This is a genomic window from Facivitalis istanbulensis (genome assembly GCF_040560405.1).
GTDB classification, from domain to species: Bacteria; Pseudomonadota; Alphaproteobacteria; order Sphingomonadales; family Sphingomonadaceae; genus Sphingomonas; species Sphingomonas istanbulensis.
Genome location: NZ_JAVSCQ010000004.1, coordinates 1 through 54333, shown reverse-complemented (window position 1 = coordinate 54333; position 54333 = coordinate 1). Strand labels below are relative to the sequence as shown.

59 protein-coding genes and 1 pseudogene are annotated in these 54333 nt (G+C 67.0%); 36 read left to right on the top strand and 24 right to left on the bottom strand.

Annotated elements, in window-relative coordinates:
- Positions 1-511 precede the first annotated feature (511 nt).
- On the top strand, positions 512-991 hold the full coding sequence (locus RN629_RS04110; RefSeq protein WP_407034001.1) for a pyridoxamine 5'-phosphate oxidase family protein: 480 nt from the start codon (positions 512-514) through the stop codon (positions 989-991).
- Positions 992-1067: 76 nt separating this feature from the next.
- On the opposite strand, the gene serB is transcribed toward RN629_RS04110, so the two are convergent.
- Entirely contained in the window at positions 1068-1964 is an 897-nt protein-coding gene (serB, locus tag RN629_RS04105; RefSeq protein ID WP_407034000.1) for a phosphoserine phosphatase SerB, read from the bottom strand.
- 37 nt (positions 1965-2001) lie between these two features.
- Here serB and miaA point away from each other — a divergent pair, with 37 nt between their 5' ends.
- The 7 genes from miaA (at position 2002) to RN629_RS04070 (ending at position 10296) form a co-directional block, all read left to right on the top strand.
- Positions 2002-2931, top strand: a complete 930-nt coding sequence (gene miaA, locus RN629_RS04100; protein WP_407033999.1) for a tRNA (adenosine(37)-N6)-dimethylallyltransferase MiaA — start codon at positions 2002-2004, stop codon at positions 2929-2931.
- 85 nt (positions 2932-3016) lie between these two features.
- Entirely contained in the window at positions 3017-4774 is a 1758-nt protein-coding gene (locus RN629_RS04095; protein WP_407033998.1) for an acetolactate synthase 3 large subunit, read from the top strand.
- 71 nt (positions 4775-4845) lie between these two features.
- Positions 4846-5361 (top strand): acetolactate synthase small subunit, encoded by a 516-nt coding sequence (ilvN, locus tag RN629_RS04090; RefSeq protein ID WP_407033997.1) that lies wholly within the window; start codon positions 4846-4848, stop codon positions 5359-5361.
- 64 nt (positions 5362-5425) lie between these two features.
- Entirely contained in the window at positions 5426-6445 is a 1020-nt protein-coding gene (gene ilvC / locus RN629_RS04085; protein WP_407033996.1) for a ketol-acid reductoisomerase, read from the top strand.
- A 258-nt stretch (positions 6446-6703) separates the two neighbouring features.
- The gene (locus tag RN629_RS04080; RefSeq protein WP_407033995.1) at positions 6704-7309 is read left to right on the top strand and encodes a YceI family protein; all 606 of its coding nucleotides are present in this window, start codon (positions 6704-6706) and stop codon (positions 7307-7309) included.
- Between the two features lie 454 nt (positions 7310-7763).
- Positions 7764-9422 (top strand): 2-isopropylmalate synthase, encoded by a 1659-nt coding sequence (leuA, locus tag RN629_RS04075; protein WP_407033994.1) that lies wholly within the window; start codon positions 7764-7766, stop codon positions 9420-9422.
- An 88-nt stretch (positions 9423-9510) separates the two neighbouring features.
- A complete protein-coding gene (locus tag RN629_RS04070) occupies positions 9511-10296 on the top strand; it encodes a hypothetical protein (protein WP_407033993.1) in 786 nt (261 codons plus the stop codon).
- Positions 10297-10323: 27 nt separating this feature from the next.
- Here RN629_RS04070 and RN629_RS04065 read toward each other — a convergent pair whose 3' ends face one another.
- Both RN629_RS04065 and RN629_RS04060 read right to left on the bottom strand, forming a co-directional pair.
- Positions 10324-11409, bottom strand: a complete 1086-nt coding sequence (locus RN629_RS04065) for an NAD(P)/FAD-dependent oxidoreductase (RefSeq protein WP_407033992.1) — start codon at positions 11407-11409, stop codon at positions 10324-10326.
- The gene (locus tag RN629_RS04060) at positions 11406-12341 is read right to left on the bottom strand and encodes an alpha/beta fold hydrolase (RefSeq protein WP_407033991.1); all 936 of its coding nucleotides are present in this window, start codon (positions 12339-12341) and stop codon (positions 11406-11408) included. The genes RN629_RS04065 and RN629_RS04060 overlap by 4 nt, the downstream gene beginning before the upstream one ends.
- 50 nt (positions 12342-12391) lie before the next feature.
- Here RN629_RS04060 and RN629_RS04055 point away from each other — a divergent pair, with 50 nt between their 5' ends.
- From RN629_RS04055 to RN629_RS04020, 8 genes are all read left to right on the top strand, one after another.
- Positions 12392-12877, top strand: coding sequence for an A24 family peptidase (locus RN629_RS04055; RefSeq protein WP_407033990.1), 486 nt, complete (start codon positions 12392-12394; stop codon positions 12875-12877).
- A 55-nt stretch (positions 12878-12932) separates the two neighbouring features.
- The gene (gene cpaB, locus RN629_RS04050; protein ID WP_407033989.1) at positions 12933-13940 is read left to right on the top strand and encodes a Flp pilus assembly protein CpaB; all 1008 of its coding nucleotides are present in this window, start codon (positions 12933-12935) and stop codon (positions 13938-13940) included.
- A gap of 3 nt (positions 13941-13943) precedes the next feature.
- Positions 13944-15476 carry a type II and III secretion system protein family protein gene (locus RN629_RS04045; RefSeq protein WP_407033988.1) on the top strand — a complete coding sequence of 511 codons (1533 nt, stop codon included), beginning with the start codon at positions 13944-13946 and terminating at the stop codon, positions 15474-15476.
- 26 nt (positions 15477-15502) lie between these two features.
- Positions 15503-16165 (top strand): CpaD family pilus assembly protein, encoded by a 663-nt coding sequence (locus RN629_RS04040; protein ID WP_407033987.1) that lies wholly within the window; start codon positions 15503-15505, stop codon positions 16163-16165.
- Complete coding sequence (locus RN629_RS04035; protein ID WP_407033986.1) at positions 16162-17427, top strand: AAA family ATPase; 1266 nt, start codon at positions 16162-16164, stop codon at positions 17425-17427. Before RN629_RS04040 ends, RN629_RS04035 begins: the two co-directional genes overlap by 4 nt.
- 4 nt (positions 17428-17431) lie before the next feature.
- Entirely contained in the window at positions 17432-18415 is a 984-nt protein-coding gene (locus tag RN629_RS04030; RefSeq protein ID WP_407033985.1) for a type II secretion system F family protein, read from the top strand.
- Positions 18416-19408: a type II secretion system F family protein gene (locus RN629_RS04025; RefSeq protein ID WP_407033984.1), complete on the top strand. Its 993-nt coding sequence runs from the start codon at positions 18416-18418 to the stop codon at positions 19406-19408.
- An 87-nt stretch (positions 19409-19495) separates the two neighbouring features.
- On the top strand, positions 19496-19867 hold the full coding sequence (locus RN629_RS04020; protein ID WP_407033983.1) for a hypothetical protein: 372 nt from the start codon (positions 19496-19498) through the stop codon (positions 19865-19867).
- Between the two features lie 67 nt (positions 19868-19934).
- Here the strand turns inward: RN629_RS04020 and ppdK are convergent, their stop codons facing one another.
- The 3 genes from ppdK to RN629_RS04005 all read right to left on the bottom strand — a co-directional run bounded on the left by ppdK (position 19935) and on the right by RN629_RS04005 (position 25626).
- A complete protein-coding gene (gene ppdK / locus RN629_RS04015; protein ID WP_407033982.1) occupies positions 19935-22595 on the bottom strand; it encodes a pyruvate, phosphate dikinase in 2661 nt (886 codons plus the stop codon).
- A 128-nt stretch (positions 22596-22723) separates the two neighbouring features.
- Positions 22724-24787, bottom strand: coding sequence for a glycine--tRNA ligase subunit beta (glyS, locus tag RN629_RS04010; RefSeq protein WP_407034167.1), 2064 nt, complete (start codon positions 24785-24787; stop codon positions 22724-22726).
- Positions 24787-25626, bottom strand: a complete 840-nt coding sequence (locus tag RN629_RS04005; RefSeq protein WP_407033981.1) for a glycine--tRNA ligase subunit alpha — start codon at positions 25624-25626, stop codon at positions 24787-24789. Before RN629_RS04005 ends, glyS begins: the two co-directional genes overlap by 1 nt.
- 188 nt (positions 25627-25814) lie before the next feature.
- On the opposite strand from RN629_RS04005, the gene RN629_RS04000 reads away from it, so the two are divergent.
- Together RN629_RS04000 and RN629_RS03995 are read left to right on the top strand one after the other, a co-directional pair.
- Entirely contained in the window at positions 25815-26714 is a 900-nt protein-coding gene (locus tag RN629_RS04000) for a TraB/GumN family protein (protein WP_407033980.1), read from the top strand.
- 167 nt (positions 26715-26881) lie between these two features.
- Positions 26882-27490 carry a 50S ribosomal protein L25/general stress protein Ctc gene (locus RN629_RS03995; protein ID WP_407034166.1) on the top strand — a complete coding sequence of 203 codons (609 nt, stop codon included), beginning with the start codon at positions 26882-26884 and terminating at the stop codon, positions 27488-27490.
- Positions 27491-27708: 218 nt separating this feature from the next.
- Here RN629_RS03995 and RN629_RS03990 read toward each other — a convergent pair whose 3' ends face one another.
- On the bottom strand, positions 27709-28035 hold the full coding sequence (locus RN629_RS03990) for an EF-hand domain-containing protein (protein WP_407033979.1): 327 nt from the start codon (positions 28033-28035) through the stop codon (positions 27709-27711).
- Between the two features lie 345 nt (positions 28036-28380).
- On the opposite strand from RN629_RS03990, the gene purB reads away from it, so the two are divergent.
- The gene (gene purB, locus RN629_RS03985; RefSeq protein WP_407033978.1) at positions 28381-29697 is read left to right on the top strand and encodes an adenylosuccinate lyase; all 1317 of its coding nucleotides are present in this window, start codon (positions 28381-28383) and stop codon (positions 29695-29697) included.
- 67 nt (positions 29698-29764) lie between these two features.
- On the opposite strand, the gene RN629_RS03980 is transcribed toward purB, so the two are convergent.
- A complete protein-coding gene (locus tag RN629_RS03980) occupies positions 29765-30277 on the bottom strand; it encodes a thioredoxin family protein (RefSeq protein ID WP_407033977.1) in 513 nt (170 codons plus the stop codon).
- Between the two features lie 155 nt (positions 30278-30432).
- On the opposite strand from RN629_RS03980, the gene RN629_RS03975 reads away from it, so the two are divergent.
- Entirely contained in the window at positions 30433-31008 is a 576-nt protein-coding gene (locus RN629_RS03975; protein ID WP_407033976.1) for a hypothetical protein, read from the top strand.
- Between the two features lie 237 nt (positions 31009-31245).
- Here RN629_RS03975 and dnaJ read toward each other — a convergent pair whose 3' ends face one another.
- Together dnaJ and dnaK are read right to left on the bottom strand one after the other, a co-directional pair.
- Positions 31246-32373, bottom strand: coding sequence for a molecular chaperone DnaJ (gene dnaJ, locus RN629_RS03970; protein WP_407033975.1), 1128 nt, complete (start codon positions 32371-32373; stop codon positions 31246-31248).
- Positions 32374-32548: 175 nt separating this feature from the next.
- Positions 32549-34447 (bottom strand): molecular chaperone DnaK, encoded by a 1899-nt coding sequence (gene dnaK / locus RN629_RS03965; RefSeq protein WP_407033974.1) that lies wholly within the window; start codon positions 34445-34447, stop codon positions 32549-32551.
- A gap of 180 nt (positions 34448-34627) precedes the next feature.
- Between dnaK and RN629_RS03960 the strand changes: the two genes are divergently transcribed.
- From RN629_RS03960 to RN629_RS03950, 3 genes are all read left to right on the top strand, one after another.
- Positions 34628-35065, top strand: a complete 438-nt coding sequence (locus RN629_RS03960; RefSeq protein WP_407033973.1) for a copper chaperone PCu(A)C — start codon at positions 34628-34630, stop codon at positions 35063-35065.
- Positions 35062-35559, top strand: coding sequence for a vgr related protein (locus RN629_RS03955; RefSeq protein WP_407033972.1), 498 nt, complete (start codon positions 35062-35064; stop codon positions 35557-35559). The genes RN629_RS03960 and RN629_RS03955 overlap by 4 nt, the downstream gene beginning before the upstream one ends.
- Positions 35560-35676: 117 nt before the next feature.
- Positions 35677-36798 (top strand): flagellin N-terminal helical domain-containing protein, encoded by a 1122-nt coding sequence (locus RN629_RS03950; protein WP_407033971.1) that lies wholly within the window; start codon positions 35677-35679, stop codon positions 36796-36798.
- A gap of 89 nt (positions 36799-36887) precedes the next feature.
- On the opposite strand, the gene grpE is transcribed toward RN629_RS03950, so the two are convergent.
- Both grpE and hrcA read right to left on the bottom strand, forming a co-directional pair.
- Positions 36888-37433 carry a nucleotide exchange factor GrpE gene (gene grpE / locus RN629_RS03945; RefSeq protein ID WP_407033970.1) on the bottom strand — a complete coding sequence of 182 codons (546 nt, stop codon included), beginning with the start codon at positions 37431-37433 and terminating at the stop codon, positions 36888-36890.
- 30 nt (positions 37434-37463) lie between these two features.
- On the bottom strand, positions 37464-38504 hold the full coding sequence (hrcA, locus tag RN629_RS03940) for a heat-inducible transcriptional repressor HrcA (RefSeq protein ID WP_407034165.1): 1041 nt from the start codon (positions 38502-38504) through the stop codon (positions 37464-37466).
- 140 nt (positions 38505-38644) lie between these two features.
- On the opposite strand from hrcA, the gene rph reads away from it, so the two are divergent.
- Together rph and rdgB are read left to right on the top strand one after the other, a co-directional pair.
- Positions 38645-39361 (top strand): ribonuclease PH, encoded by a 717-nt coding sequence (gene rph / locus RN629_RS03935; RefSeq protein WP_407033969.1) that lies wholly within the window; start codon positions 38645-38647, stop codon positions 39359-39361.
- Positions 39358-39984, top strand: a complete 627-nt coding sequence (rdgB, locus tag RN629_RS03930; RefSeq protein WP_407033968.1) for an RdgB/HAM1 family non-canonical purine NTP pyrophosphatase — start codon at positions 39358-39360, stop codon at positions 39982-39984. Before rph ends, rdgB begins: the two co-directional genes overlap by 4 nt.
- Before the next feature lie 96 nt (positions 39985-40080).
- Here rdgB and RN629_RS03925 read toward each other — a convergent pair whose 3' ends face one another.
- On the bottom strand, positions 40081-40470 hold the full coding sequence (locus RN629_RS03925; protein WP_407033967.1) for a hypothetical protein: 390 nt from the start codon (positions 40468-40470) through the stop codon (positions 40081-40083).
- 30 nt (positions 40471-40500) lie between these two features.
- Entirely contained in the window at positions 40501-41118 is a 618-nt protein-coding gene (locus RN629_RS03920) for a CAP domain-containing protein (protein ID WP_407033966.1), read from the bottom strand.
- 1 nt (position 41119) lies between these two features.
- Here RN629_RS03920 and hemW point away from each other — a divergent pair, with 1 nt between their 5' ends.
- The gene (gene hemW / locus RN629_RS03915) at positions 41120-42283 is read left to right on the top strand and encodes a radical SAM family heme chaperone HemW (RefSeq protein WP_407033965.1); all 1164 of its coding nucleotides are present in this window, start codon (positions 41120-41122) and stop codon (positions 42281-42283) included.
- A 3-nt stretch (positions 42284-42286) separates the two neighbouring features.
- Here the strand turns inward: hemW and cutA are convergent, their stop codons facing one another.
- Positions 42287-42616: a divalent-cation tolerance protein CutA gene (cutA, locus tag RN629_RS03910; protein ID WP_407033964.1), complete on the bottom strand. Its 330-nt coding sequence runs from the start codon at positions 42614-42616 to the stop codon at positions 42287-42289.
- A gap of 5 nt (positions 42617-42621) precedes the next feature.
- Positions 42622-43851, bottom strand: a complete 1230-nt coding sequence (locus RN629_RS03905; protein ID WP_407033963.1) for a penicillin-binding protein activator — start codon at positions 43849-43851, stop codon at positions 42622-42624.
- Between RN629_RS03905 and rsmI the strand changes: the two genes are divergently transcribed.
- The 7 genes from rsmI (at position 43850) to gmk (ending at position 47863) form a co-directional block, all read left to right on the top strand.
- Entirely contained in the window at positions 43850-44719 is an 870-nt protein-coding gene (gene rsmI, locus RN629_RS03900; protein ID WP_407033962.1) for a 16S rRNA (cytidine(1402)-2'-O)-methyltransferase, read from the top strand. The genes RN629_RS03905 and rsmI overlap by 2 nt on opposite strands.
- Positions 44720-44780: 61 nt before the next feature.
- Complete coding sequence (locus tag RN629_RS03895; RefSeq protein ID WP_407033961.1) at positions 44781-45149, top strand: STAS/SEC14 domain-containing protein; 369 nt, start codon at positions 44781-44783, stop codon at positions 45147-45149.
- 46 nt (positions 45150-45195) lie between these two features.
- On the top strand, positions 45196-45573 hold the full coding sequence (locus RN629_RS03890; RefSeq protein WP_407033960.1) for a YraN family protein: 378 nt from the start codon (positions 45196-45198) through the stop codon (positions 45571-45573).
- An 84-nt stretch (positions 45574-45657) separates the two neighbouring features.
- Entirely contained in the window at positions 45658-46620 is a 963-nt protein-coding gene (gene gshB, locus RN629_RS03885; RefSeq protein WP_407033959.1) for a glutathione synthase, read from the top strand.
- Positions 46621-46704: 84 nt separating this feature from the next.
- A complete protein-coding gene (locus RN629_RS03880) occupies positions 46705-46914 on the top strand; it encodes a hypothetical protein (protein ID WP_407033958.1) in 210 nt (69 codons plus the stop codon).
- Positions 46911-47123 (top strand): hypothetical protein, encoded by a 213-nt coding sequence (locus RN629_RS03875; protein ID WP_407033957.1) that lies wholly within the window; start codon positions 46911-46913, stop codon positions 47121-47123. The genes RN629_RS03880 and RN629_RS03875 overlap by 4 nt, the downstream gene beginning before the upstream one ends.
- Before the next feature lie 80 nt (positions 47124-47203).
- Entirely contained in the window at positions 47204-47863 is a 660-nt protein-coding gene (gene gmk, locus RN629_RS03870) for a guanylate kinase (RefSeq protein WP_407033956.1), read from the top strand.
- A gap of 127 nt (positions 47864-47990) precedes the next feature.
- Here the strand turns inward: gmk and RN629_RS03865 are convergent, their stop codons facing one another.
- Genes RN629_RS03865 through RN629_RS03855 form a run of 3 tightly spaced genes read right to left on the bottom strand, consistent with a single transcriptional unit; the run spans position 47991 to position 49554 of the window.
- A complete protein-coding gene (locus RN629_RS03865) occupies positions 47991-48677 on the bottom strand; it encodes an ATP12 family chaperone protein (RefSeq protein WP_407033955.1) in 687 nt (228 codons plus the stop codon).
- Positions 48674-48892, bottom strand: a complete 219-nt coding sequence (locus RN629_RS03860; protein ID WP_407033954.1) for a hypothetical protein — start codon at positions 48890-48892, stop codon at positions 48674-48676. The genes RN629_RS03865 and RN629_RS03860 overlap by 4 nt, the downstream gene beginning before the upstream one ends.
- Positions 48889-49554: an HAD-IA family hydrolase gene (locus tag RN629_RS03855; RefSeq protein WP_407033953.1), complete on the bottom strand. Its 666-nt coding sequence runs from the start codon at positions 49552-49554 to the stop codon at positions 48889-48891. The genes RN629_RS03860 and RN629_RS03855 overlap by 4 nt, the downstream gene beginning before the upstream one ends.
- 174 nt (positions 49555-49728) lie before the next feature.
- On the opposite strand from RN629_RS03855, the gene RN629_RS03850 reads away from it, so the two are divergent.
- Complete coding sequence (locus RN629_RS03850; RefSeq protein WP_407034164.1) at positions 49729-50118, top strand: glycine zipper 2TM domain-containing protein; 390 nt, start codon at positions 49729-49731, stop codon at positions 50116-50118.
- Positions 50119-50234: 116 nt separating this feature from the next.
- Here the strand turns inward: RN629_RS03850 and RN629_RS03845 are convergent, their stop codons facing one another.
- The 3 genes from RN629_RS03845 to RN629_RS03835 form a co-directional block, all read right to left on the bottom strand.
- Positions 50235-51326, bottom strand: coding sequence for an RluA family pseudouridine synthase (locus RN629_RS03845; protein ID WP_407033952.1), 1092 nt, complete (start codon positions 51324-51326; stop codon positions 50235-50237).
- Positions 51323-51697 carry a fluoride efflux transporter CrcB gene (crcB, locus tag RN629_RS03840; RefSeq protein WP_407033951.1) on the bottom strand — a complete coding sequence of 125 codons (375 nt, stop codon included), beginning with the start codon at positions 51695-51697 and terminating at the stop codon, positions 51323-51325. Before crcB ends, RN629_RS03845 begins: the two co-directional genes overlap by 4 nt.
- A gap of 74 nt (positions 51698-51771) precedes the next feature.
- Positions 51772-52530 carry a hypothetical protein gene (locus RN629_RS03835; protein ID WP_407033950.1) on the bottom strand — a complete coding sequence of 253 codons (759 nt, stop codon included), beginning with the start codon at positions 52528-52530 and terminating at the stop codon, positions 51772-51774.
- 105 nt (positions 52531-52635) lie between these two features.
- Between RN629_RS03835 and RN629_RS03830 the strand changes: the two genes are divergently transcribed.
- The gene (locus RN629_RS03830; RefSeq protein WP_407033949.1) at positions 52636-52857 is read left to right on the top strand and encodes a hypothetical protein; all 222 of its coding nucleotides are present in this window, start codon (positions 52636-52638) and stop codon (positions 52855-52857) included.
- A gap of 250 nt (positions 52858-53107) precedes the next feature.
- On the opposite strand, the gene RN629_RS03825 is transcribed toward RN629_RS03830, so the two are convergent.
- Positions 53108-53416, bottom strand: coding sequence for a glycine zipper 2TM domain-containing protein (locus RN629_RS03825; RefSeq protein ID WP_407033948.1), 309 nt, complete (start codon positions 53414-53416; stop codon positions 53108-53110).
- 137 nt (positions 53417-53553) lie between these two features.
- On the opposite strand from RN629_RS03825, the gene RN629_RS03820 reads away from it, so the two are divergent.
- Positions 53554-54201: a trimeric intracellular cation channel family protein gene (locus tag RN629_RS03820; protein ID WP_407033947.1), complete on the top strand. Its 648-nt coding sequence runs from the start codon at positions 53554-53556 to the stop codon at positions 54199-54201.
- Positions 54202-54214: 13 nt separating this feature from the next.
- On the opposite strand, the pseudogene RN629_RS03815 reads toward RN629_RS03820, so the two are convergent.
- A pseudogene (locus RN629_RS03815) lies at positions 54215-54333 on the bottom strand (IS5-like element IS711 family transposase); the annotation flags it as partial.

Here is a 54333-nt window from a genome sequence, read left to right as displayed (position 1 = left end):
CGCTACGGGCCGCATGGCAATGCTGAGATGGCCTCGCGTTTAGCGGGAAATCGAGCGAAAGGGTATCGTTTGATACGATGCGAAGCGTCGTTCGCCATTCCCCGTCGGAATTGAAATTTTGACCTTCCTGGCGTATAGGTATCGAAGGCGAAGGACATCCGCCTTTCTGTAGAGCCCCGGTCGTTGCAGCGACCGGAGTTAGAAAGCGCTTGGGGTTCAGGATGCGGCTCTGCCCCCGCCGGGCACCTTGCCTGTTGCGAGCCTTAACGATCTTCATGACCAAGGTCGCGAAGGCGATGATGACGCCCAGGATCAGGCACAGATCGGCCACGGACATCCGTGGTCCTTTCTGTGAGTGACGGCGAAATTGCCGTCACCCGTGATGTGGCCCATCGTGGCGATCAACGTCAGGGCGCTGTCCTGTAGAATTGCTTTCTACAGGACCACGGAGCCGCAACCATCCCCGCCCCCGCATCGTTCTCCCGTCACCCCCCAGAACAGGAGAGCCAAGATGGCCGACGCCACGCCGCAGGAAATCGCCGCCAAGTTCCTCGACAAGCTGAAGGACAGCCCGTTCGTGATGATCGGCCTGCACGACGGCGGGCATTCCGAGCCGATGACCGCGCAGATCGATGACGATCAGCCCAACACGCTCTTCTTCTTTGCAGGCAAGGACAACCGCATCGCGGGTGGTGGCGAGGCGATGGCGCAATTCATGGCCAAGGGGCACGACTTCTTCGCCTGCCTGGCGGGGCATGTGTCGCAGGACAATGATCCGCAACAGATCGACAAGCTGTGGAACAACCAGGTCGTGGCCTGGTTTCCCGGCGGCAAGAGCGACCCGAACCTGACGCTGCTGCGCTTCGACATCGGCTCGGCCGAACTGTGGGAAACCGACATCTCGCTGTCGGGCCGGGTGAAGATGCTGTTCGGTGGCGCGATCCGCCCGGACGAATCGTCCAGCCATGCGGTGGTCGGCTCGATCGCCTGATCCGCGCGCGCCGTCCCTGAAAAAGCGCCCGGCGGCACATTAGCCGTCGGGCGCTTTCGCGTGGAGCGAGAAGGCGTCAGGCCTCAACCCACTCCGCCCGGGCAATGCCCTGGGCATAGAGCAGCGCGGTCAGGTCGTTGTGATCGACCCGCGCCGCCGCCGCACCCGCGACGATCGGCTTGGCGCGATACGCAACGCCCAGTCCGGCGCGCCGGATCATCGCCAGATCGTTCGCGCCGTCCCCAACCGCCAGGCTGACCGAAGCGTTGAGCCCCAGTTCGGCCAGCGCCGCGACCAGCGTCTTTTCCTTGGTATCCGATCCCACGATAGGCTTGCGCACCGTGCCGGTCAGCTTGCCGTGCGCGATCTCCAGATGATTGGCGATGGCGCGGTCGAAGCCGATCTCGGCGGCGACCGGCTCGGCGAAGCGGGTGAAGCCGCCCGACACCAGGATCGCATGGCCGCCACGCGCCTTCATCGTGCGGACCAGCGTCCGCGCGCCCGCCATCAGCGTCACCCGCTCGGCCAGGCATTGTTCGATGACGCTTTCGTCCAGCCCCTGGAGCAGCGCGACGCGCGCATCCAGCGCGGCGGCAAAGTCCAGTTCGCCGCGCATCGCGCGCTCGGTGACATCGGCGACCTGCGCCTTGATCCCCGCATAATCGGCCAGTTCGTCGATGCACTCGACGGTGATCATCGTGGAGTCCATGTCGGCGACCAGCAGCCGCTTCTCGCGGTGGGCGGCAGGCTGCACGATGACGTCGAGCGACAGATCCTGTCCGTACCCACCCTTGGCGATCGAACGGGCAGCCTCCTTCAAACGGTCGGCCAGTTCCGCGCAGTCGCTCGCCGAAAAGCCATTGGCGGGCTCAAAGGACAGGTCGAAGGCGCGCCCTTCGTCCAGCCACTCCCCCGAAACCAGCCGTCCCGCTGTGGAGTCGCCGTCGAATTCGTAGGCAACGTCAGAAAGCATCGAGGCGTCGAAACTTTGATCCGCTATGTAGGTCGCAATGAACACAATGGCTCTCCCGAATGTCGCGCTCATCGCAGGGCCGACCGCCAGCGGCAAGTCCGCATTGGCGCTCGATCTGGCGAAGGCGACCGGCGGTACGATCATCAATGCCGACTCGGCGCAGGTGTATCGCGACCTGTCGATCCTGACCGCCCGTCCTTCCCCTGAAGAGGTTGCGCAAGCCCCACACCGGCTGTTCGGCCATGTCGACGGCGCGGATACCGGCTATTCGGCGGCGCGCTGGGCGGCGGAAGCCCGCGCGGCGATAGACGACAGCATCGCGGCGGGTTCACTCCCTATTCTGGTCGGCGGGACCGGCCTTTATACGCGCACGCTACTCGACGGGATCGCACCGGTGCCCGAGATCGATCCCGCCATCCGTGCCGAGGTTCGCGCGCTCCCCGTCGCCGATGCCCATGAGGCGCTGTCGGTCGAAGACCCCGCTTCCGCCGTACGGCTCAACCCCGCCGACACCACCCGCGTCGCGCGTGCGCTGGAGGTCGTGCGCTCCACCGGGCGACCGCTTCATGAATGGCAGGCGCACAAGCAGGGCGGCATCGCCGACCGCATCGCGCTGTCCGCCGTCATCCTGCTTCCCGACCGGGACTGGTTGAACGCCCGGATCGACACCCGCTTCGGCGAGATGCTGGACGAAGGGCTGGACGAAGCCGCGGCGCTCCTGGCTCGCCCGGACCTGCCCGCCAACGCCCCCATCCGCCGGGCAATCGGGGTGCCGGAAGCCGCGGCCCTGCTCGACGGTCGAATGACGCGCGGCGAAGCGCAGGCGGCGGGCGCGCTTGCGACAAGACGTTATGCCAAAAGACAATTTACATGGTTTCGCCATCAGCCCGGCCCCGGCTGGACAACGATTACCGACACCGCATCCGATGTGCGTCGCAGCATAATAGAAACATTATTGCGCAATTGACGGTTGACGCGCACTTTTTAAACTTGTAGCCGCGCCATTCCCGGCATGCCCCGTTAGCGGGCACGGACGCAGAAGGACGATGATGATGACCGAGAAAAGCGGAGCCGATATTCTGGTCGAGGCGCTGTGCGATCTCGGCGTGGAGGTCGTCTTCGGCTATCCGGGTGGCGCGGTGCTGCCAATCTATGACGCGCTGTTCCGCGCGAACAGGAACGGAGTGCGCATCCGCCATATCCTCGTCCGCCACGAACAGGCGGCGACCCATGCGGCGGAGGGCTATGCCCGCTCGACCGGCAAGCCGGGCGTGGTGCTCGTCACCTCCGGGCCGGGCGCGACCAACGCCGTGACGGGCATCACCGACGCGCTGCTCGATTCGATCCCGATGGTGGTCATCACCGGGCAGGTGCCGACCGCGCTGATCGGCACCGATGCGTTCCAGGAAGCCGATACAGTCGGCATCACGCGCCACTGTTCGAAGCACAACTATCTGGTCAAGGACCCCGCGCGGCTGGGCGAGGTGGTGCATGAGGCGTTCCATATCGCGACCTCGGGCCGTCCGGGTCCGGTCGTGATCGACATCCCCAAGGATGTGCAGGTCGCCACCGCCCGCTATCAGAAGCCGGGACCGATCCGGCACAAGACCTATCGCCCGCAGGTGAAGGCCGACCAGAGCCAGATCGAACAACTGGTCGACATGCTGGCCGCCGCCGAGCGTCCGATCCTGTACACCGGCGGCGGCATCATCAATTCGGGCCCGGCGGCGTCGCAACTGCTGCGCGAACTGGCCCGCATCACCGGCGCGCCCGTCACCTCGACCCTGATGGGTCTGGGCGCGTTTCCGGCCAGCGATCCGCAATGGCTGGGGATGCTGGGGATGCACGGCACCTATGAAGCCAATATGGCGATGAACCAGGCCGATCTCGTGGTCGCGCTGGGCAGCCGGTTCGACGACCGTGTGACCGGGCGGCTGGATGCGTTCAGCCCCAACAGCCGCAAGGTCCATGTCGATATCGACCGGTCGAGCGTGAACAAGAATGTCCGCGTCGACCTCGCCATCATCGCCGATGTCGGCCACGCGCTGGAGGATGCGGTGCGCATCTGGAAGGCGCGCCACCATCCCAAGCCCGACACCACCGAGTGGCAGCGCCGCATCGCCGGGTGGCGCGCGGTCGGCTGCCTCTCCTTCCCGGAGAATGGCGACGCGATCATGCCGCAACGGGCGATCCGCGCGCTGTACGACGCGACCAAAACGCGCCAGCCGATCATCACCACCGAGGTCGGCCAGCATCAGATGTGGGCCGCGCAGCATTTCGGCTTCGAAAAGCCCAACAAGTGGCTGACGTCGGGTGGGCTGGGCACCATGGGCTATGGCCTGCCTGCCGCGATCGGCGCGCAGCTCGGTAATCCGGGCGCGCTGGTGATCGATATCGCGGGTGAAGCCTCGATCCAGATGAACATCCAGGAGCTGGCGACGGCGACGCAATATCGCCTGCCGGTCAAGATCTTCATCCTGAACAACGAATATATGGGCATGGTCCGCCAGTGGCAGGAGCTGACCTATGAGAGCCGCTATGCCGAAAGCTATTCGGACTCGCTGCCCGACTTCGTGAAGCTGGGCGAGGCTTACGGGTGGAAGGGCATCCTGATCGAGCGCCGCGACCAGTTGGAGGACGGCATCGCCGCGATGCTGGACCATGACGGGCCGGTGATCGTCGACTGCCGCGTGGCCAAGCTCGCCAACTGCTTCCCGATGATCCCCAGCGGCGCGGCGCATACCGACATGATCCTGCAGGCCAATGAGGTATCGGGCACCATGGACGACGAGGCCAAGGCACTCGTCTGATCCGGCACCGGCCGACAGCCTGAACCGCATGATAGGAAGACCCCGGCTGCGGCCGGGGTGACGGGGTGGAAATGCACATCAAGACCGAACAGGTGGAACGCCACACGCTGGCGGTGATCGTCGACAACGAACCGGGCATCCTCGCCCGGATCGCGGGGCTGTTCACCGCGCGCGGCTATAATATCGAAAGCCTGACCGTGTCGGAAATCACCGCCGACAAGGCGGTCAGCCGCATCACCATCGTCACCAGCGCGTCCCCGCCGGTGATGGAACAGATCATCGCCCAGCTCGACCGGCTGGTCCCCGTCCACAAGGTCACCGACCTGACCGTGCTGGGCGACCATGTCGAGCGCGAGCTGGCGCTGGTGAAGGTGGCGGGCACCGGCGACCGCCGGATCGAGGCGCTGCGCCTCGCCGAAGTCTATCGCGCCCGCGTCGTCGACGCGACGATCTCCAGCTTCGTGTTCGAGGTGACGGGCACCATCGCCAAGATCGACAAGTTCGTCGAACTGATGGGCGAAGTCGGGCTGGTCGAGGTCGCCCGCACCGGCATCGCGGCCATTTCGCGGGGCAAGGACGCGGCCTGAGCCTCTTTACATTTCCGACTATCAGAGGCCCCAAGCGGCCCACTCATTTCGAAAGGGAAGTCCAATGCGTGTCTATTATGATCGCGACGCCGATCTGAACCTGATCACCGACAAGAACATCGCCATCCTGGGCTACGGGTCGCAAGGCCATGCCCATGCGCAGAATCTGCGCGATTCGGGCGTCAAGAATGTCGCGATCGCGCTGCGCCCCGGTTCGGCCTCGGCCGGCAAGGCGGAAGCGGCGGGCTTCAAGGTCCTGTCGAACAAGGAAGCGGCTGGCTGGGCCGACATCCTGATGATCCTGGCGCCCGACGAACATCAGGCCGCGATCTACGACGCCGACCTGAAGGGCAACATGAAGCCGGGCGCCGCGCTCGCCTTCGCGCACGGCCTGAACGTGCATTTCGGCCTGATCGAGCCGCCCGCGGACATCGACGTCATCATGATCGCGCCCAAGGGCCCCGGCCACACGGTGCGCAGCGAATATGTGCGCGGCGGCGGCGTGCCCTGCCTGATCGCGATCCATCAGGACGCCAGCGGCAACGCGCATGACGTCGCGCTGGCCTATGCGAGCGGCGTCGGCGGCGGTCGTTCGGGCATCATCGAGACCAATTTCCGCGAAGAATGCGAAACCGACCTGTTCGGCGAGCAGGCCGTGCTGTGCGGCGGCGCGACCGCGCTGGTCCAGGCGGGCTTCGAAACGCTGGTCGAGGCGGGCTATGCCCCCGAAATGGCCTATTTCGAGTGCCTCCACGAACTGAAGCTGATCGTCGACCTGATGTATGAGGGCGGCATCGCCAACATGCGCTATTCGATCTCGAACACCGCCGAATATGGCGACATCAAGACCGGCCCGCGCATCATCACCGAGGAAACGAAGAAGGAAATGAAGCGCGTCCTCGCCGACATCCAGTCGGGCCGCTTCGTGAAGGACTTCGTGCTCGACAACCGCGCCGGCCAGCCCGAGCTGAAGGCCAGCCGCATCGCCGCCAAGCGCCACCCGATCGAACAGGTCGGCAGCGAATTGCGCGCGATGATGCCGTGGATCGGGGCGAACAAGCTGGTGGACAAGGCGAAGAACTAAGCGATTTCATCGCTCTTCCTCCCTATAACGGGCAAGAGCGGCGAAACTGGTGGAGGGGTGTCCCTGCTCTCGACAGGGCGACACCCCTCCGTCAGGGCTCACGGCCTGCCACCTCCCCTCCCCTTGCAGGGGAGGAAATGATGTCGGCACAACCTCCAGATTCTCTCGCCAACCCGGAAACGCATCGTTGCGACCTTGGCCTTTGACGTGCGTTATAGGCGGCGGCCAAGAAGGCTTGGTCCAACAGGGAGTCCTTCCATGCGTTTTGCCATTCCCGCCGCTCTGGCGCTCGTTCTCGCCACCCCCGCCGCCATCGCGCAGACCCAGCCGGGTGCGCCCGTCGCCTCGCGCGTCGTCGCGGGCACCTATGCCGTCGACCCCGCCCACACCCAGGTCACCTGGTCGGTGAACCATATGGGCTTCTCGATGCTCGACGGACAGTTCGGCGCGTCGGAAGGCTCGCTGACCCTCGATCCGGCGCGTCCGCAGGCGGCCAAGGTCGACGTGACCTTCAAGATCGACGACCTCTCGGTCACCGCCGCCCCCTTCGCCCATCACCTGAAGTCGAAGGATTTCTTCGACGCCGCGATCTATCCGACCGCGCGCTTCGTTTCGACGGGCGTGAAGGTCATGGGGACCAAGGCGGTCATCACCGGCAACCTGACCATCAAGGATCAGACCAAGCCGGTGACGCTGAACGCCACCTTCTTCGGTGCGGGCACCAACCCGATGTCGAAGAAGCTGAACATCGGCTTCCGCGCGACCGCCAAGATCAAGCGTTCGGACTTCGGCGTCGGTGCCTATGCGCCGGTCGTGGGCGATGATGTCGACCTGATGATCAACGCGGCCTTCACCGCGCAGTAAGGTCATCCCCTTTCCAAGACAGGGATCGTTGCAAACCCTCCACACCATCCCGGCGAAGGCCGGGATCCAGTTGGGCAAAGGTTGTCGACTGCCCCGCCCGCGCTGGCATCTGGACCCCGGCCTTCGCCGGGGTGGTGCCTGACGGGAGGTGGAGGACCGGTTGGTGCAACGATCCAACACGGCAAGGCCGCTCCTCATCGGGGCGGCCTTGTTCGTTCGTGCCGTCGCCATCAGGCACCCGTCATCAATCTCGATATGGACAAGCCGCCGCCGACGCGGCATGAACCGGTCCATCATGATCGCCGCGCCGCTGCTCCGTTCGCTTCGACTTATCCGCCCTTAGGGGAGGATCGGCGTGGCCATGCGCGACTTCCCTAAGGGCGGAATCAACCGATAAGCCTATCCCCGCTGCGCCTTTGGCCTGACGCGGCCGAGAATGCTGGAAGACCCGATCATGTTGCGCGATCCCTCGACCAAATACCGCCCCTTCCCGACCATCGCCCTGCCCGACCGGCAATGGCCGAACCGGACGATCACCAAGGCCCCGCGCTGGCTGTCGACCGATTTGCGCGACGGCAACCAGGCGCTGATCGATCCGATGGATGCCGAGAAGAAGACCCGGATGTTCGACCTGCTGGTCAAGGTCGGCCTCAAGGAGATCGAGGTCGGCTTTCCGTCAGCGGGCGCGACCGAGTTCGACTTCATCTCCGGCCTGATCCGCGACGATCGCATCCCCGACGACGTGACGATCCAGGTGCTGACCCAGTCGCGCCGCGACCTGATCGAACGCAGCTTCCAGAGTCTGGAGGGCGCGCGGACCGCCATCGTCCATCTCTACAACGCGATCAGCCCGGCATGGCGCAAGATCGTGTTCGGCATGACCCGCGACGAGGTGAAGGCGATCGCGGTCGAGGGCGTCAAGGTGATGCGCGACGAAGCGGCGAAGCGCCCGAACACCGACTGGTTCTTCGAATATAGCCCGGAGACCTTCTCGACCGCCGAGCTGGATTTCTCGATCGAGGTCTGCGCCGCGGTCATGGACGTGCTGAAGCCCACGCCCGACCATCCGCTGATCCTGAACCTGCCCGCCACCGTCGAATGCGCGACGCCCAATGTCTATGCCGACCAGATCGAATGGTTCGGGCGTAACATTCCCAGCCGCGACTCGGTGGTCATCTCGCTCCACACGCATAACGATCGCGGCACCGGCGTCGCCGCCGCCGAACTGGGCGTGATGGCGGGCGCGGACCGGGTCGAGGGCTGCCTGCTCGGCAATGGCGAGCGGACCGGCAATTGCGACATCGTGACCGTCGCGCTGAACATGTACACGCAAGGGGTCGATCCCGGGCTGAACCTGTCGGACATCGACGAGGTGGTGAACACGGTGCAATATTGCACCAGCCTGCCCGTCCATCCGCGCACCCCCTATGCCGGGGACCTGGTCTTCACCGCCTTTTCGGGCAGCCATCAGGACGCGATCAAGAAAGGCTTTACCGCCCAATCCGCGCGCAACGACGATCTTTGGGAGGTTCCCTATCTGCCCATCGATCCCGCCGATCTGGGCCGCAGCTACGAGGCCGTCATCCGCGTCAATTCGCAGTCGGGCAAGGGCGGCGTCGCCTGGGTGATCGAGCAGGACAAGGGGCTGAAGCTGCCCAAGCGGCTCCAGGCCGATTTCAGCCGCCATGTCCAGGCAATGGCCGACGCCACCAGCCGCGAACTCAACGCCGCCGATATCTGGGGCGGGTTCGAGGCGACCTATCTGCCGCGCGAGGGCGATCGTTTCGTGCTGCGCGATTATGAGGAAAGCGGCTCGGCCGGGCAGCGGACCTTTATCGGCCGCGTGCTGGTCGATGGCGAGGAAAAGTCGATTTCGGGACGCGGCAACGGCCTGATCTCCAGCGTCATCGTCGCGCTGGCCGACACCACCGGCCCCAATCTGGAGGTGATCGACTATAACGAACATGCCATCGGCCATGGTGCCGATGCGCAGGCCGCCGCCTATGTCGAGGCGCGCACCGCCGATGGCCGGGTCGTGTTCGGCGTCGGGCTGGACACCGACATCGCCACCGCCAGCGTCCGCGCGGTGCTGTCCGCCGCCAACCGGGCCTGATCGCCTTGCGCCCCGTCCCCTTCTCCGCCGTACATGCCGATGGCGGAGCCGGGGCGGGCTGGCCGCGCGGGCGATAGGGCGAGCGGCCATGGCGGTGCTGGCGCGCCTGCCCGAACGGTATCGCGAGACGCTGCGCGAGCGCGGGGCGTCGATCACGCTGACGGTGCTGGCGCATCTGCTGCTCGCCTGGCTGTTGTTCCAGCTTGCGCCCAGGCTGATCGAGCAGAAGAAATCCTCTTCGTCCAACAGCTTCGCGCTCTCGCCTTCGACCGAGAATGCGGGCGCGCCCGTGCCCAAGACGCGGGTAGCCACGCGCAAGCCCGCGGCGGCGGGCGGGTCGAAGGCACCGACGGTCGCGAAGAAGCCGACCGAAACACATACCCCCCCGACCGAGAAATCGGCCGACACCTCCGCGCCGACCCCGTGGCTATGGGGCGACAAATCGCTGTTCGCGGCGGGTGATATCGCGTCCATGCCCAAGGGGGAAGGCAAGGGTGTGGGTGCGAGCAAGGGGGATGATCGCGGCCAGGACAGCGCTTCGGCCTATGGCCCCGGCGAGGGGCCGGGCGGCGAGCGGCTCTACAATGCCGAATGGTATCCGCGTCATCCCAGCAATGCCGAACTCAACGGCTATCTGCGCAGCGCCCCGCCGCCGGGCAGCTGGGCCATGATCGCGTGCAGGACCATCCCCGATTATCGCGTGGAGAACTGCCGCATTCTGGGCGAATCGCCGGTCGGCTCGGGTCTTGCCCGATCGATGCGCGAGGCCGCCTGGCAATTCCGCGTCCGGGCACCACGGGTCGGCGGCAAGGAAATGGTCGGTACCTGGGTCCGCATCCGGATCGACTTCACCGGGCCGGGCGGCGGAGACTGACGGACGGGGCGAGAGGACGCCGCTGGCCTATCCCGCCCGCCGGAACCGATCCACCGCATAGCGGGCGACATCCACGCCACCGGGCATCCCCCCCTCGCCCAGCAACAGCGCCGCCGCCAGCGCCGCGCCTGCGGGGGCGGTCTGGATACCGAAGCCGCCCTGCCCCGCGCACCAGAAGAAGCCGGGCCGGTCGGGATCGAAGCCATAGACCGGGGCGCGATCCGGCGCGAAGCTGCGCAACCCCGCCCAGCGCCGCTCGACCGCCGCCACGCGCCAGTCGACCACATGCTCCAGCCGATCGATCGCGACCGCGACGTCCCATTCCTCCGGCGCGATGTCGCAGGGGACGCTGGGCGTCTCGTCATGCGGTGTCAGCCACAGCCGGCCCCCCGCCTCGGGCTTGAAATAGAATTGGCCGCTTATGTCGACGACATGCGGCAGGCCCGCCGCTGCCGGCGGATCGGTGCGCAACTGCACCATCGTCCGGCGATAGGGGGTGATGCCGATCGGCGCGACGCCCGCCAAAGCCGCCACCGGATCGGCCCAGGCCCCCGCCGCGTTGACCAGCACGCCCGCGTTCACCGGACCGCTGCGCGTTGCCAGCCGCCAGCCCTCGGGATGGCGCTCGGCGGCGGTCAGCGCGGCGTGGGTCATCACCACCGCCCCCGCCGCGCGCGCCTGCGCCAGATAATCGGCGTGCAGCGCCGCGACGTCGATATAGGCGCAGCTCGGTTCCCACACGCCATGCACCCATTCGGGGCGCAGGCCGGGCACCCGCGCGGCCGGATCGACCCGCGAGAGGGCCACGCCGGTGTCCGCGAAATCGACCAGCAACCGCTCGATCTGCGCCGCGTCCTGCGCGCGACCGATATGCAACGAGCCGAGCGGCGTCAGATAGCCGCCGCGCCGCAACGCCTCGCCCGACGCGGTGGTCAGCGGCTGCACCGCCGGGCCGCCATAGGTTTCCGACCAGAAGGCCGCCGACCGACCCGTCGCGTGGCGGCCGGGCATGTCCTCCGCCTCGATCAGGATCACGCGCGCGCGGTCGCCGATCGCTGCCGCGAGGCTCGCCCCGGCCATGCCCGCACCGATGATCGCCACGTCATAGCTCATGCCGCGATCCCGCCCAGAAAGCCGTCGATCGCCGCCAGCGCACGCCGCCGCACCGCATCGGTCTCGCGCAGCAGTTCATGCGCCGCCTCCCGCCCGAACGTGACCGTGCGCGCGTGCAACCGTTCGGCCACGGCCAGCGCGGCGCGCGCATCGACCAGCCGGTCCGCCTCGGCCACCAGCATCAGCACCGGCAGAGTCAGCCCTGCCGGACGCGAATTGCGGGCCAGCCCGTCGATCGAACGCAGTGCGGCGGCGAGCCACCCCCAGCTCGGCGGCCCGAGTTCCAGTGCGGGCTGACGCTCATACCAGAAGCGTTCATCGTCATAGCGGTCGCCGTCATGGGTCAGATTGCCCTGCCGCGTATGCAGTCCCGGCCGTTCGCGCGACTGCCAGATCGGCCGCTCGCGCAATCCCGTCGCCGCCATCGTCCGCACGATCGCGCGCCCCAGCCAGGGCCCGAGCGGCAGGCGCAGCCCCAGCATCGGCGCGACCAGGATCAGCGCATCGGGATCGACCGCGCCCTCCACCACGCCGCGCAACGCCAGATGGCCACCCATCGAATGGCCGAGCAGGACGGCGGGGCCCGCCGCCGGTTCCTCGGCACGCCATGCGCGCCAAAAGGCGGCCAGATCGGCGACCAGCACGGCGAAATCGTCGGCATGGCCGATATGCGGATCGGCCAGCAACCGCCCCGATCCGCCCTGGCCCCGCCAGTCGAACGCGGTGACGCTCCATCCGCGCGCGACCAGATGGGCGAAGACTTCCAGATATTTCTCGATGACATCGGCGCGCCCGGTCTGGAACAACAGGCGTCCGACCGGCGCATCGGCGATCCAGTCGAACCGGCGATGCGCCCAGCCATCGGGCGCGATCCAGCGGGACAGGCGCGCGGCGGACGGTATGGTCCGGCGAAGGGCAAGCGGGTCGTTCATCCGGCCCCCGGTTACGGTTTGGAAAGCCCTGTCGTCTAGGTCTTTGGGCGATGGAGTGGCCGATTGTCCGTATCGCCCTGATCTGCGCGCTGGGGCTGTTGCTCCTGTCCGCCGGGATCGAGGATGCCCGCACCCGCGAAATCGCGGATCGCAAGAATATCGCGATCGCGCTGATCGCGCCGCTATGGTGGTGGTCGAGCGGCTGGGCCCTTTGGCCCGATATCGCGATCCAGATCGCGCTGGGGATCGGATTGTTCCTGCTGTTCGCGCTCGCCTTTCGCGTCGGCATGATGGGCGGCGGCGATGTGAAGATGATCGCCGCGCTGGCGCTGTGGCTGCCGCCCCAGCCCTTGATGCGCATGTTGCTGCTGATGTCGCTGGCGGGAGGCGCGGTGACGGTCGCGATGCTGATCGACCAGCGGGTCGCGCGCGCGCGCCGGTCCGGGCCGATCGAGGTTCCCTATGGCGTCGCCATCGCGATCGCCGGGCTCCTGCTGCTGCGAGAACCGATATTTAACCCCTTCCTTCCTAGATAACGCCGGGAAAGGCCGGGCGTGGGGCTCCGGCAACAGGGCCAAGAACGCACCGGATATGGACAGGCGTAAAGTCATATTGCTGATGGGGGCGCTGCTCGTCGCCGGGATCACCGCGCTGTTCGCGCGGACCGTGGTGTCGAGGGCCGCCGTGCCCCAGGCCAATGCCACCGTCATCACCGCGCCGCCGCCCGAGCCGAGCCCCGAGATCCTGGTGGCGACCCGCACCCTGACCGTCGGCACCATCATCGACCCGACCGCGCTGAAGTTCCAGCCCTGGCCGCGTGACATGGTCAACGGCGCCTATTTCGTGAAGGGCCAGACCCAGCTGGCACAGTTGCAGGGCACCGTCCTGCGCTATGCCGTCCCGGCGGGACAGCCGCTGACCCAGGCGGCGATCGTGAAGCCGGGCGATCGCGGCTTCCTGGCTGCGGCCCTGTCGCCCGGAATGCGCGCGGTGACGGTGCCCGTCTCCGCCCAGACCGCCGTGGCGGGCTTCGTCTTCCCCGGCGACCGCATCGACATGGTCCTGACCCAGGATGTGGCGGGCGGCGGCGACGGCCCACCGCTCAAGGCGTCGGAGACGATCATGCGCAACGTCCGCGTGCTGGCGACCGACCAGCGCACCGACACGCAGAGCGAGGACGGCAAGACGCCGGTCCGCACCTTCACCACCGTCACCGTCGAGGCGACGCCGAAAATGGCCGAGCAACTGGCCGTCGCGCAGACGGTCGGCACGCTGTCGCTGTCGCTGCGCGCGCTGGCCGATCACTCGGTGACCGGCGACCAGCCGCCCGAACAGACGCGGCCGATGGTCGACCATGCCTCCTACGCCACCGGCGGCGATGTCTCGCGCTATCAGCGGCGCAACGTGCCCGGCCGTCGGGCCGATGGCGGGTCCGGCAGCGGTGCGGGCATGGGCATGGGCATCCCCGCCCCGCCGGCCGCCCCGGGCATGCCCGCCGGCGTGACCGGACCCTTCGTCCGGGTGGCGCGCGGCAGCAACAGCAGCGTGGCACCGGTCGCGGGAACAAGCAGCGTGCCCCCCGTGGTGGGAAGGAACTGAGCCATGTCCTTGCACTCCTTCCTTTCCGGCTCGGCGCGCAGCCTGGGCTTCGCCATGACCCTGGCGCCGCTGCTGCTCGCCCCCGGCCCCCTCGACGTCGCCCGCGCGGCCGAACCGCATGAGACGGCGATCGGCAACACGCTGGAGATCAATACCGGCCGCGCGCGGCTCATCACCCTGGCGCGGCCGATGACCGACCTGTTCGTCGCCGATGACAGCATCGCCGACGTCCAGGTCCGCTCGCCGACCCAGCTCTACATCTTCGGCAAGAAGCCGGGCGAAACCACCGTGTCGGCCACGACGCGCAGCGGCGCGGTCGTCTATGCGACCACGGTCCGGGTGGGCAATAATTTCGACTCGATCGGCCGGATGCTGCACCTCGCCATGCCCGAGGCGCAGATCGCGGCGACGCCGATGAACGGTCTGATCCTGCTGACCGGCACCGTCGCCGCGCCCGACGACGTGGCGGAGGCCGAACGACTGGTGCAGGCCTATGTCGGCAAGGACACCAAGGTCATCAGCCGGTTGAAGACCGCGACCCCGTTGCAGGTCAATCTCCAGGTGCGCATCGCCGAGGTGAATCGCAGCTTCGTCAAGTCGATCGGCGTCAATCTGCTCAACCGCGACAGCAACAGCAGCGGCTTTGTGTTCGGCATCAGTTCGGGCCGCAACGCCGGTTCGATCAACACCATCACCGACCCCACCGGGGCGACGCGGACGCAATATCTGTTCAACCCGGGGCCGCAGCGGACCACGCTGGGCCTGGGCGGCCGGGTGCTGGGCATGGACCTGCTCAGCGCGATCGATCTCGGCGAGTCGCTCGGCCAGGTGTCGACCCTGGCCAATCCAAACCTGACCGCGCTGTCGGGGGAGACCGCGACCTTCCTGGCGGGCGGCGAGATTCCCATTCCGCTTGCCACCGGCTTCGGCGCGGTGTCGGTCGAATACAAGCAATATGGCGTCAGCCTGTCCTACACGCCGACGGTGCTGGCCGATGGCCGTATCTCGCTGCGCGTCCGGCCGGAGGTGTCGCAAATCTCCTCGGTGGGCTCGGTAACGATCAGCGGTACCTCGATCCCCGCGCTCACCACCCGCCGGGCGGAGACCACGCTGGAGCTGGGATCAGGCCAGAGCATGATGATCGGCGGCCTTTTGTCGAACAGTCATGACAACACGATCGAAAAGACGCCGTGGCTGGGCGACCTGCCGCTGATCGGCTCGCTGTTCCGCTCCAACGCGTTCAAGCGCAACGAGACCGAACTGGTCATCATCATCACCCCCTATCTGGTGAAGCCGGTATCCTCGCCCGCCGCCATCGCGCTGCCGACCGATGGCGAGCGCGCGCCCAACGACGCCGAACGCGTTCTGCTGGGCCGGATGGGCGCGGGAAGCGGCGAACCTCGCCCGGTGCCGACCATGGCCCCGGCGGTACAGGGGCGCCCGGTCACGGGGCCCGTCGCCCCCGCCGCCATCACGCCGATGACCGCGGCCCCCAAGGGTCGCAAATCCGCGCCCATGCCCGGCTTTTCCGAATGACCGCCCGACCAAGGATGTCACGCCTCATGCGCTGCTCGCTTCTCCCCCTCGCGCCGATCGGCCTGTTGCTGGCGACCGGAGGCTGTGCCGGTGCCGGGCAGACCGGCCTCGAAACGGTGCATCAGCCGGTCGTCGCGCAGACCGAATATGCGCTCGACCTCGCCGTTTCCGGCGGCCGGCTGGCGGCGGATGAGGGCCAGCGGCTCGATGGCTGGGCACGCAATCTGCGGCTGGGCTATGGCGACCGGGTGACGGTGGAGGATCCCGCCGGGGAAGCCCCCCGCGCCTGGCGTGAGGTGGCCGATGTGATGGGCCGCTATGGCCTGCTGATCGGCCAGAGCGGGTCGGTGCCGCGCAGCCCGGTGGCCCCCGCCACGGTGCGCGTCGTGGTGATGCGCGCCAAGGCCTCGGTGCCCGGCTGCCCGGACTGGCGGTCCGAGGGGCTGCCCGACTGGGACGGGCGCGGCGCGTCCAACCATGGCTGTGCCGTCAATCGCAATCTGGCGGCAATGGTCGCCAACCCGACCGATCTGGTGCGCGGCGTCGAGGGCCCCTCGGCCAGCGATCCGGCGATGGCCACCCGCGCCATCGACGCGCTCCGCCAGGCCACCCCGACGGGTAACGGCGGCACGACGCTGCGCAGCGCCAACGCCTCGGGTGGCAACGGCGGAATGGGAGGGCGGCAATGAACGCCCCCTGGAAGCCCCCTGTGCTGAACCAGCGCGACGCGTTTCAGGCCTATGTCTGCGACGACTGGACGGCCGAGGCGATCCGCCCCATCGTCATCGAACAGGGATGGGCGCCCGAAAAGGTGCTGAAGGGTGGCCTGAAGGCCGCGATCCATTCGCTGTCGGTGTCGGCCAGCCCGCAAATCCTGCTGGTCGACCTGAGCGACACCGCCGATCCCGGCAGCGAGATCAACAATCTGGCGGAGGTGTGCGAACCCGGCACGATCGTGATCGCGGTCGGGCAGGTCAACGACGTGCGCTTGTATCGCACGCTGATCGCCAGCGGCCTGCATGATTATCTGCTCAAGCCGATCCATGCCGACTATCTGCGCGACGCGATCGGACAGGCGCGTGCCATCCTCCATTCGCCGCGCGCCGCGGACATGGCACCCGAAAAGGCCCCGTGCAGCGTCGCGGTGATCGGCGTTCGCGGCGGTGTCGGCGCGTCCACCATCGCCACATCGCTCGGCTGGCTGATGGCCGAGCGGCAGCAGCGTACCACCGCCATCCTGGACCTGGACGTGCATTTCGGGACCGCCGCGCTGGCGCTGGACCTGGAACCCGGACGCGGGCTGGTCGACGCGATCGACAATCCCAGCCGCATCGACGGGCTGTTCCTGGAACGCGCGATGGTGCGCGCCTCGGAAAAGCTCGCCATCCTGTCGGCCGAAGCGCCGATCAGCGCCCCGATCCTGGCCGATGGCCTGGCCTTCGCGCAGTTGCAGGACGAGATGCGCGCGACGTTCGAGACCACGATCGTGGACCTGCCGCGCGCGCTGCTGATCCAGCAGCCGATGCTGGTGAGCGCTATGCAGACGATCGTGCTGGTCACCGAATTCACCCTGGCCGCCGCGCGCGATACGATCCGCTTCCTGTCCTGGTTCAAGGCGCATGCGCCGCAGGCGACCGTGCTGGTCGTCGCCAACCGCGTGCCGCTGCCCCATCAGATGGAGATTGCGCGCGCCGATTTCGAAGGATCGATCGAGCGCCCCGTCGACTTCCTCATCCCCTATGACCCCAAGCTGGTGGTACAGGCCGCCAAGGTCGGCAAGCCGGTCGCCGAGCTGGGCAAGGCGTCGCGCACCATCGCGCCGCTGATCGAGATCGCGCAGCGCATCTGCGCCTCGGTCGAGGGCGATGCGACGAAGCCACCGGCCAAGCCCGGTCTGCTCGACCGGTTCGACCTGAAGGCCTGGCTGCCGCAGCGGTCCCGGGCGGGCTGACCGCATGAGCCTGTTCGCGACCCTGATCCTGGCGGTCGGCGTCTTCGCGACGCTGGCGCTGCTGATCGCCGCGCTGTCGGGCGGCGGCGCGTCCCGGCTCCAGACCCGGCGACTGGCGGGGTTGCGCGATCGCATCGCGCCCGATCTGGGCATGGCGACGCCCGCCATCTTGGCGGGATCGCGCGGGATCGCGCTGGCCACCAACACCCGTATCGACGATGTGTTCGGGCGGCTGCTGCCCAACCCGGCCCAGCTCGCACGCAAGCTGGACCGGACGGGACGCGACTGGACCATGGGCCAATATGGCATGGCCAGCGCCGGGGTCGCACTGATCCTGCTGCTCATTGGCCTGTTCCTCGGACTGCCCTTCCTGCTGGCGCTGTTGCCGGCGGTGGTCGGCGCGTTGCTCCTGCCGCAATGGGTGTTGAGCATGCTGATCGCGCGGCGCATCGCCCAGTTCACGCAACGCTTTCCCGATGCCATCGAACTGCTGGTGCGCGGCCTTCGCTCGGGCTTGCCCATCGCCGAGACGATGGCGGTGGTCGCGCAGGAAGTCCGCGGCCCCGTCGGCCAGGAATTTCGCGGCGTCACCGACCGGATGCGGATCGGCCGGACGATGGATGCCGCGCTGCAGGAAACCGCCGACCGGCTGGAGATCCCCGAATTCCAGTTCTTCGTCATCGCCATCGCGATCCAGCGCGAAACGGGCGGCAACCTGGCCGAAACCCTGTCCAACCTGGCCGATATGCTGCGCAAACGCGCGCAGATGAAGTTGAAGATCAAGGCGATGTCATCCGAGTCCAAGGCCTCGGCCTATATCGTCGGCGTGCTGCCCTTCATCGTCTTCGGCATGATCTGGATGATCAACCAGCCCTATATGGCGCGATTCTTTACCGACCCCCGTCTGATGATCGTCGGCGCGGGGGGCTTCCTCTGGATGGTCCTGGGCGCATTCATCATGTCGCGCATGATCAGCTTCGAGATCTGAATGACCGGCAGCACTCCCCTGTATCTCGGCCTCGACGCCGCGTCCTTCGCCGCCCTGCTCTGGGGGCTGTGCGTCTTCGCGCTGCTCGTCGCGGGCTATACGCTGATCGGCCTGCGCGATCCGATGACGCGGCGCGTCCGCGCGCTCAACGAACGGCGCGAGCTGCTCAAGGCGGGGACCATTGCCCCGGGGCGGAAACGCACGCAGTTCATCGAACGCTATGACCTGCTCGAACGGATGCGCACGATCCTGAGCGCGCTCAAGATGTTGCAGGACGAACAGGTCAAGGCGGTGCAGCTCCGCCTGCTCCAGGCGGGCATTCGTTCGAAGGAACTGGCCTTTGCGGTGATCTTCGGGCGGCTGGCGCTGCCCATCATCCTAGGCGGCGGCATGGCGCTGTGGGTTTATGGCACCGACGGCCTCGCCGAGTGGAAGCCGTTCACCCGCTACTTGCTGGTCGCCGGCACCCTGATCCTGGCCTATAAGCTGCCCGACCTCGCGCTGAAGAACCGCGTCGACAAGCGGACCGCCGCGATCCGCAAGGGATTGCCCGACGCGCTCGACCTGATGGTCATCTGCGCCGAGGCGGGTTTGACCATCGACGCCGCCTTCGCCCGCGTCGCGCGCGAGCTGCGCCGGGCCTATCCCGAACTGGGTGACGAATTCTCCCTGACGTCGGTCGAGCTGGGCTTCCTGACCGATCGGCGGCAGGCGCTCGAAAATCTGGCGACGCGCGTCAATCTGGACGCGGTGCGCGGCGTGGTCACGACCATGATCCAGACCGAGAAATATGGCACCCCGCTGGCCAGCGCGCTGCGCGTCCTGTCCGCCGAATTCCGCAACGAACGGATGATGCGTGCCGAGGAAAAGGCCGCGCGCCTGCCCGCCATCATGACGGTGCCGCTGATCCTGTTCATCCTGCCGACGCTGTTCGTCGTGATCCTCGGACCCGCCGCGTGCTCGATCAAGGATTCGCTGATGGCGGGTCAGTAAGCCGCAACAGGCAGTCGCCGAAGCCGCCCCGCGCAACCAGCGTCGCGATCAACCGTTGACCCTGCGTAACAGACAGGGACCGATGCGATGCTGTTCACTTCGACGACGCAATTCGCGGTGCTGGGGCTGGTCCTCATCGCCGGTTGGCTTTTCGGGCTCGCCAGCCATCCGGGCGGGCGTAAATGGCGGGACCGCTATGTCACCGAGCGGGATGCCCATGCCGCGCAGGTGAAGGACACCGAAACCAAGCTGACGGCGGCGCGCGACCGCATCGCCGAGCTGGAGCGCGAGAATGAACGGCTGGCAACGGCGCAGCCGGTCGCGGCACCCGTCGAAGCGGCGCCATCGGCCCGGCGGACGCCGCCCTATCGCGCTGCCGGCACGCCCCGCGCCGCCTATCCGGCGGGCCAACAGCGGGGCTGGTTCGACTGGGACAACGGCGTCTCGACGCACGGCTAAGCCGGGCGCACCCTGCCACGGGTGTCATGCCGGAAGGGGCCGCCCCGAAGCGCGGCCCCTTCTTGTCTTACCTGGCCTTCAACGCGGCCTGTGCCGCGGCCAGGCGCGCGATCGGCACACGGTACGGGCTGGCCGAGACATAATCGAGCCCGACCTGCTCACAGAAAGCGATCGATGCCGGATCGCCACCATGTTCGCCGCAGATGCCCAGCTTGATCCCCGGTCGCGTCGCCCGGCCGCGTTCGGCGGCAAGGCTGACCAGCTCGCCCACACCGTCGACGTCCAGGCTGACGAACGGATCCTTCGCGTAGATGCCCTTTTCGACATAGGTGCTGAGGAAGCGGGCGGCATCGTCGCGGCTGACCCCCAGCGTCGTCTGGGTCAGGTCGTTGGTGCCGAAGGAGAAGAACTCACCCACCTCGGCGATCTCTCCGGCCTTGAGCGCAGCGCGCGGCAGCTCGATCATCGTGCCGACGAGATATTCGACCGTCTTGCCGCGCTCGGCAAAGACCGCCTGCGCCGCCTTGTCGACCACCGCCTTCATCAGCTCCAGCTCGCGCCGGGTGGCGACCAGCGGGATCATGACCTCGGGGATCGGGGCCTCACCCGACTTCTCCGCGACGTCGAGCGCCGCCTCGAAGATCGCGCGCGCCTGGATCTCGTAGATTTCGGGATAGGTCACGCCCAGACGGCAACCGCGATGGCCCAGCATCGGGTTGAACTCGTGCAGCTCGTTGGCGCGGCGCTTGAGCGTATCGACATCCACCCCGGCCGCGGTGGCCACCTCGGCGAACTCGGCCTCCTGCTGCGGCAGGAACTCGTGCAGCGGCGGGTCGAGCAGGCGCACCGTCACCGGCAGGCCAGCCATCACCTCGAAGATCGCGGTGAAATCGGCGCGCTGTTCGGGCAGCAGCTTGTCGAGCGCGGCGCGCCGGCCCGCTTCGTCCGCCGCCAGGATCATCTGGCGCACCGCGGTGATCCGCGCCTGGTCGAAGAACATATGCTCGGTGCGGCACAGGCCGACGCCCTCCGCGCCAAAATCGCGCGCAGTCTGGCAGTCGAGCGGAGTTTCCGCATTCGCCCGGACCTTCAGGCGGCGGACCTCGTCAGCCCAGGCCATCAGCGTGCCGAAATCGCCCGCCAATTCGGGCTGCACCGTCGCCACTTCGCCCAGCATGACTTCGCCGGTCGACCCGTCGAGCGTCAGGATATCGCCTTCGCGCACCTCGCGCCCGGCGACGCGCATCACCTTGGCCTTGTTGTCGATCGACAGGCTGCCCGCGCCCGAAACGCAGGGACGGCCCATGCCGCGCGCGACGACCGCCGCGTGGCTGGTCATGCCGCCGCGAGCGGTCAGGATACCCTTGGCCGCATGCATGCCGTGAATGTCCTCCGGCGAGGTTTCGACGCGGACGAGGATCACCGCCTCGCCCGCCGCCGCCGCGCGCTCGGCGGCGTCGGCGTCGAACACCACCTTGCCTGACGCCGCACCCGGCGAGGCGGGCAGCCCCTTGGTCAGCACGTCGCGCTTCGCATTGGGGTCGAGCGTCGGGTGGAGAAGCTGGTCGAGCGCCGCCGGATCGACGCGCGCGATCGCTTCCTCGCGAGTGATCAGGCCTTCATTGGCCATGTCGACCGCGATCTTCAGCGCGGCCTTGGCGGTGCGCTTGCCCGACCGGGTCTGGAGCATCCAGAGCTTGGCCTGTTCGACCGTGAACTCGATGTCCTGCATGTCGCGATAATGGGTTTCGAGCTGGTCGAAGACGGCGGCCAGCTCGGCATAGACCTCCGGCATCGCCTCTTCCATCGAGGCGGGCTTGGCGTTCGCTTCCTCGCGCGCGGCCTTGGTCAGATATTGCGGCGTGCGGATGCCCGCTACCACGTCCTCACCCTGCGCGTTGATCAGGAACTCGCCATAATAGGCTCGGTCGCCCTTCGACGGATCGCGGGTGAAGGCCACCCCCGTCGCCGAGGTGTCGCCCATATTGCCGAAGACCATCGCCTGCACATTGACCGCGGTGCCCCAGTCGGCGGGAATGTCGTTCAGCCGGCGATAGACCTTGGCGCGTTCCGACTGCCACGATCCGAACACCGCGCCGACCGCGCCCCAGAGCTGGTCCTGCACATCCTGCGGGAACGGCTTGCCCCATTGTTCCTCGACCAGGCCCTTATAGACCGTGACCAGCTTCTTCCAGTCTTCGGCCGTCATCTCGGTATCGAGGGTGAAGCCATTGTCTTCCTTGGCGATCTCCAGCGATTCCTCGAACGCGCCGTGATCCAGTTCCAGAACGACATCGGCATACATCTGGATGAAGCGGCGATAGCTGTCCCAGGCGAAGCGCTCATCGCCCGCCTTCTTCGCCAGCCCCTCGACCGTTTCGTCGTTGAGGCCGAGGTTCAGCACCGTGTCCATCATGCCCGGCATCGACACCCGCGCGCCCGAGCGGACCGAGACCAGCAGCGGATTCTGCGCGTCGCCGAAGCGCTTTTCGGTCACCGATTCGATATGCGCGATCCCTGCCGCGACTTCTTCGCGCAGGTCCTGCGGGAACTGTTCGCCATCCTCGTAATAACGGGTGCACATCGCCGTCGAGATGGTGAAGCCGGGGGGCACCGGCAGGCCGATCGAGGCCATTTCAGCCAGATTCGCCCCCTTGCCGCCAAGCAGGTTCTTGTCCCCCTTGCCGCCGTCCGAAACGCCGCCGCCGAAACGGTACACATAGGTCATCGGTGTGATCCTTTACTGGTCGCATCGTCCGACGCCCTGGGGACACAGGCGTCGGGTTTAATAAGGCGTTATTGGCGAAGGGGAAGAGCATGAATGTGACATTCGTGCTTCCCGATCCGCCAGCTAAATCATCCCTCGATCCGCGAGAAATCCGCCACGGTGTGGACAGCGGCCCGGACGCGGGCGAGCAGCCCCAGCCGGTGCGCCCGCCTGGCCGGATCGGCGTCGTTGACGGTCACGTCATCGAAGAACCGGTCGATCGGCGCACGGAGCGAGGCGAGCGCGGCCATCGCGGCCTCGAAATCCTCGGCCTTCACCGCGTCGGCAGCCAGCGGCTCCGCGACATCCAGTGCAGCCCGAAGCGCCGCTTCGGCAGGCTCGGCGTCATAGGACGGCAGGCCGCCGAGGGTCAGATCCAGCGGCACCTCATCCTTTTTCAGAATATTCGCGGCGCGCTTATATCCGGCAAGCAGATTGGCACCATCCTCCGTCACGACAAAGGACTGCAACGCGCGCACACGGGCGAGCAGCCGGACCATGTCGGATTCTCCGCCGAGCGCAAAAATCGCGTCGATCAGATCGTGTCGCACCCCGGCTTCGCGCTGCTGGACCTTCAGACGATCGATCAGGAACTGAATGACGTCATCGACCTGATTGGCATCGGATGTTTCGGTTCGCGCCAGCATCGCGGCGTTGACGATCGCGAACATCGGCGCGCGAAGCCCGTTGCGCCCAAACACTTCCAGAATCCCAAGTCCCGCGCGACGCAAGGCGAAGGGGTCCTTCGACCCGGTCGGCTTGAGCCCTACCGAGAAGAATTGCGCCAACGTATCCAGCTTATCCGCCAGCGCCACGGCCACCGTCACCGGCGCGGTGGGGACGTCATCGCCCTGCCCGACCGGCTTGTAGTGATCGCGGACCGCCTCGGCGACCGCAGCATCCTCACCCTGCGCAGCGGCGTAATAGCCGCCCATCAGGCCCTGCAATTCGGGGAACTCGCCGACCATGCCGGTGACGAGGTCGGTCTTGGCCAGTTCCGCCGCGCGACGCGCCAGCACCGGATCGCAGTTCGGGACGATGCCCTCGCTCGCCAGCCATTCGGCAAGCTTGGCCACCCGCGCGACCTTGTCGGCGACGGTGCCCAGCTTTTCGTGGAAGACGATCTTTTCCAGCAGGGGCCGCAGATCGTCCAGCTTCGTCTTCCGGTCCGTCTCGTAGAAGAACCGCGCATCGGACAGGCGGGCGGCAAGCACCTTGGCATTGCCCTCGACGATCTTCGCGCCGCCGTCGCTCGCCGCGATGTTCGCGGTGCAGACAAAGGCGTTGGCGAGCTTGCCGTTACCTGAGCGGCAGACGAAGTATTTCTGGTTCACCCGCGCGGTGAGCTGGATCACCTCGGGCGGCACGTCGAGAAACGCTGCGTCGAAGCGGCCGAGCAGCGGCACCGGCCATTCGGTCAGCCCGGCATTCTCGGCGACCAGTCCTTCATCGGCGACCAGTTCCAGCCCGGCCTCGGCCGCCAGTGCCGAGGCGCGGTCGCGGATGATCGCGGCGCGCTCGTCCTGATCGACCAGCACCCGCACCGCGCGCAACTGCTCGACATAGGCGTCCGCGCCGGTCAGCGTGATCGCGGCGGGCGCGTGGAAGCGATGGCCGCGCGTCTCGGCGCCGCTGACGATCCCGGCAATCTCGAACGGCACCACGTCGTCGCCGAACAGCGCGACGATGCCGTGCAGCGGGCGGACCCAGCGCATCGATTCGGTCGAGGCCGACGCCGCGCCCCAACGCATCGACTTGGGCCAGGGGAAGGCGCGGACGATCGCGGGGATCGCCTCGGCCAGCACCGCCGCCGTCGCGCGGCCCGGCTTTTCGGTGATCGCGAACAGCACGCCGTCACGCTCGGTCAATTGCTCGCGGGTCAGCCCGGTCTTGCGAAGAAAGCCTTCCAGCGCCTGGGGCGGGGCCGACGCGCGCGGGCCCTTCACCTCTTCGGAGACCGCTTCGGTCGCGGACGGAAGCCCCTTCGCGATCAGCGCAAGACGACGCGGCCCGGCATAGGTGACGACCTCCCCCGCCGACAGCCCCGCCTTGGCGAGTTCGGCGGCGAACAGCTTGGCGAGATTGTCCCGCGCGCCCGCCTGCATCCGGGCGGGGATTTCTTCGGAGCGGAGTTCGAGCAGAAAATCGGTCATCACGCGGCCCAGCCGTTCTTGTCCATCCAGGCGCCGCATGCGCCCTTCGCCAGATCGCGGACGCGGCCCATATAGGCCTGGCGCTCCGCCACCGAGATCACGCCGCGCGCCTGCAACAGGTTGAAGGTGTGGCTGGCCTTGATCGCCTGTTCATAGGCGGGAATGGGCAGCTTGGCCTCCAGACAGCGTTCGCACTCCGCCGCCGCCTTCTTGAAGGCGTCGAACAGCGTGTCGGTATCGGCGACCTCGAAATTCCAGGTCGACATCTGCTTCTCGTTTTCGAGAAACACGTCGCCATAGCTGACGCCCGCATCGTTGAAGCGCAGGTCGTACACATTGTCGACGTCCTGGATATACATCGCCAGCCGCTCCAACCCATAGGTCAGCTCGCCCGCGACCGGCTTCATGTCGAACCCGCCCATCTGCTGGAAATAGGTGAACTGCGTCACCTCCATCCCGTCGCACCAGACTTCCCAGCCCAGCCCCCAGGCACCCAGCGTCGGGCTTTCCCAGTCATCCTCGACAAAGCGGATGTCATGTTTTGTCATGTCGACGCCGATCGCCGCCAGGCTGCCCAGATACAGGTCCTGCAAATCGGCGGGCGAGGGCTTCAGGATCACCTGATACTGGTAATAATGCTGGAGCCGGTTGGGGTTCTCGCCATAGCGGCCATCGGTCGGGCGGCGGCACGGCTGGACGAAGGCGGCGTTCCAGCTCTCCGGTCCCAGCGCGCGCAGCGTGGTCGCCGGGTGAAAGGTGCCCGCCCCCATCTCCATGTCATAGGGTTGCAGGATCACGCATCCCCGCTCGCTCCAATAGTCATGGAGGGTGAGGATCATGCGCTGGAAGGAAAGTGGTCCTTCCGGGGGTCCGTTCCGGGTCTGCATAATGGGCGCAGGCTTTGGCGGATGGCCCCTTCGCGGTCAAGGCGAGCGCCATTGCCCGGATCGTACCCTGGGGCCAAATAGGGCGGATCGGCTCCATGCCCCTTCCCTTTCCGCCCTTCCCTTTCCGAAAGCCCGATCCCATGAAGACGATCATGAAAACCGCCTTCACCTCGCTCGCGCTGATGCTGGCGCTCCCGGCCTGCGCCCAGAGCAAGCCCGCGCCCAACCCCAATGACGCGGACCCCGCGCTGTGGGTGGTAAAGGACGCCGACACCACCATCTATCTGTTCGGCACCATCCATGTGCTGAAGCCCGGCCTGTCCTGGTTCGACGAGGCGGTGAAGACCGCGTTCGACAAGTCCGACCAGCTCGTGCTCGAAATGGTGCAGCCCGATCCCGCGACGATGCAGCAGATCGTGATGAAGAACGGTATCGTCACCACCGGCCCGACGCTGACCGAACAACTGCCCGCCGACAAGCGCGGGGCGTATCTGAAGGCGATGACCGAGGCAGGGCTGCCCGCACAGGCGTTCGACCGGATGAGGCCCTGGCTTGCCGCCGTCACCCTGTCGCTCGCCCCCATCCAGAAGCTGGGCTATGATCCGAAGAACGGCCCCGAAACGGTACTGGCCGACGCGGCCAAGGCCGCCAACAAGCCGGTCGCTGGGCTGGAAACCGCCGAACAGCAGATCGGCTTCTTCAACGGCCTGTCGCAAAAGGCGCAGATCGCATTCCTGACCTCCACCGTCGACGAGATGCCCAAAGCGGGCGAGGAGATGGCGAAGATGGTCGACGAATGGGCGCATGGCGACCCCGATGCGCTGGCCCGCGACATGAACGACAGCCTGAAGGACTCGCCCGAGGTCGCCAGGACCTTGCTGACCGATCGCAATGCTCGCTGGGCGAGTTGGATCAAGCAGCGCATGGCCAGGCCGGGCACGATCTTCATCGCGGTCGGCGCGGGCCATCTTGCCGGCGAGGACAGCGTCCAGGCGCAACTCGCCCGACAGGGGATCAAGGCGCAGCGTATCGCCTATTGAGGCGAAAACGCCCCCGCCGCGGCGAGGCATCCAGCCGGGCGGCGGGAAGCCTCCACCCCGCCTTGCCTTTTCGGCGCATAGCCGCTATGCGCCGCCGCTTCCGATCATGGTCATCCCTGGAGGCGTGGTCGGGAAAGATACATCCATTTCGTTTCGGAGTAATTGGAATGAGCGACACCCTTACGCTCGCCGCCGAGACGCGCGATCAGGTTGGCAAGGGAGCCTCCCGTTCGCTGCGTCGTGAAGGCCGCGTCCCCGCCGTGATCTATGGCCAGAACAAGGCCGCCGCGTCGATTCATCTCGAAGAGAAGGCCCTCATCAAGGCCCTGATGACCGGCCACTTCTTCACCTCGGTCATCATGGTGGACGGCCAGCGCACGCTGGCGAAGGACGTCGCGTTCCATCCGGTCAACGACCGCCCGCTGCACGTCGACTTCCTGCGCATCGGCGAGCATGAGACCGTCACGGTCGCCGTGCCCGTCGTGTTCGCCGACGAGGAAGAATGCCGTGGCATCAAGCAGGGCGGTGTCCTGAACATCACCCGCCACGAAATCGAGCTGGTCGTCGACGCCGCCAACATCCCGACCGAGATCTCCATCTCGCTCAAGGGTCTGGAAGTCGGCGATTCGATCCACATCTCGAACGTGACCCTGCCCAAGGGCGCCCAGCCCGCCATCGACGATCGCGATTTCGCGATCGCCACGATCGTTCCGCCGACGGTTCCGACCGCCGATGCCGAGGACGCCGAGGCAGCCGAAGGTTCGCAGGAGGCCTGATCCGGCCTCGCGCCCTTTCGGGAGCATGCGAACGCGAATCAGGGCAGGCGGCGGCAGCGCCCCTGCCCTTTTTCATGCCCGGCCGACAACCCTTCCCATGCCGGGCGAGACGGAAGGGCATATGACCGAAGGGCCGCCGGACCCATCGGTCCGGCGGCCCCATCGATCCGCGTTCGCGGCTGGTCAGGAACGGACCGCGTTCCCGTGAAGGCCGGGGATCAACCCTGCCCCTGGCTCAGAAAGCCGGTCAGTTCGGCCTTCGAAACCTTCTTGCTCTTGTCGGTGTCCGCCTGGGCAAAGGCCGTGCCGATCCACCGCTTCGTAGCCGCCGATTCGGGCTTGGCCGACGGATCGGTCTGCGACTTCAGCGCGACCATCCACTGGCCGAACTCGGCCTTGCTCAATTGCCCGTCGCCGTCCTTGTCATAGGTCGGGAACTGGGTTTCGACGACCTGCGCGATCTGGTCGCCGGTCGCCTGGACCTGCCCCTGGGCCGGAGCCGCCTGCGTCGGGGCCGGATCAGTGGCGGGTTGCGCCGACTGCATTGGATCGGTTGCCGTTGCGGAACCGCTTTGCGGTGAAGTGGGCGCCGTCTGCGTCGGTTCGACCGTGGTCTGCGCAAGCACCGGCGCAGACACCATCATGGCACCTGCAAGAAAAGCATATTTCATCATCTCATCTCTCCCTTACTCTGGTAGAATGATGACTATGAAGACCAGGAACGCGATCTTCGCCATGAGAGATAGGATCGCAATCTACATTTTGCCATACGCATTTGGAGCGACGGGATTTGAAGGCTCGGCTCGTCCCTGCTAACGGCACGGCACGCCGTGATTCCGAAAGGAAGGCCACGGTGAGCCGTGCCGTTTCCACGACCTGAAGGGTGCCCCATGATTCCGCGCTATTCCCGTCCCGCCATGACCCGGATCTGGGATCCGCAGACCCGCTTCCGCATCTGGTTCGAGATCGAGGCGCATGCCACCGACGCGCTCGCCGAACTGGGCGTCGTGCCCCGGGAAGCCGCCGCGCGCATCTGGGAAGCCGACAAGGCCGCCGGGGACTTCGACATCGATCGCATCGATTCGATCGAGGCGGAGACCAAGCACGACGTCATCGCCTTCCTCACCCATGTCGCCGAGCGGACCGGGCCGGAAGCGCGCTTCCTGCATCAGGGCATGACCTCGTCCGACGTGCTCGACACCTGTCTGGCGGTGCAGCTCGCCCGCGCCTCGGACATCCTGCTCGAAGACCTCGACGCGCTGCTCGCCGTCATCAAGCGCCGCGCGCTGGAGCATAAGCTGACCCCGACGATCGGGCGCAGCCATGGCATCCATGCCGAGCCGGTCACCTTCGGCCTCAAGCTGGCCCAGGCCTATGCCGAGTTCGACCGCAACCGCGCCCGGCTGGTCGCGGCGCGCGCCGACATCGCCACCTGCGCGATTTCGGGCGCGGTCGGCACCTTCGCCAATATCGATCCGCGCGTCGAAGCGCATGTCGCCGCAAAGATGGGGCTGACCGTCGAGCCCGTCTCGACCCAGGTCATCCCGCGCGATCGCCATGCGATGTTCTTCGCCACGCTGGGCGTCATCGCCAGCTCGATCGAGCGTCTGGCGACCGAGGTCCGCCATCTCCAGCGCACCGAGGTGCTGGAGGCCGAGGAATATTTCTCGCCCGGCCAGAAGGGCTCGTCGGCGATGCCGCACAAGCGCAACCCCGTGCTGACCGAAAACCTCACCGGCCTTGCCCGCATGGTGCGCGGCTATGTCACCCCGGCACTGGAGAATGTCGCTTTGTGGCATGAGCGCGACATCAGCCACTCCTCGGTCGAGCGTTATATCGGCCCCGACGCGACGATCACGCTGGATTTCGCGCTCGCCCGCCTCACGAGCGTGATCGACAGGCTGGTCGTCTACCCTGCGCGGATGGAGAAGAACCTCAACAAGATGGGCGGCCTCGTCCATTCGCAGCGCGTGCTGCTGGCGCTGACCCAGGCGGGGGTGAGCCGCGAGGACGCCTATCGCCTCGTCCAGCGCAACGCGATGAAGGTGTGGGAGTCGGACGGCGAATTGTCGCTGATGGAACTGCTCAAGGCCGATGCGGATGTGACGGCGGCGCTGTCGCCCGAAGAGATCGAGGCGCGGTTCGACCTCGATTATCATTACAAGAATGTCGACACGATCTTCGCGCGCGTGTTCGGCGAGGCCTGATGATCGCGGGGGAGCGGCAAATGCCCTCCCCCCATATCCCCGTCGATGACAGGTGGGCGCGGGACCGTCAGCCCACCCAGCCGGCCAGCCAGTCCGCGACCGCCTGCGGCGTCATCGCCCGCGCATCGGCCAGCGCCGTCTCGCGGCCCGCATTGACCAGCCTGTTGGTCTTCGGGTCGACGATCAGCACGGCGGGCACGCCCTGAAGCCGGCCCTTGATCCCGTAGGACGCGGGAATATCCATATTCTGGTCGAACCGGCCGACATCGACCGTCACCACCTCGAAATGCTTCGCGACAAAGGCGCGCATCTGCGGCAACTCAACCACCCCGGCCAGCAGCCGGCAGTCGAGGCACCAGTTTCCACCCAGATCGATCAGCACCCGCTTGTGCGCCTTGACCGCCCGCACCCGCGCCGCCGCGATCTCCGCCTTCGCGTCGCCCGCATGATAAGGTAGCGGGAGCGGCTTGGGCAGCGCCTCGAAAGTCGCGATCCCGACGCGTGGGGCCGCAACTGGCGCGGCGGCGGGGAGCGCCGTCGAGGCGGCGATCAGGGACAGAGCAAGGAAGCGGTGGATCATATTAAGGGTGGTCCTTCCATCGAATGGATGCAGTGGACCGCGAAAACCGCCTTTTGGCAAGCAAGCGATCCTATTGCCCGCCCCTGTCCAGCAAGGCCGCTTGCCATCACCGTTTACAGATGTAATCATAAAATTCCGGTTGGTGGAGGACGATGATGACGAAGGTCGGCTTTGCTATTCTGGCGTTGTCCCTGACGTCGCCCGTGCAGGCCCAGACCACCAAAGCGCAGGACAATCGTGATCTGACGGCGATGTTCGAGGCGGATCAGGCTATCCGCCAATCCATAGACCCCGCCAAGCCGATCGATATTTCCTTCGTCCGCCGCATGATCGCCGAAGACAATGCGCGCCGGGCGGCGGTTCGCGTCATGCTGGATCAAAACCGTCTGGCCACGGCGGAGGATTATTACCATGCCGCTTTCGTCTTGCAGCATGGGTCGAGCGCGGGGGATTATCTGCTCGCGCATACGCTCGCTCTGGCGGCGGCGGCACGCGGCAAAAAAGATGCAAGCTGGATCGCCGCCGCGACGCTCGATCGGTATCTCATGAAGATCGGCCAGCCACAAATCTATGGCACGCAATATATCCGGTCCAAGGAAAGCGGACCAACCATGGCCCCCTATGACCGGAACCTGATCCCCGACAGCCTGCGAAGGGCATTGGATGTCCCCGTCCAGGCGGAGCAAGTCCAAGAGCTGGATGCCATGAAAACCTCCAGCCCAAAGCCCTGATCGTGTAAGAGGGAGCCAATGTCCGGCCCCTCCCCAAGCCGTCGCCGATCCGCCCAGGTCGGACGCCCTTCCGGCAAAGCCGCCTTCATTCCTTCCCAACATGGGGAGGGGGATCATGCGGAGCATGGGGAGGGGTGTCCCCGGTCCTTGAGGTAAGGCTGCCCCCCCTCCGTCAGGCCCTTGGCCTGCCACCTCCCCTTGCAGGGGAGGAGTGGAAGGAATGCCGATCCGTCTAGGTCACTCCCCCGCGAAAACGCTCTTCAGCTTGGCGAAGAAGCCCTGGCTCTCCGGGCATTCGTCACCCGTCTCGGTCTCGCGGAAGAGTTCGAGCAGTTCGCGCTGGCGGGTGGACAGACGGGTCGGGGTTTCGACTTCGATCTGGATGACCAGATCGCCGGTGCCGCGCCCCTGAAGCACGGGCATCCCCGCGCCACGCTGGCGCAGTTGCTTGCCCGACTGGATGCCCGCCGGAATCCTGATCTCGTGCATCCGGCCATCGAGGCCCGGGATCGACAGCGATCCACCCAAAGCCGCCGTCGTGAAGCTGATCGGCGCCCGCGCGAACAGGGTCGTGCCCTCGCGCTCGAAGATGGCGTGCCGCTTCACATGGAGGAAGATGTAGAGGTCGCCAGCCGGTGCCCCGCGCGCGCCCGCCTCGCCCTCGCCGGACAGGCGGATGCGGGTGCCCTCGTCGACGCCCGCCGGAATATTGACCGACAGCGTCTTGGTCTTCTCGACCCGGCCCTCGCCCCGGCAATCGGGGCAGGGATCGGCGATGATCTGGCCCGCGCCCTGACAGACCGGGCAGGTCCGCTCGACCACGAAAAAGCCCTGCTGCGCGCGCACCTTGCCATGGCCGCCGCATTGCTGGCACGTCTTGGCGCTGGTGCCGGGCTTGGCACCCGTACCGTCGCAGGTATCGCACGCGGCCGAGACGTCGATCGTGATCTCGGTCGACTTGCCATGGAACGCCTCTTCCAGCGTGATTTCCATGTCGTAGCGCAGGTCCGCGCCGCGCCGCGGGCTTTGCCGCCCGCCGCCGCGTCCGCCACCCATGAATTCGCCGAAGACGCTTTCGAAAATATCGGAAAAGGCGCCGAAATCCTGGCCGCCATGGCCACCGCCCATGCCGCCCTGCTGGAACGCCGCATGGCCGTACCGGTCATAGGCCGCGCGCTTCTGCGGGTCCTTCAGACAGTCATAGGCTTCGCTGATCGCCTTGAACCTAGCCTCTGATTCCTTGCAGCCCGCATTGCGGTCCGGATGATATTGCATGGCCAGCTTGCGGTAGCGCGACTTGATCGTCGCATCGTCCGCCGTGCGCTCGCATTCGAGCAGTTCATAATAATCGATCGTCGTGCTCATGCCCGGTCTCGCCCCGTCCGCCCGTGCGCGCCTCGCTGGCCGACCGTGCCTTCAGGCCGGACGGAGCGACACCGCGAAGCGCTTCAGTCATGGGCCCCGGCCATGTTCGCCGGGGCGGTATTCCAATGCGAAAGCCATGGCCCGGCCCACCCACAGGCGGACCGGGCCGATGGTCTTACTTCGTGTCGTCGACTTCCGAGAATTCGGCGTCGACCACATCGTCCTGCTTGGCCGCACCAGCATCGGCGGCAGGCGAGGCTTCCGCCTGCTGCTGCTTCTCGTAGATCGCCTGGCCCAGCTTCATCGCGACCTGCGCGAGGGCCTGCGCCTTCTCGTTCATCGCATCGGGATCGCCACCCTCGACCGCAGCCTTGGCGTCGGCCACGGCCGCCTCGATCTCGGACTTCAGCGCGGCGTCGACCTTGTCGCCATTGTCGGCGAGCTGACGCTCGGTGGTGTGGATCAGCGATTCGGCGTTGTTCTTCGCCTCGGCACCGGCACGACGCTTCTTGTCCTCCTCGGCGAACTTCTCCGCGTCGCGGACCATCTGGTCGATGTCGTTGTCCGACAGGCCGCCACTAGCCTGGATGCGGATCTGCTGCTCCTTGCCGGTGCCCTTGTCCTTGGCCGAGACGTTGACGATGCCGTTGGCGTCAATGTCGAACGTCACCTCGATCTGCGGCACGCCACGCGGTGCAGGGGGGATGCCGACCAGGTCGAACTGACCCAGCAGCTTGTTGTCCTGCGCCATCTCGCGCTCGCCCTGGAAGACCCGGATCGTCACCGCATTCTGGTTGTCGTCGGCGGTCGAATAGACCTGGCTCTTCTTGGTCGGGATCGTGGTGTTGCGGTCGATCATCTTGGTCATGATGCCGCCCAGCGTCTCGATCCCCAGCGACAGCGGGGTCACGTCGAGCAGCAGCACGTCCTTGACGTCGCCCTGCAGCACGCCCGCCTGGATCGCGGCGCCCATGGCGACGACTTCGTCGGGGTTGACGCCGGTATGCGGGTCCTTGCCGAAGAAGTTCTTCACCACCTCACGCACGCGCGGCATACGGGTCATGCCGCCCACCAGCACCACGTCGGCGATCTCGTCGGCCTTCATGCCCGCATCGGCCAGCGCCTTCTTGCACGGCTCCAGCGTACGCTGGATCAGGTCCTCGACCAGCCGCTCCAGATCGGCGCGGGTGATCGTCTTCACCAGATGCTTCGGACCGTTCTGGTCGGCGGTGATGAAGGGCAGGTTGACCTCGGTCGACTGCGCCGAGGACAGCTCGATCTTCGCCTTTTCGGCGGCTTCCTTCAGACGCTGGAGCGCCAGCTTGTCCTTGGTGAGGTCGATGCCCTCTTCCTTCTGGAAGCCCGACGCCAGGAAATCGACGATCTTGTTGTCGAAATCCTCGCCGCCCAGGAAGGTGTCGCCGTTGGTCGCCTTCACCTCGAACACGCCGTCGCCGATCTCGAGGATCGAGATGTCGAAGGTGCCGCCGCCAAGGTCATAGACCGCGATCGTCTTGCCGTCCTGCTTCTCCAGGCCATAGGCGAGCGCCGCCGCGGTCGGCTCGTTGATGATGCGCAGCACTTCGAGGCCCGCGATCTGGCCGGCGTCCTTGGTCGCCTGGCGCTGCGCGTCGTTGAAATAGGCGGGGACCGTGATCACCGCCTGCGTCACCGTCTCGCCCAGATAGCTCTCGGCGGTTTCCTTCATCTTCTGGAGCGTGAAGGCGCTGATCTGCGACGGGCTGTAATCCTTGCCGCCCGCATTGACCCACGCATCGCCATTGGGCCCGCGCGCGATCGAATAGGGAACCAGCTCGGTATCCTTGCGGGTGACCGGATCGTCGAAGCGACGGCCGATCAGGCGCTTCACCGCGAAGATGGTGTTGTCGGGGTTGGTCACCGCCTGGCGCTTGGCAGGCTGGCCGATCAGGCGCTCGCCATCCTTAGCGAAGGCGACGATCGACGGCGTGGTGCGCGCGCCTTCCGCGTTTTCGATGACCTTGGGCTTGCCACCCTCCATGACAGCGACGCAGCTGTTGGTGGTGCCGAGGTCGATGCCGATCACTTTTGCCATAAGTCTCTAGATGCCCCTCAAGAACATAGCCTGGAAGTCCAAATGCCGGAGTTCCCTGGTCCCGTCAGCGGCAACCCGAAAACCCCGTTCACGAGGCGGATATAGGTGGGCGATCCGTTGCCGCAAGATTGCATGGAACCTAGGGTGGTTTCGGGATTTGCCGAAAAGGAATGGTTTGTGATGCGCCGCGCTGTATTTCCGGGACTGGCCATGCTGGCCGCCACCCTTCCGCTCGCCGGGTGCAGCAGCAAACCGCAGCTCTATGCCGAGGAGGGCTGGGTCCGCCTGGCCGCCGTGCCGGGGCGTCCGGCGGCGGCCTATTTCATCGTCCATGGCGGACCCAAGCCGGTAAAGCTCATCTCGGTCGGCAGCGATGTCGCGATCACCACCGAGATGCATGAAGGCGGCATGGCGATGCGCCGGGTGGACAGCGTACCGATCCCCGCCGGCGGCACCGTCGCGTTCCAACCGGGCGGACGGCATGTGATGTTGTACGACATGAACCCCGGGGTGAAGCCGGGCCGGATTCTGTCGCTGCTGCTCACCTTCTCCGACGGCACCCGCCTGCATCAGGGAGCGCGGGTGATCGGGGCGGGCGATCCGGCGCCGCAGGGATGAAGCGTCCGCTGACCCCAGCCGAGGAGCGGCTGGCCCGTTCGGTGTTCGGCGACGCGATCGATTATGCCAGGGTTCGATTATCGCCCACGAAATGGGCGTTTTTCCAGCCGCGCAACACCGTGATGGCCCCCACCGGCTGCATCCATTTCCATCCCGGGGGCGATTTGTGGCGCGAGGATTTCGGGGCCTGCCCGCTCCACGAACAGGGGCTGTTCGTCCATGAGATGGTGCATATCTGGCAGCATCAGCGCGGTCTTTGCCTGCCGCTCATGCGCCATCCCTTTTGCCGCTACGATTATGCGCTGAAGCCGGGTCGGGCCTTCACCCGCTATGGCATCGAGCAACAGGCGGAGATCGTCCGCCATGCCTTTCTGCTGAGGCGCGGCGCGACCGTGGCGGGGGCACCGCCGGTGACGCAATATGACACGTTGCTGCCGTTTCGCGGCATGGTCCAGCCGCTCCCCTTGGGCGACGGGAAAGCCGCCGATCCCTAGTCCGCGCGCCCGTTGCGCCTATCCGGGAAAAGCCCGGATGGATTGATCCCCGTCAATTTCGCCAACCGTCCTTCTCGTGCGCGGCACCGCCCGCGCTCGTCACGGATGGGAGGTACCATGACGGTCATCAACACCAACGGCGCCGCGCTTCGCGCAATGGCCGCCACGCAACGCGCCAGTTCCGACCTCGCCCAATCGATGGCCCGGCTGTCATCGGGCCAGCGGATCAATTCGGCCAAGGACGATGCCGCCGGCCTGGCGATCAGCAGTTCCATGACATCGCAGATTCGCGGCATGGCCCAGGGCATCCGCAACGCGATGGACGGCGTCTCGCTGATCCAGACCGCCGACAGCGTGCTGGGCGAAGTGTCCAACATGCTGCAACGCGTCCGCGAACTGGCGGTGCAGGCGGGTTCGGGCACCTATAGCGACAACGACCGGGCGGCCCTCCAAAAGGAAGTCGCCGCGCTATCGACACAGATCGACCAGACGATCCGGCAGGCGTCGTTCAATGGCATCGCGTTGTTCAACGCCAACGCGCCGGTCTATGACAGCAACGGCCAGTTGATGGACTCCAGCATCACGCTGAACGTGCAGGCGGGAGCGAACATCGCGGACACGATCCCGGTTTCGATTCCGCCCATCCCTACCGTCTATTTCCGTCGCGACGCCGGATACTCGAATTATTACTACGCAAGGCTGACCAATCCTCTACCATTCGACTATCTCGGCACCGCCCCCTCCTCGCATCTCGTAACCTTCGACGACTATGTGGCGGGCGGACGCATTGGCGAGGCTGCGATCACCAAAGACGATATCGGACGGATCACCTATCCGGCCGCTGGAGACCAATGGCATGATCCCAATGGATCCTACTACAAGCCCGAGGAATACAACGACTATGCGAAGCGCCGTCAGTTTTCGCTGACCGAAGAACTCAATGTCACCAATCGCTACCGCACCGACCATACGCTGACACGTGTCGACGAGTTGCTGTCGACGGTGGCCAGCGTTCGGGGGCAACTTGGCGCGACCGGGAACCGCCTGGAATCAGCCGTCGCCACGCTGACCAGTCATTCGACGAATTTGACCGAATCGCGATCGCGCATCGCCGACACCGATTATTCGGAAGAGTCGGTCAAACTCGCCCGTGCCCAGATCCTGGCCCAGGCGTCGACCGCGATGCTGGCCCAGGCCAACCAGTCCCAGAAGGATGTGCTCAAGCTGCTGGGCCAGTAACAAAACCGGGCCAGTGACCAGACCGGGCCAGCAACGAAAAAGGGCGGCCCCGAAGGCCCGCCCTTTCGATGGTCACGAAAACCGAAGGATCACTCCGGCTTCTTCGCCACCGCGACCAGCGCGGGACGCAACAGCCGATCCTTGATCATATATCCCGCCTGCATCTCCTGCACGATCGTGCCGGGCTCCTGGTCGGAGGGCATTTCGATCATCGCCTGATGCTTGTTGGGGTCGAGCGCCTGGCCCATCGCCTCGATCTTGCTGATGCCATGACGGCCCAGCACGCTCTCCATCTCACGGCCCGTGGCATCGAGCCCGGTCACCAGCCCCTTCCATTTGTCGTCGACGCGCAGATCGGCGGGGATCGCCGCCAAGGCGCGCTGAAGGTTGTCGGACACCGACAGGATGTCACGCGCAAAGGACGTCGCCGCATAGTTGCGCGCATCGGCCACTTCCTTTTCGGCGCGACGACGCACATTCTGGATTTCTGCCTGGGCATAAAGAAACTGCTGCTTCGCCTCGGCCAGTTGATTCTCCAGTTCGGCCAGACGGTCCTGACCCGCCACTTCGGGCGCGGCCTCGGACGTTTCATCGCGAAGATCGTTCTGGGGTTCGTTCGTCTTGTTGTCGCTCATCATAATCCCTGTTCAACCCGTCATCCGGGGTCAGCCCATTACTCGGGCGAGCGTTGCCGCCGTGAAATCCACCATGGGCACGACGCGGGCATAGTTCAACCGCGTCGGCCCGATTACACCGACCACACCGACCACTTGGCCGTCGAGGCCCCGGAACGGCCGGGCGATCACCGACGACCCCGACAGCGCGAACAATTTATTCTCCGCGCCGATGAAGATCCGCGTCGAATCGCCCGCCCGCGCCGAATCGAGCAACCGCGCGATCTCCTGCTTGCCTTCCAGATCGTCGAGCAGATCGCGAACCCGCTCCAGATCGGCGGCGGCAGCGGCATCGATCAGCCGCCCCTGCCCGCGAACGATCAGGATCGGGCGGCGATCGCCATCCTCGGTCCACACCGCCAGCCCCTGCTCGACCAGCGCGCGCGCCGCCCCGTCCAGCGCCGCCTGACCCGCCGCCAGTTCGCGCTCCAGCCGCTCGCGCGCCTGCCCCAACGTCAACCCGGCCAGCGTCGCGGACAGATAATTGCCCGCCTCGATCAGCGCAGATCCGGTCATGCCCGGCGGCAGTTGCAACACCCGGTTCTCGACCGCGCCATCCTCCGCCACCAGCACGGCAAGCGCCTGGCTCGGCGCGAGCGGGATGAAACCGATCGAGCGCAATATCATCTCGCGCTTGGGCACCATGACCAGCCCGGCACAGGCCGACAGCCCCGACAGCACCGCGGTCGTCGCCGCCAGCGCCTCCTCCACCGGGCCCGACCGCGCCGCGCGCGCCTCGATCGCCGCGCGCTCCTCGACGCTGGGCTCCATGGCGTGCATCATCCCGTCGACGAACAGGCGCAGCCCGGTATCGGTCGGCATCCGCCCGGCACTGGTATGCGGCGCCGCCAGCAGGCCGCGCTCCTCCAGTTCCTGCAACACGTTGCGGATCGAGGCCGGCGACAGGTTGATCCCCGACAGGGCGATCGTCTTCGACCCCACGGGCTGCCCGCTGGCCAGATAGCTGTCGACCACCACGCGAAAAATGTCGCGCGCCCGGTCGGTCAGCTCGGTGATCGGTAGCGTGCCCATGGCCGAAATGTAGGGACGCACGCCGTGCCACTCAACCGCGATCGATCGGTGCCAGGCCATCGTTTGTCCGCTGGCGTCTTCTCTGGCGCAACCGACACGCGACCGTTAGGGGGCTGTCCCCAAGGAACAAGGAGAATATTATGCGCCCGTCCGGCCGGATGCCCGATCAGATGCGCCCGATCACGATCGAGCCGAACTTCACCCGCCACGCCGAGGGATCGGTGCTGATCGGGTTCGGCGACACCAAGGTGCTGGTGACCGCCAGCGTCGAAGAGCGCGTGCCCCCCTTTCTGCGCGGCAAGGGCGAAGGCTGGGTGACGGCGGAGTACGGGATGCTCCCACGCGCCACGCATACGCGCGGCAGCCGTGAGGCGGCCAAGGGCAAGCAGTCGGGGCGCACCCAGGAAATCCAGCGGCTGATCGGCCGTTCCCTGCGCGCCGTCTGCGACCTGAAGGCGCTGGGCGAGCGGCAGATCACGCTCGACTGCGACGTGATCCAGGCCGATGGCGGCACCCGCACCGCCGCGATTTCGGGCGCGTGGGTCGCACTGCGCATGGCGGTCAACACACTGATGGCCGAGGGCAAGCTGACCACCGATCCGATCCGCAACAAGGTCGCCGCCGTCTCGTGCGGCATCCATCAGGGCACGCCCGTCCTCGACCTCGACTATATCGAGGATTCGGCCGCCGATGCGGATGCCAATTTCGTCCTGATCGAGAACGGCCACATCGCCGAGGTGCAGGCGACCGCCGAGCATGCGACCTATGACGAGGAAGCGCTGCTGCGCCTGCTCCGCCTTGCGCGCATGGGCTGCACCGAGATCTTCGCCGCGCAAGAGCGAGCGCTCCACGCATGAGCGGTGAAGGCAATGGCCGCCAGGCGATCCGCAAGTTGGAACCGGGCAAGCTGGTCCTGGCCAGCCATAACAAGGGCAAGATCGTCGAGTTCCGCGAATTGCTGGCCCCTTACGGCGTCGAAGTGATCGCGGCGGGCGACCTTGACCTGCCCGAGCCGGAGGAGACCGGCACGACCTTCGTCGCCAATGCCGAGTTGAAGGCGCTGGCCGCCGCCGATCTGTCGGGGCTGCCCGCGCTTTCGGACGACAGCGGCCTGTGCGTCGACGCGCTGGGCGGCGATCCGGGGCTGTTCTCGGCCCGCTGGGCGGGACCGACCAAGGACTTTGCGATGGCGATGCGCTCGGTCGAGGATCGGCTGAACGAAGAGCCGGACATGAGCCGCACCGCGCATTTCGTCTGTGCGCTGGCGGTCGGATGGCCCGATGGCCATGTGGAATGGTTCGAGGGCCGGGTCGACGGCACGATCGTGTGGCCGCCGCGTGGCGACAAAGGCCATGGCTATGACCCGATCTTCCAGCCCAACGGCTATGACGTGACCTTCGCCGAGATGGACCAGGACGAAAAGAACCGCATCAGCCACCGCGCCGATGCGTTCGGCCAGCTGGTGAAGGCGGTATTCTGAATCGATGCGGACCGCCCGGCTGTCGGGCGGTCCGTCCACCACGGATTCCGCGTCACGCCCGGCAAGGGCCGGAACGATGGGAGCGCGCGGGTCGTCCTACCGCTTCGCCAGACGCCGCCGGTTGGCGGTGACCGTCCGGTGCACCGGCGTCATCGCCTGCACCGGCATCGACGCGCCGATCAGCATGGCGCGCGCCATCGCTTCCCACGCATCGATGATCCCGCCGCGCGGATCGCGCCGCGACAGCCGCGACAGCGCCGCCTGATCGCGCTTGAGCGACCGGGCGGACTGGTCGAGCGCCTTGACCTTTTCGCTGACCATCAGCGTCATTTCCGCCGCCGAGGACGTCCCCGTCGCCATCGCGCCGAGCCGCGCCGCGATCACCGACTGGGCGCTCAGCGCCGCCTCGCCCGCCATCACCGCAAAGCGCGACGGCGCCGTCCAGAAGCCGACCCACGCCATCGGATCATAGGGATTGGCCTTCATGTCCCACCTTCCCATCGTTCGTCCCGGGGGTCAGAATGCCCGTTCCCCAAAGACGTTGCCTGTCGGACTATAACGGCAAACGAGGAAATCGTCGCGCGCATTGCTCGCCATCGCGCATCCGACCGCCGCCGACCGGGCCCAGACGATCTGGGTATAATGCGCGACATCCCCGAAATCGCCCGTCCGGCTGGCCTGGGGCACGGGCATGTTCACGAAATCGCGCTGCTCGGCCACCCAATGGCCCATCATTTCGTCATAGCGATAGGCCCCGCGCGTGCCGGTCCACAGATTCTCGCCCTGTCGCGCCGGGCCGAGGGGCTGGTGCGAATGCTCGAATCGGCGGGTGCGCGCCAGTTCGCGCGCATAGGCCAGCGCATCCGCCGCCAGTCCGTCATCCCAGACCAGCGGCGCCAGCCCGACCTCGGCCCGCGCCGCGCGGTGGCCGTTCATCATCGCCTGCCGCAACAATCCCGCGCCGCGCGGGGCGGGTGCGTCGGACACCCGCTCCTCAACCACCCGCGCGGGCGGCCGCTCGGTCGAGGCCGGGCGCGAAGGGACCATCGGCCCGCAGGCGGCCAGCAGCAGGGCGAGAGCGGGCAGCGATAAGAGATGGCGAAACAGCGACATCGGCGCCATATCGGGTGGCATCATGCCCTCCGCAATATCGTCGCCCCCCGCTCCATTGGCGCTCTATGTCCATTGGCCCTTCTGCGTTTCCAAATGCCCTTATTGCGATTTCAACAGCCATGTCCGCGAATCGGTGGACCAGGCCGCCTGGGCCAAGGCGCTGCTCGCCGACCTGGCGCATGAGGCCGCGGCGCTGCCGGGTCGGCGGCTGACCTCGATCTTCTTCGGCGGCGGTACCCCCTCGCTGATGCCGCCCGCCACCGTCGCCGCGATCCTGGACGCGGCCGAACGGCATTGGGGCTTTGCCGAGGGGATCGAGATCACGCTGGAGGCCAATCCCTCCTCCGTCGAGGCCGCGCGCTTCGCCGATCTGGCCGCCGCCGGGGTCAATCGCGCCTCGCTCGGCGTGCAGGCGCTGGACGACGATGCGCTGCGCTTCCTGGGCCGCGCGCACGGCGTCGACGAGGCGCTGCGCGCGCTCCAGACCGCGCAAGGCGTGTTCGGCCGGGTCAGCTTCGACCTGATCTATGCCCGCCCCGGCCAGCCGCTGCCCGACTGGGAGGCCGAACTGACCCGCGCGCTCGGGTACGGGACCGAGCATCTGTCGCTCTACCAACTCACCATCGAACCCGGCACGCGCTTCCACACCGAAGCGGCGGCGGGGCGGCTGACCATCCCCGATGGCGATGCGGCGGCCGACCTGTTCGAGACGACGCGCGCGATCACCGCTGCCGCCGGGCTGCCCGCCTATGAAACCTCCAACCATGCGCGGCCAGGGGCGGAGAGCCGCCACAACCTGACCTATTGGCGCTATGGCGACTATGCCGGGATCGGCCCCGGCGCGCATGGCCGGCGCGAGGGCGTGGCGACCGCACGCCGCAAGAAGCCGGAAAACTGGATGGGCGCGGTCGAGCGCAACGGCCATGGCATCGAGACGGAGGAAACGCTTGCGCCCGTCACCCGCGCAACCGAAGCCCTGGTCATGGGCCTGCGCCTGACCGAGGGCGTCGACCTTCGCCGAATCGCGGCGCTGGCGGAGGGACGCGCGATGCTCGACGAGGCGAATATCGCCCGGCTGTCCGAACAGGGCTTGCTACGCCGCGATGACGCGCGGTTGATCGTAACGGACGCGGGCGCGTTGCTGCTCGACGCGATCCTGCGTGAGGTGGTGCGGACCGACGACTGAGCGTCAGTCCTCCCACCCCACCGATTGCCGCACCCATTCGGCATAAGCGGGGGCGGCGTCGGCGATCGGCACGGCAAGGATTTCCGGCACGTCATAATCGTGCAGTTCGGTCGTCGCCTCGCACAAGGCGGCGTAGCGCCCCCGCACGGTCTTGCCATGCAGCATCCATTCCGGCGCGTGCCGCACCGCGCCATCCCACCGATACCAGCTTTCGATCGGCATCATCTGCACACAGGCCGCCAGCCGCCGTTCCACCAGAGACTGCGCGATGGCCGCGGCATTCTCCCTGCTCCCCGCCGCGCACATCACCAGCAGCAGATCGCCATCGCGCAACGTGCCTATCCCCCGAAGCCGGTCGGCGCGGGCGATACGGTGACGGCGGCACCGTCGCGAATTTCCTGCACCTCCAGCGCGCGTTCGGCGACGCCGTCGCGGCCGAAGCGGAACGCACCATCGATCCCGGCAAAGCCGTCCGAGGCCCGCAGGCGCGATTCGGGGAACGGCGCGTTGATCTTCCAATCGCGCGCGATCCGCACGGTCAGCAGCACCGCGTCATAGCCCAGGCTCGACAGGCGATAGGGCGCGGCCTTGTATCGCGCGCGATATTTGGTCGCATACTGCCGGTAGAGGCTGTTCGACACGCTGGCGAACCAGGCGCCATTGAGCGGCGCGCGCGTTGCGATGCCCGATTCGGAGTTCCACAACTCTGTCCCCAGCAGCCGGGTGGTTGCGCCCGATCCGCGCTTGATGATCGGGGCCACAGCCGCCGCCGCGCCGCCATCGGCGATCAGCACCGCGTCATATGGCGCCTTGGCGTTCAGCCGTTGCGCCGCGCCGGTCAGGCCGCCCGCCACACGGCCATAGGGCTGGAGCGAGACGACCTGCCCCCCCGCCCCTTCGACCGCGCGCAGAAAGGCGGTGGAGGTGCGCTCGCCATACAGGCCGTTGGGCACCAGCCCGGCAAAGCTGGTGACACCGCGTCCGCGCGCATAATCGACGACCCGCTCGATCGACTGGGCGGGGGTATAGCCCATCAGATAGGTGCCGCCCCCGCCCACGCCGGTGTCGTTGGAAAAGCTGATGACCGGCACCCGCGCGGCGCGCGCGATCGGGGCGACGGCGCGGACATCCTCGGACAGCAGCGGCCCCAGGATCAGTTGCGCGCCCTCGGCGATCGCGCGCTGCGCCGCCGCCGCCGCGCCCGGCGTCGTGTCGTAATTGGTGATTCGGATCGTGTCCGCCTGCGTATCGAGCAGCGCCATCATCGTCGCATTGGCGATGGACTGGCCCACCCCGGCATTGCTGCCCGACAGGGGCACCAGCAACGCGACCCGGTGGCGCGCCGTATCCCGCGGCAGGCCGGGCTCCACCTCGGGGGTGGGACGCGGCGTGGTGGGCACGGGCCGCGTCTCGGGCTGCTCGACCGGGCCGCGCGGAACGATCGTCTGGCACGCCGCCAGCGCCAGCGTCGTCGCCAGCGCCACGGCGCGGCCCCAGCGCCCCGATAATCGCGGGAAGCGGCCCCGAATGACGGCCCCCGGTTGTGCGAACAGCCCTGCCTCTGTCATGACGATCCCCGTGACCCATTCCGAACCTAGTCTCGAACCCGGCCTGTACATCGTCGCGACCCCCATCGGCAATCTCGGCGATCTGTCCCCGCGCGCGGCCAACATATTGACGAACGCCGATGTCATCGCGGTCGAGGACAGCCGCGTGACCGCCGGGCTGCTGCGCCATATCGGCGTCAAGCGGCCGATGCAGCCCTATCACGACCATAATGCCGAGCATGTCCGCCCGGGCCTGATCGCGCGGATGGCGACCCAGGCGGTGGCGCTGGTGTCCGACGCGGGCACGCCGCTGATCTCCGATCCGGGCTACAAGCTGGTCCGCGATGCGCGCGCGGCGGGGCATATGGTAGTGACGATCCCCGGCCCCTGCGCCGCCATCGCCGCGCTGACGCTGGCTGGGCTGCCGACCGACCGATTCCTGTTCGCGGGCTTCCTGCCGCCCAAGGAAAAGGCGCGCGCCGACGCGATCGCCGAGATCGCAGGCATCCGCGCGACGCTGGTCCTCTACGAATCGGGGCCTCGCCTGGCGGCGACGCTGACCGCGCTGGCGCAAGGACTGGGCGACCGCGAGGCGGCGGTCACGCGCGAGATCACCAAGAAGTTCGAGGAGGCGGTGACCGGCACCCTTTCCACCCTGGCCGCACGCTATGCCGAGGGCGGGCCGAAGGGCGAGATCGCGATCGTCATCGCGCCGCCCGGCGAAGCGCCCCCCGCCAGCGACCAGGATGCCGACGCCGCGCTGGCCGAGGCGCTGACCCGCCTGCCGGTCGGACGCGCCGCAAGCGAAGTCGCCAAGGCGTTGGGAATGGACCGGAAAACGCTTTACGCGCGCGCGCTGGCAATGAAGGATGGCCCGACCGGGGACTAATCCGCCGGTCTCGCGGACGGGCCAGCCGCGTCGAACGGGATTATGGTCGGGAGAGCCGGGCATGTACAATTACACCTTTCGCCACGATCTCGACCTGCTCGACATCCAATGGACCGGGCTATTCACCCCCGAGGTGGCGGAACGCTACGCGCGAGAAATGATCGATGCGTTCCGCCGCAGCGGCTTCGCGCCCGGCTATCGCCTGCGAATCGACATGAGCATGATCCGCGTCCAGCCCGCCGATGCGATCATGGTGGTGCACCAGAATCTGCGCGAGTTCCCGCGCGCCAGCCGCATCGCCATGGTAACGCCCAGCGCGATCGCCCGGCACCAGATCCTGCGCCTGATGACCCAGCCCTATCTGCGGATCTTCGACACGCCCGAACCCGCGCTGGACTGGCTCACCGCAACGGCGGACCCGAAGGCCTGACATGCAAGGGATGCGGGGCGTCGGGCGATCGGCTATCACCCCACGCATGCGCTCCGTCCCACCCAACGCCGTGCGTGATCGCCGTGTCGCCGAAGCCGCTGGCCGGCGCGGCGAACGGCTCGCGGCGTGGTGGCTGCGGCTGAAGGGCTGGACCATTCTCGACCGCCGCGTTCGGACACCGGCGGGCGAGGTCGACCTGGTCGCGCGGCGCGGGACGCTGGTGGCGTTTGTCGAGGTGAAGACCCGCAAGACCGCCGCCGACCTTGATTTCGCGATCGATGCGCGGCGGCTGGCACGGGTAGCGGCGGCGGCGGAAGTGCTGATGCCGCGCTATGCCGGGCCGGGCGACGATATCCGGGTCGACGTCGTCCTGCTCGCCCCCGGCACCCGGCCGCGCCACATCGAAAATGCATGGTGCGGCTGACACGCGGGTGACAGGCGCGCGGCCAGCCATTACCTCCGCGGGCGAAGAAGCGGCGTCGTTCCGCGCGCAAGGAAGGAAATCCCCATGTCCCAGTCCCTGACCGTCGCCGTCCAGATGGACCCGATGGACCAGATCAACGTCGCGGGCGATTCGACCTTCGCGCTGATGCTCTCGGCGCAGGCGCGCGGCCATCGGCTGTTCCATTATGACGCCGGTGATCTGAACTGGTCCGATGGGCATCTCTGGACCCGCGCGCATCCCGTCACCGTGCAGCGCGTCGCGGGCGATCACTTCACCTTCGGCGATCCGGTGAAGCTCGATCTGGGCGACGAAGCCGATGTCGTCCTGATGCGACAGGACCCGCCTTTCGACCTGGGCTATATCACCGCCACCCACCTGCTGGAGCGGGTCGCGGACAAGACGCTGGTCGTCAACAACCCGCGCAGCGTGCGCAACGCGCCCGAAAAGGTCTTCGTCCTCGACTATCCGCAGTTCATGCCGCCGACGCTGGTCACCCGCTCGCTGGACGAAGCGCGGGCGTTCCTGGCGCAGCATGGCGAGATCGTCATCAAGCCGCTGCACGGCAATGGCGGCAAGGCCATCTTCAAGGTCGGGCGCGACGGCGCGAACCTGTCGGCGCTGATCGAGGTGTTCAACACCGCCTATCGCGAACCGCATATGGTGCAGGCGTTCCTGCCCGCCGTGGCGAAGGGCGACAAGCGCATCGTCCTGATCGATGGCGAGGTGGCGGGCGCGATCAACCGCCTGCCCGGTGAAGGCGAGATCCGCTCCAACCTGGCGGTCGGCGGATCGGCGGAGAAGACCGAACTGACGGCGCGCGAGCGCGAGATCTGTGCGGTGCTGGGCCCCGAACTCAAGCGGCGCGGGCTGCTGTTCGTCGGGATCGACGTGATCGGCGGCGAATGGCTGACCGAAATCAACGTCACCTCGCCCACCGGCATCGTCGCGATCGAAAAATTCGACGGCACCGATGTCGCCGCGATGATCTGGTCCGCGATCGAGACGAAGGTCGCCGCCTCGCGCTGACCGGCCGTCCTTCTCTTTCGTCGCCACGGAACCCATCGTGCCTCCCGCGCTTTTCCTGCCTCGAGCAAGCAAAGGGCATGAGCTATGGGTGCAACGACAATAGGAGCGATCGTCGGGGCGGCGATCGACGGCCTGTCGGGCGATGACGGTGTCGCCGACGGCGCGATCATCGGCGCGGTGGGGGCGAATGCCCTGAAGATCATCGTGCCGATCGCCCTCACCTATGCGGTGGGCTGGGCGGTGCTGCGCGGTGCGGGCGAACTCAAGAACCGGGTTTTCGGAGACGTACAATGATCGGCCGCATCATCGGCGCGCTGGTGGGTAGCGAAATCGGCCGCCGCGAAGGCAATAACGGCGTCAAGGGCGCGATCCTGGGATCGCTGGCAGTCGGCGGCATCCGGCGGCTGGGGCCACTCGGCCTGCTGCTCGGCGGCGGCTATGCAGCGAAAAAGGCCTATGACCGTCACAAGGCGAACAAGGCGGCGCGCGACCTGAACGCCTGATCGGCCCGAGGGTCGGGACGATCCGTGCGGCGTGTCGGGCATGGCTTGACGCGCCGCGGCATCGTGCGCCAAAGGCGGGCATGTCCATCACGCCCGACAACCCAAACGACTCCCACAAGCTGAAGCGTCGCGGGATGCTGTTCGTTCTGTCCTCCCCATCGGGAGCGGGCAAATCGACCATCGCGCGCAAGCTGCTGGCCGACGACGATGGCCTGGAGATGTCGGTGTCGGCGACGACCCGGCCGATCCGTCCGGGCGAAGTCGACGGCAAGGATTATCATTTCGTCGATCTCGAGGAATTTCGCCGCATGGTGGCGAATGACGAGTTCCTGGAATGGGCGCATGTCTTCGACAATCGGTACGGCACGCCGCGCGCGCAGGTCGAGGCGATGCTGGCGGCGGGCAAGGACGTGCTGTTCGACATCGACTGGCAGGGCGCGCAGCAGTTGTTCCAGATCGCGGGCGGCGATGTGGTCCGTGTGTTCATCTTCCCCCCCTCGATGGAGGAACTGCGCCAGCGACTCGAACGCCGCGCCACCGACTCGGTCGAGGTGATCGACGCCCGCATGGCGCGCGCGGCCAATGAGGTCAGCCATTGGGACGGCTATGACTATGTCCTGGTCAATGACGATGTCGAGGAATGCTTCCGGGGCGTAAAGACCATCCTGCAGGCCGAACGCCTCAAGCGCTCGCGCCAGACCGGGCTGATCGGGTTCATCCGAAAGCTGACGACGAAATAGGGGCCGCGCGCTCCCCTCATTCCACCCCGGCGAAGGCCGGGGTGGTGGTACTTTTGGTAGGTCGCCCCCTCTCCCCCACCCCCGTTCAGGCTGAGCGAAGCGAGGTTGGGGTCAACAACGGCAGCCGTTACATCCCCAGCGCCGTCAAAAACCGCACCGCGGCGTCATACTCCCGCCGCTTGGCCTCGCGCGCCTCAATGGCGAAATAATCCTCTCCCCATTGTTCGGCCTGGAAATCCTCATCGACATGCGCCGCCGTCCACACGGCATCCGCATCCGCCGCGCCATCGAGCAGCGCCAGCGCCAGCACCAGCGAGCCGGTGATCGTGACCGCCGGCGACAGCGCGGCCAGATGGAAGGGATCGAGTGTCGCCACCGCCGCGCCCAGCCGCTCGACCGTCGCCACGGGTTGCGGCTGGTGCATGATGCCGGTCACGCGCGTGAAATGCACATCATAGCGATCGCGCGCCCAGTCGAGCAGCGGGTCCCACAGCGCCGCCTGCCGCGCGACCAGTTCCGGCGGAGACTCGGCGCGGTAGCAAAGCAGATCGCTTTCGGCATAGCGCGCCAGCCCCTCGGCAAAGGGGGCCGGGTCGGCCGCGATCCGGTCTATCGCCGCATTGGCCAGCCCGGTCAGCGGCATCGCGCGCGGATCGACCGTCTCGCCGACATCGCGCCACTCGCCCGCCACCGCCTCGGCCAGCGCGGGTGTCGGCAGCGCCAGCGGCACCCGCCCCGGCGTACGCACCGGACGATCGTCCAGCCGCACGACCCGCTCCGCATCGACCGTCACCTCGGTCCAGAACCGCTTCATTCGCCCCCACTCCGCCACCGATGCGCCAGTCCGGCGGGCACGATCGCGATCATCGCCAGCGCCGCCATGACGATGGCCACGCCCAGCGCCTTTTCCGGCCATGCCACGCCGCGCGACGCCAGCATCACCCCGAACAACGCGCCCGCCACGCCGATCAGGCGGACCGCCATGATGATGAACCAGCGCCGCCGCGACCGCGCGTCCTCGGCGTTCATGGCCGCACCAGCAGGTGACGCAGGTCGCCCACTTCCTGCGCGATCACCTCCGCCCCCGCCCGCGCCAGATCGGTCACGTCATGATAGCCCCAGGCGACTCCGACGGCGAAGGCCCCCGCCGCCTTGCCCATCGCCATGTCGAAACTCGTGTCGCCGATCATCGCCACGTCCTGCGCGGCGACCCCTGTTTCGGCCATGGCGGCCAGCACCATCGAGGGATCGGGCTTGGACGGATGCCGGTCGGCGGTCTGCAAGGTCACGAAATGATGCGCCAGCCCATGTTCGGCCAGTACGCGCGCCAGCCCCCGGTCCGACTTGCCGGTGGCGACACCCATCTGCCAGCCCTGCGCCGCCAGATCATCGAGCAGTTCGCGAATGCCGTCGAACAGCGGCTCGGGCTCCATCGCACCTTCGGTGCGCAGGCGGAAGAAGGCGGCCTTATAGTCCCTGGCCAATTGCCGATGGGCCTCGTCCGGCTGGTCGGGGGCCAGCACGCGCATCGCCTCGACCAGGCTCAACCCGACGATGCGGCGGATCGCCGCGGCCGGCGGCGGGGTCAGGCCGGACAGCGCGAACGCCTCCACCGCCGCACGGCAGATATTGGCCTGGCTGTCGACGAGCGTGCCGTCGCAATCGAAAAGGGCAAGGCGCGGTCGCGTCATCGCATCGTCCTATCGCGCCCGTGGCCCGGGGGGAAGCGCGGCGAACCGAACAATTGCATGAACGCCAGCTAACGGGCGCATTCAGCATCCCATCACCGCGAATCGGACATAAGGGGTTCAACGACGACGGGAATCATCCCGCCGCCGCCGGATTGAAGATCAAGGGAGATGACGATGTTCAAGAAGCTCTCGCTCGCCGCAGCCGCCCTTGCCGTCGGCGCGACGGCCATGGTTCCGACCGCCGCCAGCGCGCAACGTTATTATGGCGACCGCTATGAGCGCGCCTATGGCGATGCCTATTCGGACGGTTATAATCGCGGACCGCGCTACGACCGGAGCTATTATGACCGTCGTGGCTATGCCCGTGGCTATTACGACCGTGGCCCGTCGCGCTGCAATAGCGGCACCACCGGCACCATCGTCGGCGCGATCGCCGGCGGCCTGCTGGGCCGCACGATCGACAGCCGTGGCGACCGGACGCTCGGCACGATCCTGGGCGGCGGCGCCGGGGCGCTGGCCGGTCACGCGATCGAAAAGTCGAACAACCCCGGCTATTGCCGCTGATCACCCGGCGTGAGGGAGGGCAGTTTCCTCACCTATCCAGCAACAAGCCCCATCGACCTACTGGCCGGTGGGGCTTTTCATGTCCGGTCCACCCCGCGGGAAGGCGGCGTTTCAGGTCAGCGCGTACCCCGGCCGCGCCGCTCGCCGCGGCGTTCCTTGCGGATCTGCTTGGCATGGGCCTTGGCGCGCTGCTTCAGCACCTCCTTGGGCGGAGGCCCGCGTTCCTCGTCCTGGGGCATGACGTCGCCGCGAATCTCGTCGAAGCCGAGTTGGTTCATGCTCTCGGCGAAATGGCTTGGCAGTTCGGCGGTCTGGTCGATCCGGCCGCCATCGGGATGGTCGACGCGGATGCGGCGCGCGTGCAGGTGCATCTTGCGGCTGATCCCGCCGGTCAGGAACGCCGCCGCGCCACCATATTTGCCATCGCCGACGATCGGATGGCCGATCGCCGCCATATGCACGCGTAGCTGATGCGTGCGACCGGTAAAGGGTTGCAGCTCGACCCAGCAGCAGCGATTGCCCGCGCGCTCGATCACGCGATAGCGCGAGCGGGCGGCTTGGCCGTTTTCCTCGTCGACATGCATCTTCTCGCCGCCGGTGCCCGGCTGCTTGCCGATCGGCAGCTCGATGGTGCCGTCCTCGATCGAGGGCACGCCGACGACCAGCGCCCAATAGATCTTCCTGGCGGTACGGCCCGAGAACGCCTTGGCAAAGAACGCCGCCGACCGCGCGTTGCGCGCGACCAGCAGCGCGCCCGACGTATCCTTGTCGAGCCGATGGACCAGCTTGGGCCGCCCCTCCGCCTCGAACTGGAGCGCGTCGAGCAGGCCATCGACATGGGTGGTCGTCTTGGTCCCGCCCTGAGTCGCCAGGCCCGGCGGCTTGTTCAGCACCAGCGCGTCGCGATCCTTGTGGATGACCAGTTCGCGCGCGAAGGCGATCTCGTCCTCGGACAAGGCGGCGCGCGGACGCATCGGCCTGGCGCTTTCGGCGGGCGCGGGTTCGGCCGGGGGCACGCGCAGCACCTGGCCCGCGGTGATCCGGTCGCCCGGCGTGGCGCGCGCGCCGTCGACGCGCAACTGCCCGGTGCGCGCCCATTTGGCGACGGTGGTGAAGCTGGTGTCGGGCAGATGGCGCTTGAACCAACGGTCGAGCCGGATACCGTCATCGTCATAGCCGACCGTGAATTGGCGGACAAAGTCCGTCATGCAAAAATCCTTGTAAACCAAAGGCCCGCCCACAAAGCGGCAAGCGAGCCCACCAGCGACAGGCCGACATAGCCCAGCGCCAACGCCCCCTGCCCGCGTTCGATCATAAGGATCGTATCGAGCGAGAAGGCGGAAAATGTCGTATAGCCGCCCAGAATGCCGACCCCCAGGAACAGGCGCCAGCCTTCCCCCGCATCGGTCCGCGCCAGCACCCCGGCCAGCACCCCCATCAGCAGGCACCCGATCCAGTTGACCGCGAGCGTCCCGAACGGAAAACCGGGGCCGAACGCGTCAAGCGTCACGCGCCCCGTCAGATACCGTCCCCCCGATCCCAGCGCGCCGCCCAGCATCACGAGTAGAAGCGGTGACATAATCCGCCTCCCCTAGCGCAACAGCGGCCCGCGCGCAAAGAGCAAGCGCGACGCGCCGATGCCGATCCCCTGGGTCAACCGCCCCGAACGATCAGGTCGACGTCCGAACCGCCATCGGGCCGATCGGTGGCATAGATCATATAGGCCGCCGCCTGCCGCGAACCGCCCAGCACATGCTGCGCGCCGTCGCGCTTGTGGTCGGCGTCGAATCCCGCCGCGACGGCCCGGCTATAATAGAAGTTCACGACCTTGTCCGCCGCACCACCCGCGCGGAAGCTGACGATGCGGAAGGCACAACCGCCCGCGTCATTGCCCGCCGCCTCCGACAGCTGGCTGCCCGGATATACGGGGAAAACCGGGGGCATCCGGTTGGCCCAGCCCGCCGAATAGCGCAGGCCCGACAGGCATTGCGCATTGCGCGCCTGCTGCCCGGCAAGTGCCGCCAGGGTCAGCGCATTTTTCGAGGCACGGCATTCGGAACAGTCGTGCGTGGCAGCAGGTGCGGTCTTCAGGGTGCGGCCATCGACCGGATCGGCGGGCGGCGGCAATGTCGGCACCTGATCGGTGACCGGGCGGTCGGGCGGGCGAACCGCATTGGCATTGGATGTCTGGGTCAGGCCGGGATCGACCAGAATCTGCCCGGCCAGCGCCTCTGCCAGCTTGGGGTCGCGCGCGGGCTGGCCATCATGCACCGCCGACAATTCGTTATCGAGCGCGTTGAGTTGCGCATCGTCGTCCGGCGCCCGGCCACAGGCGGCCAGCATCAGAGCCAGAGACAGGCCAAGCGACAGGCCAAGCGGCAGGGTCAGGGCATGGGCACGCGAACGGATCATGGCTTTCGCCTCTAGCATATCCATCAGCAGACATCGTTAACGGTCCGTCGCTTTGCCGCGAGCACCATGGTTGTGGAACCGCATCGCCACCGCCATCTTGGGACCATGTTGAACCTCGTCTCGATCGTCATCGGCATTGTCGCGCTGTTGCTGGGCATCGTGCCGTTCCTGCCCTTCTTCGCCTGGGGCTATTGGTTCGTCATTCCGATCGCGATCGTCGGCGCGGCGATCGGCACGCTGTCGTCGCGCGACAGCGGACGGAACCTGAACCTGATCCTCATTCTGGTCTTCGGGCTGCGCCTGATGCTGGGCGGCGGCCTGATATGAACGCAAGGCGGCCCGGCAGGATATGCTCCCCGGGCCGCCCCGCCGTGACCTTGTGCTATGACCGGGACCGCAACTATGACCGGGACCGCAACAAAGATCATCACGACCATGCTGGCCGGTAAGATAGCGATCAGAATACCATAGTTCCGTTGAAAGATACCGGAAGAACCCGCGGCGATGATCGGCCGGGATCATGAAAAAGGAGCGCCCCCAAAGGGGACGCTCCTTTTTCATTCTTCAGAATCAGGGCTCAGCGGCAGCGACGATTGCTCGTGCTGCGCTCGACCTCGCGGCCGGCCAGCGCGCCGACGGCCGCCCCGCCCAGCGTGCCGAGCGTGCGATCCCCGCGCGTGTCGATCGTGCGCCCCAGCAGCGCACCGGCGACGCCACCGACCACCAGGCCGGTGGTGCCGTTCGGCTTGCGGCAATGGACGCGACCGTCATCGCCGCGCCATTCGCGATATTTGTAGCGGCGCTGCGCATCGGCCGCGGTGGCCGGCAGGACCAGCGACGGCACGACCATGGCCGTGCATCCCAGAGCGAGCATCAATTTCCGCATCTCAAACCATCCTTTCAAAACCGTCTGACGCCGTAACGTGCGTCTTTTACCCTCTGTTGCATGAATGGAAGATAACGTCATGTTCATCCGCCGCCCACGCTATCGTCATGCGCGATCGGGCGCTAGCATGGACCGTGATGTTGCCCGAACCCACCGCCATGCTGCCCGTCGCCATGCCCTGGCTCGACCTGGCGGGGCTTGCCGTCTTTGCCGTGTCCGGCGCGCTGGTCGCGGCCAAACATCGCCAGACGATCGTGACGCTCGTTTTCTTCGCGCTGATCACCGGCGTGGGAGGGGGTACGCTGCGCGATCTGATGCTCGGCGCGCCCGTATTCTGGGTGCATGACGCGCGGGTGCCGGTCGTCTGCCTGATCGCCGCGGTCGCGGTATGGGCCACGCCCGAACGCTGGTGGCGCGGCAGCGCGCTCGACTGGTTCGACGCGGTCGGCCTGGCGGCCTATGCCGTCTATGGCGCGGCCAAGGCCAGCGGCCATGGCATCACCCCGATTCCGGCCGCGATGCTGGGGGTGATGTCGGCCTGTGTCGGCGGGATCATCCGCGACATCATCGCGGGCGAGCCGTCGATCCTGATGCGCCCCGAACTCTATGTCACCGCCGCCGCGCTGGCATCGACCAGCTATGTCGGGCTCATCCTGCTGGGCACGCCCTCATCCGTGGCGGGGCCGCTGGCCGCGCTGGCGGGATTCGCCCTGCGCGGCGCGGCGATCCATTACCGCCTGGCCCTGCCCGCCTATCCGGCCAAGGGATGGGAGGATCGGGGCTAGGTCGCGTCTGCATTTATCGTAGCCAGATCATGGCGCATGCGAGGTGAACGAAGCCCATGAAGGCGGCGATGGTTTTCTCGCAGCGCAGGGCGATACGGCGGAAGCGCTTGAGCTTGTTGAAGAAGCACTCGA

Excerpts from the sequence above, each read along its gene's own strand:
- RN629_RS03830 (WP_407033949.1), top strand. The coding sequence starts at position 52,636 with ATGTTGAACCTCGTCTCGATCGTCATCGGCATTGTCGCGCTGTTGCTG.
- RN629_RS04055 (WP_407033990.1), top strand. The coding sequence starts at position 12,392 with ATGGAGTGGCCGATTGTCCGTATCGCCCTGATCTGCGCGCTGGGGCTG.
- RN629_RS04080 (WP_407033995.1), top strand. The coding sequence starts at position 6,704 with ATGCGTTTTGCCATTCCCGCCGCTCTGGCGCTCGTTCTCGCCACCCCC.
- RN629_RS03920 (WP_407033966.1), bottom strand. The coding sequence starts at position 41,118 with ATGCCACCCGATATGGCGCCGATGTCGCTGTTTCGCCATCTCTTATCG.
- RN629_RS03890 (WP_407033960.1), top strand. The coding sequence starts at position 45,196 with ATGCGCTCCGTCCCACCCAACGCCGTGCGTGATCGCCGTGTCGCCGAA.
- RN629_RS03835 (WP_407033950.1), bottom strand. The coding sequence starts at position 52,530 with ATGATCCGTTCGCGTGCCCATGCCCTGACCCTGCCGCTTGGCCTGTCG.
- RN629_RS03860 (WP_407033954.1), bottom strand. The coding sequence starts at position 48,892 with ATGAACGCCGAGGACGCGCGGTCGCGGCGGCGCTGGTTCATCATCATG.
- RN629_RS03825 (WP_407033948.1), bottom strand. The coding sequence starts at position 53,416 with ATGCGGAAATTGATGCTCGCTCTGGGATGCACGGCCATGGTCGTGCCG.
- gmk (WP_407033956.1), top strand. The coding sequence starts at position 47,204 with ATGTCCATCACGCCCGACAACCCAAACGACTCCCACAAGCTGAAGCGT.
- ppdK (WP_407033982.1), bottom strand. The coding sequence starts at position 22,595 with ATGACCTATGTGTACCGTTTCGGCGGCGGCGTTTCGGACGGCGGCAAG.
- RN629_RS03975 (WP_407033976.1), top strand. The coding sequence starts at position 30,433 with ATGACGAAGGTCGGCTTTGCTATTCTGGCGTTGTCCCTGACGTCGCCC.
- serB (WP_407034000.1), bottom strand. The coding sequence starts at position 1,964 with ATGCTTTCTGACGTTGCCTACGAATTCGACGGCGACTCCACAGCGGGA.
- RN629_RS03820 (WP_407033947.1), top strand. The coding sequence starts at position 53,554 with ATGTTGCCCGAACCCACCGCCATGCTGCCCGTCGCCATGCCCTGGCTC.
- RN629_RS04040 (WP_407033987.1), top strand. The coding sequence starts at position 15,503 with ATGCGCTGCTCGCTTCTCCCCCTCGCGCCGATCGGCCTGTTGCTGGCG.
- RN629_RS04065 (WP_407033992.1), bottom strand. The coding sequence starts at position 11,409 with ATGAGCTATGACGTGGCGATCATCGGTGCGGGCATGGCCGGGGCGAGC.
- ilvC (WP_407033996.1), top strand. The coding sequence starts at position 5,426 with ATGCGTGTCTATTATGATCGCGACGCCGATCTGAACCTGATCACCGAC.
- hemW (WP_407033965.1), top strand. The coding sequence starts at position 41,120 with ATGCCCTCCGCAATATCGTCGCCCCCCGCTCCATTGGCGCTCTATGTC.
- leuA (WP_407033994.1), top strand. The coding sequence starts at position 7,764 with ATGTTGCGCGATCCCTCGACCAAATACCGCCCCTTCCCGACCATCGCC.
- ilvN (WP_407033997.1), top strand. The coding sequence starts at position 4,846 with ATGCACATCAAGACCGAACAGGTGGAACGCCACACGCTGGCGGTGATC.
- RN629_RS04060 (WP_407033991.1), bottom strand. The coding sequence starts at position 12,341 with ATGAACGACCCGCTTGCCCTTCGCCGGACCATACCGTCCGCCGCGCGC.
- RN629_RS04000 (WP_407033980.1), top strand. The coding sequence starts at position 25,815 with ATGAAGACGATCATGAAAACCGCCTTCACCTCGCTCGCGCTGATGCTG.
- RN629_RS03850 (WP_407034164.1), top strand. The coding sequence starts at position 49,729 with ATGTTCAAGAAGCTCTCGCTCGCCGCAGCCGCCCTTGCCGTCGGCGCG.
- rph (WP_407033969.1), top strand. The coding sequence starts at position 38,645 with ATGCGCCCGTCCGGCCGGATGCCCGATCAGATGCGCCCGATCACGATC.
- RN629_RS04020 (WP_407033983.1), top strand. The coding sequence starts at position 19,496 with ATGCTGTTCACTTCGACGACGCAATTCGCGGTGCTGGGGCTGGTCCTC.
- RN629_RS04045 (WP_407033988.1), top strand. The coding sequence starts at position 13,944 with ATGTCCTTGCACTCCTTCCTTTCCGGCTCGGCGCGCAGCCTGGGCTTC.
- RN629_RS03905 (WP_407033963.1), bottom strand. The coding sequence starts at position 43,851 with ATGACAGAGGCAGGGCTGTTCGCACAACCGGGGGCCGTCATTCGGGGC.
- RN629_RS03880 (WP_407033958.1), top strand. The coding sequence starts at position 46,705 with ATGGGTGCAACGACAATAGGAGCGATCGTCGGGGCGGCGATCGACGGC.
- grpE (WP_407033970.1), bottom strand. The coding sequence starts at position 37,433 with ATGAGCGACAACAAGACGAACGAACCCCAGAACGATCTTCGCGATGAA.
- RN629_RS04030 (WP_407033985.1), top strand. The coding sequence starts at position 17,432 with ATGAGCCTGTTCGCGACCCTGATCCTGGCGGTCGGCGTCTTCGCGACG.
- RN629_RS04070 (WP_407033993.1), top strand. The coding sequence starts at position 9,511 with ATGGCGGTGCTGGCGCGCCTGCCCGAACGGTATCGCGAGACGCTGCGC.
- RN629_RS04025 (WP_407033984.1), top strand. The coding sequence starts at position 18,416 with ATGACCGGCAGCACTCCCCTGTATCTCGGCCTCGACGCCGCGTCCTTC.
- RN629_RS03865 (WP_407033955.1), bottom strand. The coding sequence starts at position 48,677 with ATGAAGCGGTTCTGGACCGAGGTGACGGTCGATGCGGAGCGGGTCGTG.
- RN629_RS04005 (WP_407033981.1), bottom strand. The coding sequence starts at position 25,626 with ATGATCCTCACCCTCCATGACTATTGGAGCGAGCGGGGATGCGTGATC.
- rsmI (WP_407033962.1), top strand. The coding sequence starts at position 43,850 with ATGACGATCCCCGTGACCCATTCCGAACCTAGTCTCGAACCCGGCCTG.
- cpaB (WP_407033989.1), top strand. The coding sequence starts at position 12,933 with ATGGACAGGCGTAAAGTCATATTGCTGATGGGGGCGCTGCTCGTCGCC.
- RN629_RS03845 (WP_407033952.1), bottom strand. The coding sequence starts at position 51,326 with ATGACGGACTTTGTCCGCCAATTCACGGTCGGCTATGACGATGACGGT.
- RN629_RS03960 (WP_407033973.1), top strand. The coding sequence starts at position 34,628 with ATGCGCCGCGCTGTATTTCCGGGACTGGCCATGCTGGCCGCCACCCTT.
- RN629_RS03895 (WP_407033961.1), top strand. The coding sequence starts at position 44,781 with ATGTACAATTACACCTTTCGCCACGATCTCGACCTGCTCGACATCCAA.
- RN629_RS03855 (WP_407033953.1), bottom strand. The coding sequence starts at position 49,554 with ATGACGCGACCGCGCCTTGCCCTTTTCGATTGCGACGGCACGCTCGTC.
- RN629_RS03995 (WP_407034166.1), top strand. The coding sequence starts at position 26,882 with ATGAGCGACACCCTTACGCTCGCCGCCGAGACGCGCGATCAGGTTGGC.
- dnaK (WP_407033974.1), bottom strand. The coding sequence starts at position 34,447 with ATGGCAAAAGTGATCGGCATCGACCTCGGCACCACCAACAGCTGCGTC.
- RN629_RS03955 (WP_407033972.1), top strand. The coding sequence starts at position 35,062 with ATGAAGCGTCCGCTGACCCCAGCCGAGGAGCGGCTGGCCCGTTCGGTG.
- RN629_RS03950 (WP_407033971.1), top strand. The coding sequence starts at position 35,677 with ATGACGGTCATCAACACCAACGGCGCCGCGCTTCGCGCAATGGCCGCC.
- RN629_RS03925 (WP_407033967.1), bottom strand. The coding sequence starts at position 40,470 with ATGAAGGCCAATCCCTATGATCCGATGGCGTGGGTCGGCTTCTGGACG.
- glyS (WP_407034167.1), bottom strand. The coding sequence starts at position 24,787 with ATGACCGATTTTCTGCTCGAACTCCGCTCCGAAGAAATCCCCGCCCGG.
- RN629_RS04035 (WP_407033986.1), top strand. The coding sequence starts at position 16,162 with ATGAACGCCCCCTGGAAGCCCCCTGTGCTGAACCAGCGCGACGCGTTT.
- rdgB (WP_407033968.1), top strand. The coding sequence starts at position 39,358 with ATGAGCGGTGAAGGCAATGGCCGCCAGGCGATCCGCAAGTTGGAACCG.
- RN629_RS03990 (WP_407033979.1), bottom strand. The coding sequence starts at position 28,035 with ATGCAGTCGGCGCAACCCGCCACTGATCCGGCCCCGACGCAGGCGGCT.
- RN629_RS04110 (WP_407034001.1), top strand. The coding sequence starts at position 512 with ATGGCCGACGCCACGCCGCAGGAAATCGCCGCCAAGTTCCTCGACAAG.
- crcB (WP_407033951.1), bottom strand. The coding sequence starts at position 51,697 with ATGTCACCGCTTCTACTCGTGATGCTGGGCGGCGCGCTGGGATCGGGG.
- dnaJ (WP_407033975.1), bottom strand. The coding sequence starts at position 32,373 with ATGAGCACGACGATCGATTATTATGAACTGCTCGAATGCGAGCGCACG.
- gshB (WP_407033959.1), top strand. The coding sequence starts at position 45,658 with ATGTCCCAGTCCCTGACCGTCGCCGTCCAGATGGACCCGATGGACCAG.
- hrcA (WP_407034165.1), bottom strand. The coding sequence starts at position 38,504 with ATGGGCACGCTACCGATCACCGAGCTGACCGACCGGGCGCGCGACATT.
- RN629_RS03875 (WP_407033957.1), top strand. The coding sequence starts at position 46,911 with ATGATCGGCCGCATCATCGGCGCGCTGGTGGGTAGCGAAATCGGCCGC.
- miaA (WP_407033999.1), top strand. The coding sequence starts at position 2,002 with ATGAACACAATGGCTCTCCCGAATGTCGCGCTCATCGCAGGGCCGACC.
- RN629_RS03980 (WP_407033977.1), bottom strand. The coding sequence starts at position 30,277 with ATGATCCACCGCTTCCTTGCTCTGTCCCTGATCGCCGCCTCGACGGCG.
- purB (WP_407033978.1), top strand. The coding sequence starts at position 28,381 with ATGATTCCGCGCTATTCCCGTCCCGCCATGACCCGGATCTGGGATCCG.
- RN629_RS04095 (WP_407033998.1), top strand. The coding sequence starts at position 3,017 with ATGACCGAGAAAAGCGGAGCCGATATTCTGGTCGAGGCGCTGTGCGAT.